This window comes from Streptomyces cellostaticus, from assembly GCF_001513965.1.
Taxonomy (GTDB): Bacteria; Actinomycetota; Actinomycetes; order Streptomycetales; family Streptomycetaceae; genus Streptomyces; species Streptomyces cellostaticus.
Genome location: NZ_KQ948035.1, coordinates 63,712 through 121,382 on the forward strand (window position 1 = coordinate 63,712; position 57,671 = coordinate 121,382).

Consider the following 57,671-nt stretch of genomic DNA (forward strand, 5'->3'; position numbering starts at 1 on the left):
CCGCGTAGCGCTGGAGCGCCGCGATGCAGCCGTGCACGTCGAACTCGTGGCCGGAGCCGGTGTGCCGCAGCGCGTGCGTGGTGTGCCGGGCCGGGGCGAAGTCGCACAGGTAGTTGTCGGTGAACGACGTGCCCAGCTTCAGTGACGGCGCGGGCTCGTAGCTGTAGAGCAGGTAGTTGACCGGCTGGTCGGGGGTGATCCAGCCGTAGTGGTCGAAGATCCGGGCCACCATGCGCTGCGCCGAGCGGATCGTCCACTCGTCGAAGAACATCTGCGACTTCTGTCCCGTGGTGCCCGAGGACGTCAGATGCAGGAACACCTCGTCGCGGGGGACCGAGAGCACCTCGTGGCGTTTGAAGAAGGCGGCGGGCACGAGCGGGGTGCGCACGCCTTCGCCGACCGTGGGCGCGGGAGCCTCGGGCGGATCCTGGAGCAGGGCGGCGAAGAACGGGGAGCGGCGGGCGTGCCAGGCGTTGGACTCGGCCATCGCCGCGGCGAACAGCGCGTCGGCGCCGACCGCGTAGGGCTCCGCCAGGTCGCACAGCCGCTGCACGTGAGCGAGCGCCGCCGGGTCGGGGACCTCGACCGGAGCGAGATGGGGGTTCATCGGGACACCTCGTGAAGGGGCAGGTAGGTGGCGGTCCAGGCGCTCAGGTAGGCGCCGAGGTACGGCTGCAGCAAGGGGCTGACGGCCGTCGTCCGGAAGTCGATCTGGCGACTGGTGCGGGACAGCACCACGTAGTCGTGGAAGCGGTCGTGAATACGGCGCATCGCCGGATAGACCGCGCTCGGCACGAACCCTGAGGCGAGGAAGACCTCCAGCGCCTCGGTGTCGGCCAGGGGGAGCAGCGTCTCGGCGTAGTCCGCGCCGGCCCGGGTGACCATGGTCATCAGCGCCTCCAGCGCGCCGGCCACCGCGGCCGGGCGCGGATGAACGGCGACCAGGGCGCAGCTGCCCGCCACCGGGTCGAGGTCGGCGTACGCCTCGAAGCCACCGTCGGCCGCCACCAGGAGCGCGTTCGGCGTGTGCAGCGGGAAGAAGCGGTCGCCCGCGTCGGGGAAACGCTCCAGGAAGCGGCGCCGGACGAAGGCCGGGGCGGCGATCAACTCGATGGGAGCGGCACCGGAGAGGGAGCGTGCTGCTCCGCGATCCGGGACGAGTCCCGTACCGGCGTAGTCGATGCCAATGCCGGCGGACGCGGCGGACAGCAGCGCCGACAGGCGTTCGGGCACGCGCTCGACGGGGGCCCGGCGATCCAGCACGCCCTCGGCGTAGCGGGCGAAGAGCGCGAGGCTCTCGCACCCCTCGACCTCCACCGCGTTGGGCATCAGACCGAGCGGCCGGAAACCGTTGCGTACGACGACGTGCTGGGGGCCCTCGGTGACGACACGGACGGTGGCGTACACCGAGTCGAGGCGGCCGGTGCCGAACGCCTCATCGCAGACGGCGCCGGTCAGCCGGGAGGCCAGTCCGCCGCCGCGGTGGCCGGGATGTACGGCGAGACCGACGAGCTTGCCGATGCGGCTGCCCGGATCGGTCTGCACGACGGCGGAGCCGACGAGGTCGCCGCGGTGCGTGCGGGCGGTGAGCCAGTGCGCGGTGCCGTCGGTGATCAGCCGGCGCATCACGGCCGGGTCACTGCCGAGCGGTACCGGATAGCCGTGCCCGTACACCTCGAAGTACAACTGCCGCAGTTCCGCGATGTCCTGGACCGCGGCGGGGGAGACGACGACACTCACGATGTCTCTCCCGCCCGTGCGAGGGGCTGCGCGGCGGACGCCTGCGACCCGTCTGCGTCCGCCCGACCGCCGAGCCACCACAGCGCCAGCGCGACCGGCACGAGACCTGCGCCCTGCACCAGGCAGAGCGTGCGGGCCGTCAGATGGTCACCCAATGCGCCGAAGACGAGTGAGGCCACGGGGAACGTGGCACCGAGCAGCGCCTGCATGACCGCGAAGAACTCCGGCTTGTCGTCGGCGGGCACCAGCCGCTGGAACAGCGCGACGAACCGGACGCCGATCACGCCGACGCACCAGCCGACGACGCACAGCGCACCGAACGCAACGGCGTGCCCGGCGACCAGCCCCGGCATCGCGAGAGCCCCGGCCATCACGGTCAGACACACGCTGCCCACGGCGACCGGGCGCCCCGGAACGCGGGCACCGGTGAAGGACCCGACGAGCGTGCCCGCGCCGAGCGCCGCCTCCAGCGAGGCCACGGTGGAGCCGGTGGAGTGCAGCACACCCCGCGTGTAGAGCGGCATCACGACGTAGACAGCGGTGGTGAAGACGTTGGCGGCGGCGAAGCAGACCAGTACCCGGCGGATGAACGGCAGTCCGGCCAGGACCTGGCGCAGCGACCGCGCTGCGGGCGCCGTGCCGCTCGCCGGTCCGTGTGCCCGCGTCGTGGCGTGCGGAAAGCGTGCCGAGAGGACCAGCAGGGCGGCGAACAGGTAGGCGACCGCGCAGGCGGCGACGACGCCCGGGAGTCCGCCTGTGTCGACCGCGAGTGGGCCGAGCAGTCCTCCGCCGAGCCCGGCGACCGACTGGGTGGACAGCTCGAATCCGGTGGCCGCTTCGATGTCGGCGTCCTCGACGAGCTCCGGCACCGACGTCGTCAGGCACGGGTCGAAGAGCGCCTGACAGGCTGCCAGCGCCAGCCCCACTGCGTAGATCGCGGCCATCGGCAGCGCCCCGGCCTGCGCCAGGACGGCCGCCGCCGTGGCCGCCGCGCCGGCTACGGCCGCCGCGCCGGCCAGTACCGTCCGGTGGGCGTGACGTGCGACGACGCGCGCAATCACGGGGGCGAGCGCGACCGCGGGCAGCGTACTGACCATGAGGAACAGGCCCGAGTCGAGCCCGCGGTGTCGGCCGCCCGCGAACCCGACCAGCCACCAGACCGCGCCGACCTGGAACATCCTGCTCGCAGCCTGGGTGAGGAGCTGACCGGCCCAGACCCGGCCGAACGACCGGTTGCGCAGCACGAGGGGCAGACGGCGTGCGCGTGACCCCAGCGCGTTCATGAGTGCGGCCGTTCGTCGACGACACGGATGAGCTTGCCCGAACGGGAGTTGACGGCCAGGTCCTGGTGCCGCACCCATTGGACGGTGAGCGGATTGACGTGACCGGCGGCGGTCGCGCTCCGATAGAGCGGGCGTTGCGCCAGGACCGCGGCGGCGACGGCATCTGCCAACGCGGCGTTCCCGTCCCCGGGTTCAGCCGTCGCGAGCCGCAGCACCAAGCCGTCCCGGCCGTTGCTGCGACGCACCACGAGTTGCAGCCCCGTCACCTCACCGGCCGTGTCGGCAGCCATGACGATGTCGTGGACGTCCTGGGTGTAGAGGGAGACGGGACCGACCCGCACGCCCTCCTCGGCGCGGCCCAGGATGCGGAAGACACCGGCGTCCCGGTCCACCCACTCGGCCCGGTCACCGGCCGGATATCGGAGCACCGGCATGAGCCGTCTGCGCAGGTCGGTGACGACCAGCCGCCCCGGAACACCGTCGCCGGTGACGGGCTGGTCGGTCTCGTCGTCGAGGATCTCGACCACCGTGTACGGGGTGAACACGCGGTGCACACGCGGGTCACCGCCGGGTACCGCCTCCCCGAGCAGCCCGGCGTCCACGCTCGCGTAGCCGAGGGACCGCACCTGCGCCTTCGGGAACGCGCCCTCAAGCAGCGGGAGTTGGTCGCCGAAGAGGCATTCACCGCCGAAGAACAGCAGCTCCACGTCCGGGAGCGACCGGCCGGCGGAGGTGAGGCGCTCGGCGAGGGAGCACAGGGTGGTGGGCGTTCCGGCGACGACCTGGACCTGGAATTCCTCCAGGGTGGCCGCGGTGGATTCCCAGGGCGCCGCACCGCCGATGGGGAGGCGGACGTTGGCCACCGGGGAACGGTGCAGCGAGTCCAGGACGAAGCTGAAACTGGCGTACAGGTCACCCGCGTAGAACAGGTCGGCGACCCGGTGGCCCGGCCGCAGCCCGGCATGGGCAAGGCCGGCGCCGAACGCCGTGGTGAACTCCCGCCATTCCCTGCGCGTGTAGTACGAGAACTTCGGGGATCCGGTGGTGCCACCGCTGCGGAAGACGACCGCCTCGTGGAGCGGGGCGGTCAGCAGTCTGTTGTCGCGGGGCGAGTTGGCCCGCCAGAAGTCGGCCTGCGGCACCACCGGAAGCTCCGTGAGGCGTGCCACCTGACTGGGAAGGTGAGCGTAGAGCTCACGGTAGAAAGGCGAGTTGTGGCGCGCGAAGCGTATGAGCTCCGCGAGTGGTTGAACCGGCATCAATTCCTGCTCGAAGGCGTGAACCGTCGGAATGGAAAAGGCCGACGGCGGTACGACGAGTGGGGCCGCTCCGGAACGGAGGAAGGCCTTGTCGTTGAGATGTGAATCAACGGTGCACCGCGATGATCGGGGCGCCCGGAGCAGAAGGATATCTCAATATTCGGGACGGGCTTGCGCTAACTGGCCATGTGAGCAGGGGGCTTCGGTGCGCGAGGGGACGGGCTGTGGCTGCTTTTGGTTCCCTCGGAACCGGAGACGACTGTCACATGAAAACCCTTTCTATAAGGAATTGTTGAGTGTTCCGCAAGTGGCCTTTATGGAATGAGAGCCGAGGACAATCTCGAGGCTTGGCCGAGAGGAGGATGAGGGGAGGCGGTTCATGTGACTGTCAGCTGCCGCGAGATCGTCTGATTCTGACCGGCGGTGGAGCGGCCTTCCTCGAAAACGCCGGCGCTGTTCTTGGCCCGCTCCGGCACTGGCGGGTGGTGAGAGCACCAGGCTGCCGGGGCATGCGGCTGGGGCGAACCGCCTAGGTTCGATGGGGAATTGACGAGAGTCAGTGCAGAGATCGGAGACCCATGTCCACAAACAGCGCCGCGCTTACGATCGCCGAGCGCTTCCTCACCTCGTTCCAAGCCCGAGACTGGGAGACGCTGCGTGACCTGCTGGCCGATGACATCACGTGGACCATGCCGGGAACCGGCGCTGTCTCCGGCACCATCCACGGCGCCGACGCGGTCGTGGACCGGGCGCGGCACATCGCGGGCCAGGGGCTGTACACCGAGCTGCTGCATGTACTCGTCGGGGCACACGGCGCCGCCCTCTCGCTCCACAACACGGCAACCGCCCCCGACGGCCGCAGGCTCGACGAGTACCTCGCGACCGTGCTGACCATGCGCCACGGCCGCATCACCGCCATCGACAGCTACCTGTCGGACGTCGACGGCATGAGCTCCTTCTTCACCGCGCCCTGACCGGTCAGCTGATCAAGCTTGGTGGAACCCGTGGCCGAGGGCCGCTTGGCCACCTCCAGCACCTTGCGCGATGAAGGCGGCTCGCCGCACGGCTTCCTTGCGGCTGCTTCCGGCTGCAGCTCCAGCGATTCGGGGAGGCTATCTGACGGTGTCCGGGGAAGGCGGCCTGCTCTGAGGGGTGGCGCGTCGGGAGGCTGCTGGGTCCTGCTGGGGAATCTGGCCGGTGGCCAGCGCGGTGCTCAGATCGGCTCTGCCGTCGATGGCGAGCTTGCGGTAGACGTGCGTGAGGTGGAACTCCACGGTCCGCCGGCTGACGAACAGCGTGGTGGCGATGGCCTGGTTGTCCATGCCGCCGGCGGCAAGGGCAGCGATGCGCTGTTCGCGTTCGGTGAGGGCTTTCACACCCGACTGACGCTTACGGCGGGGGCGCGCTCCGGTGGCCAGCAGCGCGTGGTAGGCGCGCTCCGACAGAGGCGCGGCGCCCGAGGCGTCCGCGAGGTCGAGCGCCTGGCGCAGCACTGTCCGTGCCTCTGTGCCCCGGTCGGTGGCGTGAAGTGCTTCGCCGAGGTCGGTGAGCGTCCGGGCAAGGTCGTGCCGGGCGGGTGTGGCCTGGAGCAGTGCGGCGGCTTCGGACAGGGTGGTCACGGCCGCGGGGCCGGTCTGCAGGCGGCCGATGGTGCGCAGGCTGGTGGCGATCGTGCGGGGGCTGCCCCAGCGCCGTGTGAGCACGAGCTCGGCTTCGGCCAGGTTCATGGCGGTTTCGTCGTCGCCGAGGCGCTGGTGGACAAGTGCTGCGTGGGAGCGCCAGGGTACGAGAGCAGGGTTGTCGTAACCGCCGTTGTGCATCTGCCGTGCGCAGGCGTCGAGTTCCCTCAAGGCCGTGTGATGTCGGTTGTGGGTGTGGTGGGTTCGAGCCCGGGCGGCGTAGAGAACCGCCCAGCTCCAGTGGTTGCCGGCGGGGCCTTGGTGGGAGGTGCGACAGAGATGCTCTGCTTGTTCGGTCTCGCCCAGGTCGATCAGGGCGTTGATGACCTGAGCGGTGACGTAAGGCTGGTACCGCTGCCCGGGAGGTGCCAGGGCGAGGGCCTGCCGACTGAGGGTCAGGGCCGAGGCCAGGTCGCCCATGCGGTGGGCGATTTTGGCGCGCATGGCCATGAAGAGGGACCGCAAGGGGGCCGGCTGGTCGTGCATGTCGTCGCCCAAGAGCTGGTCGCAGCAGTGCGCGGCGTCGGTGAGGCGGTCGGCGTGCAGCAGCGCGGTCGCCGCGAACGCGGCCGTGAGGGCGGGTTCCTCCCTCGGCTCGCGGCGGGCCAGCGCCCGGTCGGCGAAACCGGCGGCGGTGCTGGCGCACTGTCCGGTCAGGGTGGTCTTGAGGGCGAGGGCGGCCAGCAGCAGGCGCTGTCCGGGGCTTGAGCCGGCCACGTTGTCGGCTATGTTGGCGTGGGCGACCCAAGCGTCAGCCATGTGCGGAGTCTCCTCCAGGAGCACCAGGATGCCCTGGGCCCACAGGCGGTAAAGCGTCTCGCGGTCGTCCTCGCCGATCCGGCCGGCGAGCTTGTCCAGCAGGGCTACGGCTTCCTTGGCGCGCCCGGTGCGTGCCAGCGCCTCGGCCAGGTGAGGCACCAGTGCAGCATGCACGCCGATGTCCTCCTCCCCCTCAAGGGCCGTGCGCAGGTGGCCGACGGCCGAGCCGGGGGCGAGCTGGACCTCGGTGATGCCCAGCAGAGTGAGGAGCTCCGGGCGGTAGCTGTCCGCCGGAGGCTCCGCCAGGGCCCGGCGCAGGTATGCGCGCGCAGCGGGCGGATCGGGGCGCTCGCCGGCGACGCGGGCTGCCTCGTGCAACACCTGCACCCGCCAGTGCCGGCCATCCGGGGTGGTGCGCAGAAGCAGGTCTGCGATCTCCGTGGGACCGGCACCGAGATCGCGCAGTGCCTCGGCTGCCCGGGAGCGCAGCTTGTCGAGTGTGTGCTCGTCGGCCTGCGCGGTGAGCGCCTGCGTGATGACCGCGTTGGTCGGCTGCCAGGGCGGACCGGCGGGCAGCAGTCCGGCGTCCTCCAGGGCGGTGACTGCCTGTTCCGCGGCCGGCAGATCGATCCCGGCCGTGTGGGCCAGCAGGGGCAGGTCGGCAACGCGGTCGAGGGCGGTGACCGCGGTGGCAGCGGCGGCCACCGCGGGAGCGTGACGGTTCAACAAGAGCGGCAAGGCTCGCAGCAGGGCGCGATCGCAGACGCCGGCCGCTTGCCTCTGGGTGATCTGCGAGGGCGGGGTGCCGGTGCGGGCGAGGGCCTCGGCCACGGCGTCGAGCAGCGCGGGGTTGCCCCCGGCGGCCCTGTGGCACAGTGCCGCGGTCTCTTCCCCGAGGGCCTGGCCGAGCCGGTCGGCCAGGTAGTGCGCGGTGCCCTGCCCGGACAGCGGCCGCGGGCGCAGGCGGGGGAATTCCGGACAGGCCACCAGCTCGGCCGTGAGCACACCGTCGGGGGCGCCGGAAGCGGTCCGGGTGGCCACGGCCAGGGCGATGCAGACGCCGTGCAAGCGGCGTGCCAGGTAGGCCAGCCATTGCTGAGAGAGATCATCGGCGTGCTGGGCGTCGTCCACCAGCAGTGCCAGGGGAGCGCGGCGGGACAGCCGCAGTAGGGTCAGGTAGAGGTCATGGAACCGGTCGACGGGCGGGGTACCGCCCTCGTGCCCTGTGGGCGGCGGCACGGCTTGATTCCCGTCCAGCAGGCTGTGGTCCTCGTCGCTCAGGTGCGGATCGAGCAACTGCCGTACAGCCGCCCACGGTACCCGGGCCTCCCGGGGGCAGCAGCGGGCCCGCAGCACCCGCGCCTCCTGCATCCGGGCCAGTGCGGCGGCCTCCGCCAGAAGCGTGCTCTTCCCGGTGCCCGCGGGCGCTTCGATCAGTACGGCCGTGCCGTTCCCTTCGAAGCCCTGGCCGAGGACGAAATCAAGGGCCCGCAGCTCCGCGGTGCGTTCCACGAGAGGCGTCATGGTTCCTCCTGACCGTTGCGCAACCCGTGCCCGCATCAAGGAGAAGCACGCCGGCCAGTGCGCACGCTGCGGGATTACCAGGCGTCGCGGCGTCGGCGGCCGTCTGACGTACGTCTCCTTTTGCGCCGGGCCCGGTGGCTGCCCATCCTCACCCGGCGGGGCGGGGCACTAAAAGTGGCCAAGAGTCCGAATTAACCCAAGAAACATTAAAGTGGACGCAAAGTGCGGAAGTGCTGTGCGGAATGCCGGCCCACGCGCCACACGGGAGTTCCGCGGGCCGCTCCGCAGCTGTCCGGGCCAGCCTCCGCAGGCTTGGGAAAGCAGCCGCACAGGTTCGGCCGCAGGACCGGACCGAACCTCTTGTAGCGCTGCTGACCTGCGATTTCTCATGCTTCTACGCCACTTCGGCGAGTCGGTCGGCGGCCTTGCCGGTCGACGATCCACCAGGGGAGACAGACTCATGAGAAAGCACCGTGAGGTCGCCGTAAGGTCAGCTCGGCGGGTTGCTGCCAGCGCCGCCGTCGCCGCTCTGGGCATCACCGGCCTCGTCGGGCTCGCGTCCACCGCTCACGCGGACGACGACCCTTCATCCAGCAGCGTCGAATTTCCCGCCGACTCCCTCAACACCGAGGCGTTCAACCGCATCATGCACGAACCCCTCGACGAATTCGCGCAGGAGGAGCAGACGAACAACCCCACAGGTTCGAACGATCCCATCGTCGACGGCAACGGCATCCGTTGGGACACCGACGGCTGCTCCGACCCCACCGGCCAGTTCGGAGGCGGTGACGCACGCATCGCCTGCGAGCGGCACGACGTCGCCTTCCGCACCCTCCAGCAGAACGATCTGTGGAACGCGGACAGCATGAACGATGCCAACAGGAATTTCACCGATGACCTGAGCGGACTCCAGCAGGGGGGAAGAATCAGTGAAACCCAGGAAATCGCTCTCGGTGCAGGCGCCGGGGTCGGTTCCAACCTCCCGAGCTCAGTCAACGGTCTCCCCTCGTATGACGGCAGCACAGACAGCCCCTTCGACGACCAGGCCGGCGACGACGGCGTGTTCCAGCCCTCGGAAGGCGCACGGTAGGCAGGAACCGGCATAACGTCGGCATCCTCGCCGGGTGCGGCGGATCTCATGACCCGCCGCACCCGGCCCCTCTCCGCCCCTGACGACCGGCTGGTCGCAGGAGATGTCCGGAGAGCCACAGGAGCAGGGGACTTCTCGGCCGGGTTGTCCGGTGGTCCCCATGGGCGCACGGCCGTGTGCTGTGCATCCGGCATCCGGTGCGTACAGGGCCCGGTAAACAGACCGGCACGGGCTGGAATCCACGCCGCATGCGCATGGTCGCCCCCGCTGGGCAGCAGGCAGGCGCCATGCGGGCCGGCGGTCCGGGACCGCGCAGGCACGCGGCAGCGTCCCCGGCCAGATGTTCATTCTTCAAGTGCTGATCGTCGTGTCCTGGTCGTGGTGGCCGTGGTCGCCCTTGTTCAGCCTGCCCCCGGACCGGAGGCCCAGCCGGGGGCGCCGCCGCAGCAACCTTCGTCATCTGGCTCGGCACATGATCGCCCGGAGCTCAATGGGCCGCTGCGGTGCGGTAGAGGTGGTCCAGTACCCGGATGGTTTCGGCGCTACTGCCGGCCTGGAACGGGGAGGTGCGAAGACGCCCGCCCACAACGACAGTGGGCTCTTCGACCACCTGGTAGCGCTCCCGGAGCGCAGGTGCCGCCTGGACGGCGTCGGTAACTTCCTTGGACTCATAGGCGGTGCGTACCGCCTCCATGTCGAGACCCTGCTTGGCTGCCCACTTCAGGGTGTTCTTCTCAGTGGTGAGGTTCTGGTGCCGGTCGCGCACGGCGTGGAAGACCGGAATCGCCTCTTGCTGCGCGAGACCGAGCCGGTCCAGCGTGTAATACAGGCGGGCGTAGGCGACCATTTCGGGCTGGTCCGTCCAGACTGCCGGGATCCGCAGTACCTTCACCGGGGGCTTCTGCCGTGCGGCCCAGTCGTCCAGCGGCTTTTCGAGCTGATATGAGTGCGGGCAGTCGTACCAGAACACTTCCACCACTTGCCGGGCGTCTACGCCGGTGACCGGTTTTGCGAGCCGGATGTACTGCGCACCCTCCTTCGGTTCGCCGGATGCGGCGCCGAGCAGGCAGGTGAGAACGGTGGACACCGCGATCAAGCGCAACAACTTCTTCATGGCCGCCACCTTGCGCGATGCGTCCGGGCGCACCCTGGTGACACACGCAACGTCCCCCGATCGGACCGTCCACCTGCGGACCAAGGTCACCCGCGAGGAGGCGGTTCCGCACTGCCGCCCTGGCGATGGTCTTCGGACCGGTCGAATCCACGCAGGTCCGCCGACCCGGTGATCGGAATGCAGGATGCGGCCCGGGGTTTGCTGGACGGGATGAACGATGCCGGGCTGGCGCCATCCTCATCGTGCTGCGCTACCTGCTGGAGACGTGTGACACCGCTGACGAGGCCATCGGCAAGCTGCAGTCCATACCGATCGCCATCCCGCAGAACGTCACCCTTGTCGATTCCGAGCAGGCAGTGACGGTGTTCGTGGGGCCGGACATCCCTCTGGCCAAGGCGCCGGACGCCTGCGCTGCCGACCACCAGCACATGCCGGTGCCTGACGAGCAGGAGCAGTTCTCCCGGACCCAGGAGCGACTGAGCGCCATTCGTGCAGCGGGCACGGACGTGGCGGCGATGCTGAAGTCGCCGCTGTATCAATCCGGGCACGACGAGGGGTGGGGAACGGTCTACACCGCCCATTACCAGCCCTCCGAGGGCCGGGTGACTTACTACTGGCCTGGCGAGTCCTGGGGACAGTCCTTCGACGACTTCGCTCCGGAGTCCCGCAACGTGACCATCGGCCAAGTCGGCTGAGCGTTCGCCGCGATCTTGAGCCGGCAGGCGGCCGGAGGCTGTCGGATGGTGCCAAGTGACGGGTCATCAGGGCGAGTTGCTGCTGGTGTCCGGATGCCCGCGATCGTCGGCAGCGAGACCGGGGAACGCCACGACGAGTTGGTCATCTCGGTGGTGTACTCGCGGTTGAAGACCGTCATCGGCGCGATGACCGGGCGGCCTCCGCGGATTGGTGAGGGGCTCGGCCGACTGCAATTCAGCATTCGAACGATCTCGGCGGACGGTCGGGTACGCAATGAACACCGGCCTGATCTTTCGTCCACTGCCGAGCCGGCCGGGGCGGACCTGTCCCGCCGGCGGGCGACTGGGGCTGTTTCCCTGCGGAATGAGCAAGCGCTTAGTTGTGTGGTAGGGGTAGTCCGGGTGTCATGGAGGGGCAGTTATGTCGTTGTCGGAAGCCGAGGCCTTCTACGAGCGGGAGGCCAGCGACCGGTTCCTGCCCACCGCCTACACCCGGGGACCCTGGGACGCCGACTCCCAGCACGCCGGTCCGCCGGCCGCGCTGCTCGGGCTGGCTGTCGAGCAGCGGCCGGGCGGACGGCCGGACATGCGGGTTGCCCGGCTCACGTACGAGATCATGCGCCCGGTGCCGATGCGCCCCCTGACTGTGGCCACGCGTGTGCTGCGTGCCGGGCGCAGCGTCGAGCTCGTGGAGGTCGGTCTGACGCCCGACGGCGGCGAGGAAGTGATGCGGGCGACGGTGTTGCTGATGAAGGCGGTGCCTGGCTCGGTACCCGAGGTGTCGCAGGGCCGGCAGGTGCCTGGGCCTGGGGCCGCATCCCCGAAGGCCTTCTTCCCGGTCTCGTGGGACCACGGCTATCACACCGCCATGGAAGTGCGCTTCGCTGCCGGTTCCTTCCTTGAGTCCGGCTCGGCCACGGCGTGGATGCGTATGAGGGTCCCCCTGGTCGCGGGCGAGGAGATCATGCCGCTGAGCCGGGTGCTGACGGCTGCCGACTCGGGTAACGGTGTCAGCGCCGAGCTGGATTTCCACCGTTACGTCTTCATCAACACCGACCTCACGGTCAGCTTGCAGCGCCACCCCGAGGGCGAGTGGGTCTGCCTGGACGCCCGGACGATGGTGGACGGCGCGGGCATCGGCCTCGCCGAGTCCGCCCTGCTGGACGAGAAGGGCCTGCTCGGCCGCAGTACCCAGACCCTGTACGTGGCCGCCCGCGGCTGAAGCAGCAGCCACGGCCTGCGCACCCGAAGCCTGCCCAAGGCCTGCACCCCCAGCCCCACGCCCGGGCACTTTCGGCTCGGTGATCCTGGTTGCTCGCCGATTCGTGTGCATCGGCGAGGTCGGGATGATGGCAGTGTGGACGTGAACCAGATTCTCGGTGGGGCCGAGCCGGTGGACGCGCTCGAGGTGGCGCAGACGGCCAGGACAGCCGTGGCGTGGCTGCCGCCGCAGGAGCTCTGGCCGGCGATCCAGGACATCCGCTGGGAGCACGATCCGCAGGTACGGCGGTGGCCGCCGCACGTGAATCTGTTGTTCGGCTTCGTACCGGAGGAGCAGTTCGCGCTGGCTGTACCTCTGCTTTGTGCTGCCGCGGCGGAAAGCGCGGCTTTCACCGCGCGTCTGGCCGGCGTGCGGTACTTCCGGCACCGGCATTACGCGACGATATGGCTCGACCCGGCCGCGGCGGGCCTGGCGCCGTGGGCCCGCCTCCACAGGTCGCTGGGGCTGCGGTTCCCGCTCTGCCGCGGGCGCGACGGCCGCTTCACCCCTCATCTGTCCCTCGGTCGCACACAGGACCCGCAGCGTCTGGCCGCTGAATGCGCTGCCCGGCTCGGCGCACTGTCGGCCTTGATAGAGGACATGGTCCTGCTCTCCCGGCGCGGCGAGGAACCCATGCGGCCCCGGGCCGTGATCACGCTGGGCACGGGTGAGGTCCGCCGACTGCCGGAGCTCTGACGGTGGCCCAGGACACACATGGTGCAGCCGGACCCTTCGAGCCCAGACTCTGAGGGCGAGGAGCGAGTCGCCCAGGGCGGTACCTCGGACCCGGTAGGAACACGGTGTCGTCATGCCCCGCATGACCATGCGGCCGTTCCTCCCACGTGACGAGGCGATGGGGCGCCGTGAGGACCGCCTCGTAGGAACCGGGGGGCACACCGGCAGGCGTCCGGGAGCCGGTAGGCCTCGACGATCGCCCAGCGGATGCACAGAGCCAGGTTCAGCCATCCAGTGTCTCGACCGCTGCGGGGAGAGCCCTCTGCGCCGACTTCGGCGAATGCGGTCATGACTGCTTCTGCGGCGGCAAGGAATCGCGCGACGGCTTCCGGCCCCGGCGCCTCGGCCTTCCAGTGCGTCAGGTCATCGCCGTCAGCCCTCGCCGCCGCCGCGAAACCCCGGTGCTGGGCCGTCATGTGCGCGAGCAGCTCGCCCAGATTCCAGGCCGAGCAGGGGGTCGGGCGAGTGAGGTCCTCCAGGCTCACCCGGCGGACCACGGCGATGCTCTCGCGTACCGCACGTTCGTTGAAGGCCTTGATGGTCACTAAGTCCATACGCATGCGCTTACGATAAGCGCATGCGTATCATGGGTCAACGAGTATCTTCTTTTCCATGGCTGGGAACACCACACCCGAAGGGCGCCCTGACCTGGCGGCGATGATCGTCCCGCTGGGCCGCGCGCTGGTGGCCGCCGAGTTGCCGGTGCTGCGCGAGCACGGGCTGGCCATGTGGGCGTACTCGGTACTGCTCAGGCTCGACGACGAACCGGTGCGGACGCAGGCCGCGTTGGCGCGGGACATCGGTGCGGACAAGACGCGGATCATCGGCGTCCTCGACGGCCTGGAGGAACGTGGGCTGATCCGGCGGCAGTCTGATCCGGCGGACCGGCGGGCGCGCGTACTCTCACTCACCCCGGCGGGGCGTCGGATGCGCGACGCGGTCCAGTCGGCGATCCAGCAGCGTGAGGAGCAGCTGCTGGCTCGCCTGCCGGAGGAGGATCGGCGCGGCTTCCTGAACGCGCTGCAGGCGCTCGCCACGCTATCTCCCTCCGAGATCACCGGGGACTAGCCAGGCGGTGTCTCTTCGGCCAGTGACTCGTTGTTCTGGTCATGCTCAGCTGGGGGAATCTCACGGGCGTCGTCGAGTGGGTGGTGCTGGAGCCACTGCTGCCGAAGAGCAACAACCGGTGCGGCCGGTGGCCTGATCATCGTCAGGTGATCGACGCGATCGTTGATCTCCGGCTGGCTTTAAATGGGTTGGGCCGACCGGTCCCCGCTGGTACCGTCTGGACAGCCGTGAGAGAACTCGAGGAGGTGAGACCCATGAAGGCTGTATCCGTGTGGGTGCTCCCCCTTTTCGTCGCGGTGGGCGATTGACGTAGGTGTCGCCGGGAGCGCCTCAGACAAGGCACTCCTGAGAGGCAACACCTATGAACTTTGTGCATTCCACTTCGGGCACGGGCAACCACGAGGCCGTGGTCACGCGGGTTTCGGACCTGCAGTGGCAGGCCGTGGAGGGCGACCGGGCGGTCGGCCGCGGCGATGCTTCGCGCCGACCCGACGGGCGGCTCTTCCTCAGCATCGACGCGTGGCACGGCGCGGTCTTCGACCGCATCGCCGACGCGATGCTGGCGGACCTGCCGACACCGCTGTACACCGTCGTCGACGAGGCCGACCACGACTCGAGATCCGCCTGGGAGCGGGCCGGCTTCACCACCGCACGTCGCGAGTGGGGCTATCTCGTGCCCACCGACCCGCAGGGCACCGGGCTTGGCTCGGTGCGGCCCCCGTCGGACCTGACGATCGTGCCCGCCGGTGAGGCGGAGGAGGGCCCGCTGCGCGCCCTGGACAGCATGATCCGCGACGAGGTCGAGGCCGCCGTCGGATGGCAGACGATGCCGGCCGAGGTGCTGCCCCGCCCGGCGGGGAGCACGCTGCTCGACCCGTCGAAGTACGCGGTGGCGCGGCACTGCGACCAGTACGTGGGACTGGTCCGGGTGGCACCGTTGACCCGGCAGCCACGGATCGGACTGATCGCCGTCCGAACCGAGTGGCACCGCCGCGGCATCGCCCGGGCGATGCTGGCCCACGCGCTGGGTTCGCTGCACCGCTCCGGGACCGCTTCGGCATGGGCCGAGGTGAACGAGTCCAACGCGGCGGCCACCGCCCTGTTCGAGGGCATCGGCGCCCGGCGCGTGGGCAGCACCTTGGAGCTGGTCCGCCGGTGGCGCTCCGCCACACCGCACCGAGCGACCGAGCCGAGCACGTAGCGGGCCCGGTGACGGCCGCTCCGAGGGACGGGCACCGGCCCGTTGTCGTTGGTCGCTGGGTGCGGCTGCCATCAGTTGGCACCGCGCCCGACCGCGCACCGCATTTGTTTCCTACCGACTACACCGTCACAGAACGGAGAAGTGAGAGACCATGACGAAAGCAGCAGGGGGCGTAGAAGTCGAGGGCATCGTCATCGAGTGCCTGCGCAATGCCACCTTCAAGGTGGAACTCCAGAACGGGCACACGGTGCTCGCCCACATCAGCGGAAAGATCCGGAAGAACTACATCAAGATCCTCCCGTACGACCGGGTGCTCGTGGAACTCAGCCCCTACGACCTCACCCGCGGCCGGATCCGTTACCGGTACAGGGCGTAACGCAAGGAACTGGCCGGGTCAACTCGTAGGGACGAGCCCCGGCGCTGAACAGCTGGCCCAGCACGGCCGTGTCTCCAGCATGCTCTGGAGACACGGCCGCGTGACCATCAGAAGCCGCCGGCCCCCCGCGCTAGCCAACTTCCTCACCAGCACGAGCGACTGGTTGCCGCACTGTACGACGGCGACCGGACAGCAGAGGACGCCGTCCTGCCCACCCCTGGCCGCCCTCGGGCGACGTGCTGCCGACGTCCCCTTGCCCGCGTAGCTCAGGGCGCGCGATTCGGGGTGTGCGGCGTGGGCAGGCCCAGCCGCTGCCGGACATGGACTTTGGTGTTTCCTGCCCGCTGCACTGACACGCCGTCTCGGTGACTGCTCCCGGACGATCGCCGCACGCCTGGTGCGGTGGGAACACCGGCTGACGCTTTCACCATCACTCGTTCAGCCGCCATCCTGTCGCCGGGTCTGGTGGTACAGGCGAACCGGCCACGGCCCAAGAGCGACCGCCCGTTCGTCTATTACCACCGCCGGCCAGAGGCGGCCCCACATGCTTCTGTTCGGATTGACACCGGGCCACTGGGACCTCGTACTGAACACGAGGGACCCTTGGTCAAAAGTTTCCCTGTGGTGAATTCCACCATCCGTAATCTCTCCCCTCTCAGGGAGGCGCCATGACGGTACAGCAACAGCAAGCTACGATTCCGACGGTTCTGGTGTACGAAGACGACCCCGGATTTCCTCCGCAGGTCCACATGCCCGTACCGCATCCCGTTCCGCATCTCGACACACAACCCTTCCCGACAGCCATCGCGGAAGCCGCACCGCAGCCGGACGGTGCCGGGCCGGGCACCGAGGCCTTCCGCTACTGGGTGACGGCCGATGCGCTCAGCAGGGCCAGCCAGACCTGGGGTCCGCTGGTTCCGACCGGAACGCAGTGGCATCCGATGGCCGGCCGCACCCTCACCGCGCACCTCAACGCAGGAAACGACCTCAACGCCTTCTACGACCGCAAAGGCCTGTGGTTCTTCCGCCGCACGGTGGCAGGCGTGACCGTCGCCGCGTGCGAGAGCTCCGAGGTCGTCGAGCACGAGACGGGTCACGCGATCCTCGACGCCCTGCGCCCTCAGCTGTTCAACGCGGCGAGCGCAGAGGCGGCCGCCCTGCACGAAGCGTTCGGTGACATCAGTGCGCTGCTGACCTCACTCCGGCTGGAATCGCTGCGGATCGCGGTGCTGGCCGAGACGCAGGGCGACCTCGAACTGTCCTCGCGGGTGTCGAGGATGGCCGAGCAACTGGGCTGGGCGATCCGCCAGGGCCACCCGAGCGCGGTCGACCCGGACTGCCTGCGCAACCTGTCGAACAGCTTCTTCTACCGCGACCCGGTGCAGCTGCCACCGAACGGACCCGCGAACATGCTCTCCAGCGAGCCGCACTCGTTCTCCCGCGTGTTCAGCGGCGCGTTCCTGAAGGTCGTCGCCGGGATCTTCCGGCAGCAGGACCTGCAGGACCAGGCCGGTCTGTCCTTGGCGGCCGAGACCGCGGCACAGTTGCTGGTGGATGCCGTCGTGGCCGCGCCCGTGGTGTCCGCCTACTACGCACAGGTCGCGGGTCACATGATCGCCGCGGACCAGCGCCGGAACGGCGGCAAGTACGGTCAGTCCCTGCGCTCGGCGTTCATCCGTCACGGCATCCTCTCCCTGGAGGCCGCCGCGTCCATCACCGAGCCGGAGGTGGCACGCCGAGGAGCCGGAATCGCCGAGGCCACGCCGGGCGGTGGTGACGACGAGGGGCTCACGGCCGTCACGATCCACGGGGCGACCTACGGCGTCACCCAGCCTCTCGTCCTCTCCGCCCCCGCGGAGGAACGACGGTTCGGCATCGCGGGCTCCGACCCCGCCGGCGGCTCGGTGCGGCCCGCCGACCCCGAGCGGGTCGCCACGTCGTACCTCGAGGACCTCCTCCGCCGCGGCCGCGTCCACGTACCCGAGGAGCACCGCACCGCTGCGGCGTTCGCCGACGACAGCCCCTTCCGGCTCAAGACGCACGAGATCACGCGGAGCACGACCGGCGAGGGTCTCGCCCTGGTCCGGCGGGGCTTCGACTGAGCAGTCAGCGCAGTCAGCGCAGTCAGCGCAGTCAGCGCAGTCAGCGGGAAAAGCGCAGACGGCGGACGGTGAGCCGTCCGTCGTCCTCGCGCTTGATGACGTGCGTCGTGCTCGGCGTCGGCTCCTCACCCTCGAACACTGCCTCGCCCCGCGCCAGCAGATCGCTGATGAACTTCTCGGCCGCTCGGTGCTCGGCGTCGTCGCTCTGCCCGCCTGCACCGACGTTCTTCTGACCGTCATCACCATTTGCACTCATATAGTGCACTCTATTCCGATGGTGTTCGGATGCCTGCCGGGAGTGGACCACGTGGCCGTCGGGTGCGGTGTCGGCCCGGCTGCCTGCGGGGATTCGTGAGGTTCGTGAGGGGCATCCGCAAGCGATTCGGCTTCCTGGATGTATTGACCACGAGCGTTGTTAACAGTGGGTGGTGGAGCCGCGGTCAAGGTTGGCGGCGCGTTATGAGCGAGGGAAAGCCGGCCGGAGCCCGTGTGGCCGCCCACTGCATCTCGTGGACGCCGTTTCATCAAACGATCTCCTCGGGAGGTCTAACCTGCGCGAGGGCTCCTGACGCGCGATCAGGTATGCGGAGCGCCGCCGTCCGATGCCAGGCGTGTGAGCCACTCGCGCAGCAGGTGCTGCTCGGCGTCGCTCAGGACATCGGTGTCGTCGGGGAGAGCTGCGCGCAGTGCGCGGGCCGCCGCGGCAGGGCCGGTCTCCGTGGCGGGGACCGTCGGTTCGACGCGGGTGATGGCGGCGACCATGGACTCGCGGAGGATGGCCAGCAGCTCTGGATTGCGGCGGTCCGCGGGAGTGGAGTGCCAGGTGGTGACCGCGCCTTGCCCGGTGGCCTGGATGATCTGGGCGGCCAGTTCCTCGTCGACCCGCAGCCACCCCCCGGCCGCCAGTCGGCGTACCCGGCCGTAGAGGATCTCCAGGCCCGCACGGTGTGCCATGTCCACGCCCCGACCGGTGGCCCTGTTCATCACCGCGAACAGCTCGGGGCGCGAGACCCCGAACTCCACGACCAAGTCCCAACCGCGGCGCAGCTCCTCCACCGGGTCCTCAGGGGCGAGGTCGAGTAGCGCGCGCTTGCTCTCCAGGAACTGCCCATAACCGTGCTCGGCGACCGCCTCCAGCAGCCCCTCCTTGTCGCCGAACAGGCGGTAGATCGCCGGCGGCTGCATTCCGGCGGCGGCGGCGACGGCGCGGGTGCTCACCGCGTCAGGGCCGCCCTTCTCCAGCAGCTCGACGGCCGCCTCGACGATGCGGCGACGAGGGCTGTCGGTGGAGTCGCGTCTGACCATGAACCGATGATATCGAAGATTTGGTTCCATCGGAATTTCCAGTGTTACTGTTGAAGCGATTCCACTGGAAACATCGCTGGGAGAACCCAATGATCATCGTGACCGGAGCCACCGGAAAGCTCGGCCGCCGCACCGTCGAATGCCTCCTGGAGCGCGTCCCCGCCGACCGCGTCGGCGTCAGCGTCCGCGACCCCCGCAAGGCCCAGGACCTCGCCGACCGCGGCGTCCGCGTCCGGCAGGGCAGCTTCGACGACCCTGCCTCGCTCGTGCATGCCTTCGAGGGGGCCGAGCAACTGCTCCTCGTCTCCCTCGACCGCACGGGCGAGGAGTGCGTCACCGGCCACAGCACCGCCATCGACGCCGCCGTGAAGGCCGGCGTCGGCCGCATCCTCTACACCAGCCAGATGGGCGCCGCCCACGACTCCCGCTTCCAGGCGTGCCGCGACCACGCCCAGACCGAGGACCTGCTGCGTGCCACCGGCCTGCCCTGGACCGCGCTGCGCAACGGCTTCTACGCTTCCAGCGCCTTGCAGTTTCTGGAGTCCGCCCGCCACACCGGCGACATCGGCCTCCCCGCCGACGGTCCCGTCGCCTGGACCGGCCACGACGACCTCGCCGAGGCCACCGCGGCGATCCTCACCGAAGAGGGCCGCTTCGAGGGGCCCACCCCGCCGCTCACCGCCTCGGCGGCACTTGACTTCGGCAACGTCGCAGAGATCGCGACCCGAGTCACCGGACGACCCTTCACCCGCACCGTCGTCCCCGACGACGCCTTCCGCGAGCAGGTCCTGGCGCACGGCGCCCCGGCCCCGATCGCCGACCTGATGCTGAGCATCTTCGCAGCGGCGCGGAATGGCGAGTTCACCGCCGTCGCCTCGACGCTGGCCGAGCTGATCGGGCGAAAGCCCGCCACCTTCCGCACCCAGCTGGAGCATGCCTGGGCCGAATAGATCCAGTGGGGCGCGCAGACAGCCCCGGCCTGACTCACCGCCCACAAAGGCTCATCCTCTGTCGCCCGAGGACGTCGATCACCAGATCGGCGGCCTCGGGCACGAATCCAGGCTCCGCATCAGATTCCGCACCATCCCAGAGGTTTCCCGTGCCCCACCCCCGTGCCCCACCCCCATGCCCGGCTGACCATCCACGGCAGACGGCTCCTCGTCGACCGGGTCCGCTCTGGCAGGCCCATCGCCCACGTCGCCGACGAAATGGGTATCTCCCGCACCACAGCCCACAAATGGGTCCGGCGCTGGTGAGCCGAAGGCGATCCGGGGTTGTATGACCGTTCCAGTCGCCCCCTGGCTACACCGCACCGAACCCCTGCCGATGCCGAGAGTCGCATCTGCGAGCTACGGCGCGACCGCAAGCCCGGCCCTGCACGGATCGGCCCGATCCTTGGCATACCAAGCTCGACGGTCCACCGTGTTCTGACCCGCCACGGCCTGAACCAGCTGCGCCGGATGGACCGGCCCACCGGTCAGATCATCCGACGCTACGAACGATCACGTCCCGGCGAACTGGTCCACGTCGATATCAAGAAGCTCGGCAACATTCCCGACGGCGGCGGACATCGGATCATGCCCCGCCAGCAGGCCGCCGGCAATCGGCAGGCCACAACCGACGCGCGTAGGGGCGGCAGTCCCGTGATCGGCTACAGCTTCGTCCACACAGCCGTCGACGATTACTCCCGGCTCGTGTACAGCGAGGTTCTGACCGACGAACGCAAAGAGACCGCGGCCTCCTTCTGGCAGCGTGCGCATACCTTCTTCGCCGAGCACGGCATCACCGTCGAGCGCGTCCTCACCGACAACGGATCCTGCTACAGATCCCGCCTGTTCGGCCAGGCTCTCAGCGCCGCCGGCATCGTACATAAGCGCACACGTCCCTACCGGCCGCAGACGAACGGCAAGGTGGAGCGCCTACTCGCACCCTGCTCGACGAATGGGCGTACGTGCGCCCGTACTCCAGCAACGCCGAACGCACCCAAGCCCTGACGGACTTCCTCCACACCTACAACTACCACCGGTGCCACACCGCACTCGACGGCGGACCACCCATCAGCCGCGTTAACAACCCTGCGGGTCAATACACCTAGATCGGCTGGTCGTCCCTGATCGGGAAGGCCGCCGTGTCATCCACCGGTCCCTGCACGTCCACCGTGAACCCGCCGCGCTCGAGCGTTTCGGCGCCCTGCGTGGTCACCATGATGAGCGCGATCCGCTCGGAGGCGATCTGCACGACAACGGCCTCGGTCTCGTTCACGGCCCCGGTCAACTCGGGTCGGCCCAGGCCGACCGGCAGCTCGATCTGCGCCCGGAGCACGGGACGGTTTTCCATCGCGGCGACCGCGAACACCGGGTGGGCCGCCGTACGCATCCGCACCTCCCGTGCGAATGCGCGCTCCTGGGCGTCCTCGCCCACGAAGACACAATCGTCGGCCGGCACTCCCCCCGTGCTCGCGACCGCCTGGTCGAAGATCATGCGATTGTTCTTAGCCCCCCAGTGCACAAGTGCCTCGTCCGTAAAACGGTCGGGGAACGCCTCGTGCAGCGCGGCCGCTGCCCGTGCGGCGGCACTGTCGCCGGGCCCCGGGTAGGAGATGATGCCCTTGCGTACCTTGCGGAGGGCGTCGAGGACTGCCATGACGCGCGGTCGGGGCTGAAGTGTCACAGAGCCGTCGGGTTCCAGGTGGGCATCCGCCAGGGTCGCCCCGATGTCGAAGAAAATCACCGGCATGCGAAGCGCCTCCCCACGGTGAACGCTTTCGATTCGGGGCCACCCGGGTGAAAGGGTCCCCGATGCGAACTGCCGGATGGTGCCCTTCCATCCTCCGCTCGCGGTCGTCTTCCTGTCCTACGTGAGCTTCTCTGTCCGGATGCGAGCCGCGCGGCGCCGGTGCCGCGACCGGGCGATCCGTCCCGGCGTGACCCGCAGCGCGCCCCGGTCCCGCACGGCGACGCCGTGGCGGATCAGGTCGGGGTCGGCTGCGATCGGCACGAACGGGAGCCAGCACGCCGGCCAGCTGCGGAATGCCGACGTTGCTGGGGTCCTCCTGGGCGAAGTTGTCGGCGGCCGGGGTCATGGACAGTCCGGTCAGGGACGAAGCCGCGCAGCGTTCCGTGCTGCATCCCGGCAGGTTTTCCTCTTTGCCGGGCACGGCCCACCCGCATGATCCGAGCAAGCCTGATCGATGCGCCAGGGCCGGGCGCACCAGCAACGGCGCGCCCGGCCGTGGGCCAGCTGGTGTGTCAGCCGACGAACGTGAACCTCTGGTAGGACAGCGCGTTGTACCCGAACGCGCGCAGACCGAAGTCAAGGCTGTCGTCGATCACGCGGCCGGTGCTCTGATTCTTCAACGTCTTCGTGCCGTCGGACTGGTAGACGATCGTCCACCGCTGGTACGAAAGGTAGTTACAGCCGAACGCGCGTAGGCCGTAGTCGGTGCTGTCGTCGATGCAGCGGCCGGTGTTCTGGTTCTGGATGACCCAGGTGCCGTCGGTCTGCTTGTACCAGTTGAAGTTCTGGTAGTTGAGCCCGTTACAGGTGAACGCGCGCAGACCGTAGTCCCAGGAGTCGTCCACGCAGCGGCCGGTGTTCTGGTTCTGGAGTGCGTAGTAGTAGATCTGGCCGTCGGCGATGGCCGGACCCTTGGGCTTGGGTGTGACGGCGTGCGCGGTCGTGGTGCCGGTCAGCAGCAGTGCCGCAGTGGCGAACACGGCTGCCGCCGGTCTCGCGGTGCGGGTAGTGAGGACAGTGCGCAGGCTCATGGTGGTCCTCCCGTTGGTGGTCCGCCTGGTCGAAGGGCAGGCATGGGCGTGCGGCCGTGTGCTGTGATGCGAGGCATCACCCAGCCGCGCATGCCTCGCACACGCTATGAGTCAGGCATGAACACTTCAATCCGATGTGCGGTGCGCTATCCGATATGGCCGGTTCCGCACCATCTGATTGCCGCAGGCACATCTCAACGAGAGCGCTGTCCTCTCACTGGCCTCCGTCTTCGAAGAGCACGCCGCGGCGGGATGCCGCGCGCGAGCAGCTTCAGTCGGCTTGGTGGTGTCACAGGCCGAACAGGTTCGCCGCGTTGTCGTGGCATACGGCCCGCAGCCACTCCTGTCCGAGTCCCAGCCGTTCCAGGGCGTGGAGCTGGTGCAGGTAGGGGTAGGGGGTGTTGGGGAAGTCGGAGCCGAGCAGGATGCGGTCGCCAAGTGCGGTGAGCTGTGGCAGGGCCCGGTGCGGGAACGGCATGAATCCTTCGGTGAAGTCGGTGAACGTCATGGTCGTGTCCAGCCGTACCTGGTCGTACCGTTCGGCGAGGTCGAGGAACTCCTCGTACTCGGGCATGCCCATGTGCGCGACGATCAGCCGCAGTTTCGGGTGGCGTGCCAGCACTCGCGCGATGGGCTCGGGGCCCGTGTGCTTGCCGGGCGCGGGCCCCGAGCCGCAGTGCATCACCACGGGAATCCGGGCCTCGGCCAGCAGCCCCCATGCCTGCTGGAGACGTTCGTCGGCCGGGTCGTACGCTCCCACCTGCACATGAGCCTTGAACACACGCGCCCCCGCTTCGACGGCCTCGCGGACGTATGTCTCGACGTCGGGCTCGGGGTAAAGGGTCGCGGTGTGCAGGCAGTCGGGGGTGCGGCGGGCGAAGTCGGCCGCCCATCCGTTGAGCCACCTGGCCATGCCGGGCTTGTGGGGGTAGAGCATCGCGGTGAAGGCCCGGACCCCGAACTCCCGCAGCAGAGCCGTCCGCTCCGCTTCCTGCTTCCGGTAGGTGATCGGCCACTTCAGCCCACCGATCAGCGGCCCGTTGGCGTCGAAGTAGCCCCAGACCTTGTGCAGGACACGCTCGGGCATGAAGTGGGTGTGGACGTCGATCAGCCCGGGAAGACCGAGCCCGCCCCAGAAACGGCGGACCTCACCGGCTTCCTCGCCCCAAGCCATGCGGGTGGAACTCACCTGGAACCGCCTCTCTCGAACAACCTGCAGCTTCCACAGGGTCGGGAATTGCTGGACGAGCCAATGGTGCCCTGCTGTCCGACGAGCACCGTCGCGGCTCCCGGGACTTGCGCCGTTGTTCTGACCGCGATCGACGCCGTGATCCAGACCCTGGGGCCCACGTCCACGGAGCGGTGACTGCCATGACTCATGCATCGACGGCCGTGCGTCGTTCAGTCGACCCTTCACGGAAGCGCGGCCCAGAACCAACTGAGGTGCTCAGTGTGCGACACGAAAGTCGCTCCAGGTAAGTAAGGACAGCCACGTGAAGGGGGTATCGATCGGCTGAACTTCGGGCCAGTGTCCAGGGCTCGTTCCCGCGCTCCCATGCGTCGCTGGTAACGGCGGGGTGTGAAGCGGAGCGTTCAAGCCCAAGGGCGTCCCGGCCATCGGGGTGCCACAGGTGAGGGAAAGGCTGGACGGGCGAACGTAAGTGAACCCTTGATGATGCCTCGTGACTTTAAGACCGTGTCGATGGCGTGCTGGCGGCGGTCACAGGACCCGGTGCTGTGAGGCACCAAGCGACCTTCGGGTAACTGAGCCCGGAGGGAGGACACTGCTGGTCCCGGGGTAGAGGGGGCGCCCACCCCAGCCGCGTCTTACTGGTGCGGAACGTGGGAACCCCGACGGGGTCCAGGCCACCCGGCTTGGTAGGTCGACCGCAAGGAAGGCTGAACTCCCCGGCGGGAGAAGGAAGATCCAAGAAGCGAAGGCCGGCGGGCCGAAAGGCCAGAGGAAACCGAGAGGCGGGACCTTCACCCGATCTCGGATAACTCGCCGGATACGGATCCGAGTTGGTCCGGCTCGAAAGGGCGCCCACGTGGATCAGGTGAGCCTATGAAGTCACCATTGCAAGGAAGCCGGAATCGAGGGACAAGTTAGACACCGGAGGCGAACATGGAGGTCACGGCACCTGTCGTGACGTCCTCGCCTGCGGTGAACGGACCCGAGGACGACTTACTCGACTGGCACGGCATCGACTGGGCCACCTGCGAGGAGAACGTACGGCGGCTGAGGCAGAGGATCTTCAAGGCGACGCAGGACGGGGACCTCAAGAAGGTCCGCAACTTGCAGAAACTCATGCTGCGAAGCCGCAGCAACACGCTGGTCAGCGTGAAGCGGGTGACGCAGCAGAGCAGTGGTCGCATGACCGCTGGCATCGACGGGGAACGGGCCCTCACGCCGAAGGCGAGAGGCACCTTGGCGGCCGAGATCCATCGGTCGTCGAATCCGTGGAAGGCCAGGCCGGTCAGGCGAGTGTTCATCCCGAAGAGCAACGGGAAACAGCGACCACTCGGCATCCCGGTCATCCGTGACCGGGTCCTCCAGGCCCGCGTGAAGAACGCGCTGGAGCCCGAGTGGGAAGCGCGATTCGAGCCGAGGTCCTATGGCTTCCGGCCCGGCCGCAGCTGCCAGGACGCGATATCCGCGATCTTCTGGACGGTGAAGGGAAAGAACCCGAAGCGTCTGTGGGTCCTGGACGCGGACCTGTCGGCGGCATTCGACCGCATCGGCCACGACCACCTCATGACCATGCTCGGCCAGTTCCCCGCCAGGGATCTGATCCGCGGATGGCTGAAGGCGGGCGTGATCGACCGCGGCCGGTTCGCACCGACCGAGGAGGGCACTCCTCAAGGCGGTGTGATCAGCCCGCTGTTGCTGAACGTTGCTCTGCACGGACTGGAACAGGCCGCAGGGTGCCAATACACGGTGCGGGCCGGGCGCGAGCCCGGCGCCGCCCCGGGCACCCCCGTGCTGGTGAGGTATGCCGACGACTTCGTCGTGCTCTGCCACGACGAAGAACAGGTGCACCAGGTCAGAGCCCGACTGGAGGACTGGCTGGCGCCGAGGGGACTTCGCTTCAACGAGGAGAAGACTCAGGTCGTCCACCTCGATGAGGGGTTCGACTTCCTCGGTTTCACCGTCCGCCGAACGGGCGGCAAGTTGATCATCAAGCCGAGCACAGCGGCTTGCGTGAGGCTCCGGGCGCGATTGCGGACCGAGGTTCGAGCCCTGCATGGGGCGAATGCCGAGGCTGTGTTGCGCAGGCTGATCCCGATCGTTCGCGGTTGGGCAGCCTACTACCGGGCGGTGGCATCCACGACGACGTTCTCGTCGCTGGATCACTACATGTGGCGGCTGACCTTCAAATGGGCCAGGCGTCGTCACCGCAACAAGTCGAGGCACTGGGTCGTGGCCCGGTACTTCGGCAGGTTCCACCCATCCCGGCGAGACCGGTGGGTGTTCGGCGACCGCGGCAGCGGCGCCTTCCTCATCAAGTTCGCCTGGACCGGCATCGTCCGCCACCAGCTCGTCAAGGGCGGAGCGTCCCTGGACGACCCCGCTCTGGCCGAGTACTGGCGGGACCGCCGCCGCAGGAAAGCGCCGCCGCCGATGGACAAGACGAGTCTTCTCCTGGCGGTCAGGCAGCAGGGGCTCTGTCCTCTCTGCAAGCAGGCGCTGATCGTCGGAGCCGAGTACGAGCCGGACAGTCCACGCGAGTGGATCAACTGGTTCGCGGCCTCGAAGAAGATGCTCCACAAGCATCACTTCACCTACCGGCGAGACGGCGGCACGGACGATCGGACCAACCTTCGCCTCGTGCACTCCGAATGCCACCGCCAGCACCATGCGGGCGATGGCAAACGGGCCATATAACCCTGCTTACCTGCGAAAGCCCTCGTGGCTTGCTTGAGCCGGATGCGCTGAAAGGTGCACGTCCGGTTCTGAGGGGGCCGGGTCACGGCAACGTGACCCGGCTACCCGACCATAAGAGGACGGGGCAGTGCCAAGACGAGACCGCCACCGGACTGGATCGAGGAACTGGGTGTCGGCGCCGAACGGCCGTCGACACAGGTCCACTAGGGGAAGACGAAGCCTGGCGCCTCTTCAGCCGCTGGGGCTGGGAGGAGCGACGGGCTGCACAGTGCGGCTGTGCAGCCCATCCGCGCTCGCGTACGCGAAGGCCCCTCTGTCGCTCCTCGGGGGACGCTCTCTTGCCATGAGGGCGTCCCCCAGCAGTGGCCCTTCTGTCTTTCATCGCCTACCCGGATGTCGGGTGTTGCGACGTTGATGAGAACCCATGCGGACAGGCGGGGCTTTCAAGGGACGTCAGATCATCAGCAGGAGCCGCGTGTGCGGTACCAGCTTCCGGTTCACGCTGGTGCTCTGCACGAAGATCGTGAAGTCGTCGTTGTGGTCCGGCTTCACGCGAACTTCCGTGTCCGGCAGGCCGAGCAATGCACGGGCCTCCGGCCCCGTGTACACCCGGTCGGTCTTCTTCTCCAGGACCGCAATCTGCTTCCGCGCCTGGATCTTCTCGGACTTACTCAGCTGGTAGAACGCACAGCCGGTACGGAAAGTGTGCCCGCACTCGATGACCCAGTCCCGTATCGCCGCTTCGCGTGCCACCGGAATCAGCTGGTATTCCGACGGATTCACCGGGGTGAGACCAGCTGCCTTGATGGTGTCCTTGTTGACCGCCTCTGCACCTGTGGAGAACACCGCCCGCGATCCCCGGATGCCTTGGGCGCGGCCCACCATAAATTTCTCGGTGGCCTGCTGGATGACCTGCCCAGCCTCCTCCAGACCCTGTGTGCTCGTGGCGTCCCAGATGGCGATGTTGTCCTTCGGGAAACCGCACTGCATGGCCTCGCGCTTGCCCATCTGGTCCGGCACAAGGACCGCCAGTGTCCAGTTGTCCTCTTGTGTCTCGAGCAACTTGGCCACGGCCTGTACCAGTTCACGCGGATCCCTGGCGGGGGCATCCAGGCAGCGATGGCTTGCGTTCTCCTGCCCGTCGGTCAGTACGAACGTCAGGAAGCTGTGGTCACCGTACAGTTGAGCTGTCTGCGCCAGCTCCCGCTGCGACTTCAGCGTGGCCGCCAGCAGGGCCGTCATTCCACCGACCCGGTACAGCTGCTCCAGGGACGGCATCCGCAGCACGTCCTTGTCGTAGATGACGCACTCCACCTTCTCTGCGAAGACGTACACCGTGACGCGGGTTTCCTGGTCCAGTTCCTTCGATCGGCGGGCCAGATATGCGATCTGCTGGTCGGCGACTTCGACGACCTTGCCGCTCAGGTGTGACATGGACGAACTGGCATCCAGCACAAGAGCAACGTGATTGATGTAGTTCTGGTTCCCGGACATGACTGCTCCCCCTGTTCCGACTCGATGCTTCGATCCTCTCACCCACCACTGACAATCGATCTTGGATGCCAGGCGGGGTGCAGACCGTCGGAGGGAGAGAGCCTGACTCGCAACGGGGCGCGGCCACCGCGCCGCGCCCCGTCCGCGGCCGCACAGGAGAGACCGCGGGCGCGTAGGTGGGGAATGAAGCCCGAAGTAGCCAACACGTCACCGCTGGGCTGACGTTGACCGGACATCCAGCAACTCGTGCGCTTCCGAGAGGGTGAAGAGCGGCAGGCGCGGCTCGTACAGCTCCGGCACGCCGGATGGGGGAGTCACGAGTGCGTCCACGCCGGGCGCGACAGTCAGCAGCGCTGCAGGCCACGGGACCCCCCGACTTGTGGGAGTCAGCGAGGAGCCCGGTGCCCATCTCATTCTCGCGGCAAGGTGTGCCGGGCTCGTGCACCCCGAGCTCCTGGGTGATCGATTCCAAGGGGTAGATGCGGCTAGGGTGACCGACGAGCCTTGCTGATTCCCGTGACGGCCGACCCCCGTGGTGACAGTCGGGTCCGGTGGACGCGGCCCTCGTCTGGGGACAGACAGCCGACGGGAGTTGGATACGGGCCCTGAATGCAGACGCGGATGAGGAGCACGGACAGTGACCAGCGACAATCGCATAGGACCCCCCAGTTTTGGAAGCGAACGCGACATGCTGCGGGCTTTCCTCGACTACCACCGCGCGACCCTCGCCATGAAGTGCGAAGGGCTTACCGACGAGGAACTGCGGCAGCAGTCGATGCCGCCGTCCAGGCTTTCGCTGCTCGGTCTGGTGCGTCACATGGCGGAGGTGGAGCGCGCTTGGTTCCGTCGAGTGTTCGAGGACAACGACGCGCCCATGGTCTGGTCCGACAAGATCGACTTCCAGGCGGCGTACGACGCGAGCGCGTCGACCAGGGGGGAGGCGTTCGCGGCCTGGGAGGCCGAGGTGGAGAACTCGCGCCGCATCGAGCGGGAGGCTGAGTCCCTGGACCGGGCCGGGTATCAGCCAAGGTGGAGCGAGGAGGTATCGCTGCGGATGGTGATGGTGCACGTGCTCCTGGAGTACGGCCGCCACAACGGGCACGCGGACTTTCTGCGTGAGGGTGTCGACGGGACCGTGGGCGCCTGAGTCCGCCGGAGCCACCGATCTCCACATGCCGGTCTATTCCAGTGGATCGCCCGCGGGTCTGGAGGGAGGCCAACTTTGGTGTGTGAACACAGAGTTGGACTCCCTCGCCACCGCACTCTATGTGATGACCGACGATCTACTGAAGGAAATCGGCTGACCGATCAGCTCCAGACCAGCGGGCCGCATGTCTCGTAGGAGAGAGTCGGATCGTTGGTGATGCATGCCGTCGCCGCGTAGCCGTTCGGAGATACCGTACGTGGCGGCTCTTTCTTCATCACGGGTTTGCCGTGAGCAAGCTGGTGCCGAGGGCGCTGAGGGTGTGGAGGACGCGTTGCCCTGCCCGGCCGGCCGCAGGGCGGCGGTGTGCTGGGAGACGGCTGGGGCGCTCACGCCGAGCCGGGCGGCGAGCTCGGTGGTAGTGAAACCCACGCCAATGGCCCGTAGCGCCGCGGCCCGCCCTTGCCCATCAGGGCAGGGCGGCCAGGCCGTCCACGCCAGGGGGCGGCGGCAGGATGGCCTCGGAGGCGGTGTAGATGAACAGCGGCTGCTGCCATCGGCTGGTGATTGCCAGGGGAGATCATGCCGCCGAGGAACAGGTTCGGGGCCAGCACGAAACCCGGGGCCGCGACGCTGCGCTCCGCCTGCATCGGAACGGTCAGGGCGAGGCCCCCGAGGGTGGCTTGGAAGCGGGTGGGGTCGCTGAACGCCGGGTGGACGCCGGCCGGCGTTCTGCCCGTCCCTTGATCCCCGAGAGCGCTCCGACGCATGCTGATGTCGGCGTGCAGCCGTTTGGTCATGTCGGGCGAGTCATCGGCCAGACAGGCGATGAAGAATGCGTGCGCAGTTCCCAGAAGACGCTTCAGCTGCCGGTCGCCGCCGTCCGTCAGCTGCGCCACCGGCCAGGGCAAAGGGCCCAGCTCGGCGTAGCGGGCCAGGTCGCTGTGCAACTGCTCGATGTTGACAGCGCCGGTCACATCCTGCTCGTCGGACAGAGAGACGCCGCCCGGGACCCAGGGCATCGGCGGAGTCAGGAAGTCCGGAAGGCAGTACGGGTTTGCCCCGACCAGCTCGATCTTGGGTAGCGCCCGAGCGGGCACCCGGGACCGGATCCCACGCCGCCACCGAAGAGCCGGTAGCGGCGTACCGCTGTACTGCTGAAGTCCGATCAGCAGATGCTGCATCGGCGACACTGCGAAACGCACGTTGGCCAGATCCCGCGCCCCGAACGCCATGGCCACTCGCACTGGCCCCTCCGGTCCCTGGGCCCCTGAGGCGGCAGCTCAAAGGCTGTCCGCCTGCAGTACCGGCAGGCCACCATCTTTCGCAGGTGCCACGAAGACCCCAAGGGCCGCCGGGCAGGGGTCCGACGGCGCCGCAACTCGAAGACCTCGCCCAGCAGGTCCTGGCCGGGGCTGGCCGGAACCGGGCTTGCCTCCGCCGGGCGGTCCTGGTGAGGTGAATCGTCGTGGCGACGGACAAGGACAATTCTGGCAACTCTCCTGGTGCCGGCGGTCGGAACATGGTCACGCTGGACGATTACTACACCGCGGCGCGCTCCTTGGTCGAGCCCGCTGCCTGGGACTACATCGACGGCGGCAGCGGTGATGAGACGACCCTGCGCGAGAACCTGGCCGGCTACCGGCGCTACCGGCTGCGCCCGCGCGTCCTCGTCGACGTCTCCCGCTGCGACATGCGCACCACCCTGCTCGGTTCCCCCGTCGCCCTGCCCATCGCGGTCGCCCCTACCGGCTTCCACGGGCTGGTCACATCCGAAGCCGAGTCGGCCTGTGCTCGCGCCGCGGGCGAGGTGGGCGCGCTGATGGTGGTCAGCACGTTCGCCACCACGCGACTGGAGGACGTCGCTCGGGCGGCGCGTGGGCCGTTGTGGATGCAGCTGTACGTCTTCCGGGACCGCACGGTCAGCGAGGATCTGGTCAAGAGGGCTGAGGCGGTCGGGTACCGGGCACTCGTCGTCACGGTGGATGCCCCGGTGAGGGGGCGCCGGGTGCGGGATCTGCGCAACGCCTTCGCCCTCCCCCCGGGTCTGGCACCGGCGAACTTCCCCGACATCCCCGCCGACGGCTCTTCGGCCGAACTGGCCGCGCAGCTGGCCCGGCATATCGACCCCGCCTTCAGCTGGGACGATCTGGCCTGGCTGCGCTCGCTGACCCGGCTGCCGATCGTCCTGAAGGGCGTGCTCACCGCTGAAGACGCGGCCCACGCAGCCGAGTTGGGGGTGGCAGCGATCGTGGTTTCCAACCACGGTGGCCGCCAGCTGGACGGCTCGGTCACCGCTCTCGATGCGCTCCCCGAGGTGGTCTCCGCCGTCGCCGGACGCTGTGAGGTCCTCGTCGACGGGGGCGTCCGCCGGGGCTCGGACGCGCTGGTCGCTCTGGCTCTGGGTGCCCGGGCGGTGCTGGTGGGCCGGCCTGTGCTGTGGGGCATGGCCGTCTCAGCGGCCGAGGGCGCCCGGGACGTACTGTCCATCCTGGGCGCCGAGTTGGAGACTGCCATGGCGCTCTGCGGCCGTACGGACCTCGCATCCGTGGACGCGAGCCTGCTGCGCCCGGCATCCCACCGCCCCTGCTAGGGCAGGTCTCCCGGATCATGGAATGGGATCGCTATGCCCCTTGGTGATCCGCTACGGTCCGTGCATGTTCGTTGTCACAGTGACCTACACGGCACCGCTGGCCGATGTGGACCAGTGGAGAGCGGCGCATGGCGACTGGCTGAGTGATCTCATCTCACGACGGCAGCTTCTCGTGGCCGGGCGCCAGGTGCCTTTGATCGGCGGTGTCTACCTCGCCCCCGAGATGCCCGCTGAAGAACTCGACCGCCTCCTCGCCACCGATCCCTACGTCGTCCACGGCGTGGCTGCGCACTCCGTCGTGGAGTTCACGCCGCTGCTGGTCGCGACCGGCCTGGAGGACCTCAAGTCCCAGCAGGGAGCCTGGCTTCCCCGCCAACTGTGAGCGGAGCCAGGACCGGGTGGCGCGGTTGCCGTACGCCTTGTCGGCAGCCACGCTGCCGGGCGTGCAACGCGGACGGCCCGACCCGGCGCGGGGCACCCGGACCTTCTCCATCACCGCCTCGAACAGGCGACGTCCGGCTTCGATTCCAGTTACGGTATTCCTCCGGCAGGTGAACCCACTGCGATCCGGTCTGGAACTTCCAGGCGATTACGTCGATCACTTCATGGTGGTCCCGCCACCGGCCGCCCCGCTTGGGTGTCCTGTCCGGGAGTAACGGCCCGAATCGCGCCCACTGGGCGTCAGTCAACAGCACACCCGGGCCAACGACAGCAGGTACGGCACCCTGGTTGGAGTTCGAAGCCCAGACTGCAGGTAGGCATGCCACCGACTGATGATTGGCACTCGCTGCGGAACAACGCGCCAGGGGAGACTTCAGATCTGATCCCCTACATGAAGGAGTCGTGATGCAGGTAGCCGTGGTCACCTTCGACGGGTTCAACGAGCTCGACAGCTTGATCGCTTCCGCGCTGGTCAACCGGTGCCGTAAGGACGGCTTGGAAGCCTTCATTACGACGCCGACGTCGGTGGTCACGTCGATGAACGGTGTCGCCGTGACCGGGCAGCGCCCGATGGAGTTCGTGACCGAGGCCGACGTCGTGCTGATCGGCAGCGGAGTGACGACGCGAGACGTGGTCGCCGACGACTGGCTGATCTCTCGGCTGCCGCTCGATCCCTCACGACAGCTGATCGGTGCGCAGTGCTCCGGCGCGCTGGTGCTCGCCCGGCTCGGGCTGCTGAACGGCATGCCCGTGTGCACGGACATGAAGAGCCGGCCCTTCGTCGAAGCCTGCAACGTCACCGTGCTGGATGCGCCGTTCCATGCCGAAGGGAACATCGCTACGGCGGGCGGCTGCCTGGCATCCCAGTATCTCGCCACGTGGGTGATCACCCGCATGCTCGGGGAGGATGCCGCGCGCGACGTTCTCGACTACGTGGCTCCGGTCGGCGAAAACCAGGAGACCGTCGAGCGTGCCATGCGTGCCGTCCACACGGGCGAGGCCGTACTGGGCTGATGCCCGGCGTACAGCCTTTTGCGGTCTCCTGTGCTGCGTGCCTCAAAGGGATGTACATGTAGCGGCGTCTGCAGGTGCGCGTGGGGCGGCCCGCAGAAGACCCATGTCTTCTGCGGGCTGCGGCTGTAGTCGAGTTCGGACTTGATCCGGTGCCCGGTGACCAGCCCAGGGCGGGCGTGAAGGCGCGCGGGATGACCGGCCCGAGCTCGTCGGCGCAGATGACCGTGGCGCCGGGCGGCGGGTCGGCTTTGCAGGCCGAGGATCCGCGTCCTTTTGGGGCGAAGTCCGCATCTCTCGGCCGGGTATTACGGCCGCGTGCGGCGCCAGCGTACTCCCTCCTCCCGCAGGATCCTTCGGACCCGTGAACGTCCGACCTGGATGCCCTTGGCCTGGGCCGCGGCGGCTGGTGCAGACAAGGTTCACTCCGCCGGGCCGCGCTCGTCCGGCGCCCGTAGTTCTCGGCCCGGCTTCCACCGCAGCCGGTCCGGCGGCGGCCTTCTGACCAGTGCAATGATCCGGGACCGTTTCTGCCTGCGATCGTCGGCACCCGCTGTCCGGACCAGCTCAGCTGCACCGTCCGGCCCCGCCACCAGGCCATATACCCAGCCACAGAGGAATGCGGCCTAGTCGATGATCTGGTTGAAGAACAGCACGGCCGGGGCAACCACCCCGCCGCCGACGCTCACCGCGACGGGCCACGCGTTGCCGGCCAGTGCCGCCAGAACCGTGGCACCGATGCCGGCCAGGGCTGCCAGCAGGAAGACGATGGCGGCGCGTTGAGTGAGGAGCGGCCCGTCCTGACCGGGCCGCCGACGGCTGGGCTGTGCCACCTCGGCGCTCCTCACCCGACGCCGTGGGCGGGTTCGTGCGCCCGTTCTCGCCGAAGCCTGCCGTGACCGCTCCGGTCCGGAACGGGGACGTCCCACGGGTCCTGAGCGGGACGCAGGAGTTCGAAGGCGACACGGCCGTCATCGCTGGTGCGGACCCCGTGCACGGCGGGTTCGGGCAGGCTGTTGTAGTGGAAGGGCGTCGAGAAGTGGTAGGCGCCGGTGTCCAGGACGGCGACGATGTCGCCGGGTTCCAGCAGCGGCAACGCGCGGTCGCGCGCCAGCAGGTCGCCGGCGAAGCAGGCGGGCCCCGCGATGTCCTGGCGGACCGGTCCGCCCCGCTTGGCCGTGCCGCCGCCGTCGTGTGCCTCGATCCGCAGTGGCCAGGCGTCGGGATTGAACACGGTCCGGGTGGCCACCTGCACTCCGGCGTGGGTGACCGCGATCGGCCGGCCGCCCATGCTCTTCGTGTACTCGACGTAAGCGGCGGTGAAACCGTTCTTGGCGAGGACGGAACGCCCGAACTCGGTGACGATCTCGTACCCGCCGGAGAACAGCGTGGGCGTGTGGGCGCGCAGTTGTCCGACGTACGTGTCGAAGGTCGGCGTGGTCTCGTCGTCGGCGAAGTTGACGGGCAGTCCGCCGCCGATGTCGATGCCGACGACCTGGCGCCGTCCGACGGTGGAGTTGACCTCCTCGGCGAACGCCACGGCCTCGGCGACCCCGCGCGCCATGAGGTCCAGCGGGCAGCCCTGGGAACCGGCGTGTGTGTGCACCCAGGTGAGCCACGGCCGGTCACGGTAGGCGCGCAGCAACTCCCGCCGGCTGCCCGGGTCGGCCAGCGGGACACCGAACTTGGAGGTGCTCGTGGCCGTGCTCATCGCGGCGATGGCGCCACCACCGAGCTGGGAGTTGACCCGCACACCGATCCTCGACACCGGAACGCGGTCGCCGAGTGCCCGGTCGATCCTGGCGAGTTCCTGGTAGTTGTCCGCGTTGATGGTCACACCCAGGTCCAGGGCGCGCAGGAGTTCGGCCTCCGTCTTGGCCGGTGAGTCGAAGACGATCCGATCCGGAGCGAAGCCGGCGGCCAGTGAGCGGGCCAGTTCACCCGCGGTGGCGACCTCGCAGCCCATGCCGAGCCGCCGTAGCTCCGCCAGCACCGGCACCAGGCTGTTCGCCTTGGCGGCGAACGCGTGCAGCACGCGCGGCGCGGAGGGAAAGGCGCGGTGCAGGGAGTCGACTGTCGCGGCGACGCCGTCCAGGTCGACGAAGGCGGCCAGCAGGGATTGCTCGCGGTCCAGCAGTCCCTGTCGCACCGCCTCCCGCAGGATCCGTTCGCGCCGCTGTGCGGCGGGGGTCAGTCCGGTCATGGTGAGCCTTCCGGGGTGCTCTGCGCAGCGCCCGGGACCTTCCCGGGGCGGAGTACCAGGCTGCTGTCCGCACCGGGAGTGCGTCTTCGTCGAGTCGTCAAAGCCGCAGGCCTGCCCCACGGTGGTCAGGAGCAGACAACCGCCCGCCGACCGTGCCGTTGTGCGCTCCGACGAAGAAGCGGCCCTTCCATGGTGACGGCGCACAAGCGGCGGACGAGGCGCCGACGAGGGGCTGTTGCCCTGGTTGCTCAGTGCGTGCCGTCGCCCTGGTCGCTCAGGCGTAACTGCAACTGCGCCAGCAGACGGGCATCGGGGCTCTCCAGGTCCAGCCCCGACACCTGGGTGATGCGCCGCAGCCGGTAGCGCAGGCTGTTGGAATGCACGCCCAGCGCACGGGAAGCGGCGGACACGTCGCCGAAGTGGTCGAGGTAGGCGCGCAGGGTCTGCACCAGGCAACTGCCGCCGTGCTCGGCGTCGAACGCCCTCAGCCGGGCCACCGAGGTCTGGGGCGGCAGTGCCACCCCGCGCAGGGCGCCGACGACGTGCAGGATGCCGACCGTGTCCGCGACGTCCTCGGTCCTGGCCACGGTTCGCGACCGCGTGGCCTCGGTGAGCGCCCTGAGGGCGAGCTCGGCCGACCGGCGCGACTCGGGCGCGCCCGCCAGTCCGGGGGCCACATCGCCCAGACCGATTTTCACCGGCCTGCCCAGGGTGGCCGACAGCTGGTTCGCCAGCGATTCCCCCAGTCGCGTCACCTGGCTCTCGGCTCGGTCGGGGTCGCGGTCCAGCGCGCTCAGCAGCACCAGGATCCTGCCGCCCGCCGGGACAACCACCGTGCGGTGGCCGTAGGCGGCACAGTGCAGGGCCAGCAGCCCGTGCAGTCCTGACGGATCGTCGTCCCCGTGGCCCGCGGCCCCGGTACCGACCGCCAGGACGGCACACGGCTCCCTCGGCGGCAGCGAGGCCCGTTCCGCGAGCACCTCGACGGATCCGCGGTCCTCCAGCAGCGCGCGGGCCGCGTCCTCGACGAGGCGATCGCCCGAACTGTGGGTACGGTGGTGCAGCAGGTGGGCGGCGGCGGTCCGGGCCGCCGCGCGAAGGGCCTCGGAGGCATTTGGCGCCAGTGGCCGGCCGGCCACCGCGGCCACCCAGATCGACCCGAGCGCCTCCCCGCCCGCCCGTACGGCGCCCACCAGACGTTCCGGGTCCTGCCCGTGCGCCGGCCGGTGCAGTACGTCGTCCCCGGCCCACAGGGCCTGGAAGAACCCTGCCTCCCGCATGGCGGCCACCCGCCACGGCGGGACACGGCGGCCGAGGATGGTCAGCCGGCGATGCTCGTCCACGTTCTCCTCGGTCGAGGAGTAGGCGAGCACGCGGGACTCCGTGTCCTCGATGGTCACCGCGCCGCCCACCAGAGCCGCCACCGCGTCGGCCAGCGAGTTGAGGTCGCCCAGGCGCGGCCCGCCGAGTCCCGCCAGGGGCGGTACGCCCGCCGAGGCCAGCCCCGCCCGCAGCACGCCCACCAGATGCGCCCAGGTGCACCAGGCGGTACGGAAGAGCAGCGCCGTACCGCCTGCTTCCGCTGCCGCCTGAAGGGCTCCCGCGGCAGGTTCGGGCCGGCCTGGTCCGAATACCACACCCGCCGCACCCGACTCGCCCGCCCGGCGCACGACGTCGACCCCCTGGGGCGAGCGCGGATCGACGCCCACGGCGAGAAGCAGTTCCCGCGGTCTGATCACGGGCTCCAGGAGGTCCAGCACGTTCACGCCGGTGACCGTGGTCCCCAGGCCCTCGGGCGCCGAGTGCAACTCCACGGCGCCCACGCCCACGACGGAGAGCAGCCGCTCCAGCGTCACCCGCGTCTCGCCGGCCGTCTCCCAACCGGCCGATGCCCCCAGGTCCGTCACGTCGCCCCCCGTCTCGTGCCCCCGCCCGGTCCGGCACCGCAGCAAGGAGCGTGCACACGCCACCCGCCGTCGGCGGCCGATCCGGAAAACGTACGACATCACCGTCGTGGCCCGCAGCCGATGCGCAGCAAAACTGCTCGCCCCGGGGCATGCCTGGTCCATGCGGTCGTCGGTGGCCGTGGGCTGAAGCAGCGTCTCGTTCTTGGTCTGCTGCAACAGGTGCCCGGTTGCGCACCGGGCTCACGCCGCGTGACTTCCCGTAGGTCCCGCCACTTCTGCTCGTCCGGGATCCAGGGCAGCTTGGAGAACCTGGGCACCAGGCCCCGCTGCTGACTGCTCCCGCGCCGGCCAGGCGTGTACCGCCCGCGGCCCACGGGGTTCGACTCGCGCAGGCCTTCCTCCATCAGGAAGTCGTAGAACAGGCGCACCGGCACCAGGCGCTGCTGGATCGTCGCATTCGCCGGCCCCGCCCCCGACTCGATCGAGACGTCGTTGCCGCGTGGCGGACTCCAGCGGCATCGTCCTGACCTGGGGGAACTGCCGTTCGGGTGCGTCATCGAGCGGCGGTGTGAACAGCACGCCTTAACGGTCTTATTGTCCTTACGTCTTGACGTTGCCTGGTGTCTGTGCGTTTGCTTCCTTCACATCATTGGTTACGCATGATGCTCCCCCCTCGGAAGGCACCTGATGTGAGCGCTCCTACCACCTGCAGGACCCCCATGCCTCGTATCGCGATAGCCCTGGCCGCCTCCACTTCGGCTCTCACACTCACCGCGTGCGGCGCCATCGACAGCATCGGCGGGAGCGGTAGTTCCGCATCCCCGAAGAAGGGCGACGACATCACGGTGGGACTGCTCCTGCCCGACAAGGACACGGCACGTTTCGAGAGTTTCGACTACCCCATCATCAAGAAGGAGGTCGCCTCCCTCACGCATGGCAAGGGCAAGGTCGCTTACGCAAACGCCGGGGCGAACCCGGCCACGCAGAGTCGGCAGTTCCAGCGGATGGTGGACCAGAAGGTCGACATCATTCTGGTGGACGCGCTGGACGCCAAGGCCATCGCGCCGGATGTCCAGAAGGCGAAGGACGGCGGGATCCCCGTCATCGCCTACGACCGGCTTGCGCAGGGCCCGATCGACGCGTACGTCTCGCACGACAACGAACTCGTCGGCGAGGTCCAGGGCCGCGCCATCATCGAGGCGCTCGGCAGCAAGGCGGCGACCAGCAAGATCGTCATGATGAACGGCGACCCGGTCGACCCGAACACGGCGAAGTTCAAGGAGGGCGCCCTCAGCGAACTCCAGAGCAAGGTCCACATCGCCAAGGAGTACGACACCGACAAATGGTCGCCAACGGTCGCCAAGGCGAACATGAAGAAGGCGATTCAGGCCATCGGCCTCAACAACATCGCCGCCGTCTACTCGGCCAACGACGGCATGGCGGGCGCCGTCATCGACGGGCTGAAGGACGCGGGCGCCACCACGATTCCGCCGGTGACCGGGCAGGACGCGAACCTGGATGCGGTACAGCGGGTCGTCTCGGGCGAGCAGTACATGACCGTCTACAAGTCATTCCTGGACGAGGCCACCCGTGCTGCGGAGATGGCGGTGTACAAGGTCCAGGGCCGCGACATCCGGTTCGACGCGCTGACCCAGGACACGGTCGACAGTCCGACCGAGAAGAAGATCCCCGCGATGCTCGTGCCGGTGGTCGCTCTCACGAGGGCCAACATCAAGAACACGGTGATCGCAGACGGCGTCTATTCCGTCAAGGACATCTGCACCCCGAAGTACGAGGCGGCCTGCACTGCAATCGGCCTGAAGTAGCACCCGTCCTCCGCCGCGCACGCCATCGCACCCACCCCCGGGTGGTCACGGCCCTAGCCTCCGCCGAGGTCCGACCTGCCCGAGCGGCACGGCGCAGCCCGGCGGAGGCATGGCGCATGCGAGAACCGACCGTGGCGGCCAGGCAGGCCAGCGCGCCGCCCCCGACATCTGACCACCACCCACAACATTGGCTCCGAAGTGTGCCGAGCCGCGAGAGTCGGCACTGAACCGGCCACGATGCAGCCAGTCAGGCCCCGGCCCGGTTCCCTCGTGCGAGCTGGTCCTCAGTCCCCAACTCGCGCAAGATCAGGCGGAAATGCCGGGCGGTGTAAAGTCTGTTAGGGGATGTCGATTCCGGCTGATCGCATTTTCTCCTGGATCAACGTGGTCAGTCGGGTCCAGGCAGGCCGCTCGTCTTCTCCGTGGCGGGTGAGCAGTTCGTAACGGGGCGCGCCATCGTCGCGGTTCTGGAGGCCGCTCAGCGTGGGCAGCAGTGAGGGATCGGCGAGGAAGTGGGCGGCCACTTCCTCGGCGAGTTCCTCGATCCGGGGATCGTCGGGGTCCCAGTTCCCGGCGCTCCAGGTGAGCTTGATGATGGCGACGTGCCGGGGATCGTCGAGGCCGCGCTCGATCTGGGAGAGGTAGTCGTCGAAGCCCTCCGGCAGCAGGGCCCTGACCAGGATCAGACCCTCTCGTGCCGTCGTCACGTCGTCCGCGGTGAATCCGAGCGCGGGCATCCGGTCCAGCAGCGCGAGAGCACGGTCGGGCAGCAGGACCCGGTCGCGGTGGGCGAGCCGGCGCAGCGTCTCGCGCCGCGCGATCAGCTCGTCGATCCGGCTGGTGAGGCTCTCCTCGACATCGACGAGCGCGGCCGCGAACGTGTCGGGATCGGCATCGACCATGGTGCCGATCCCGGCCAGCGGTACGCCTGCGCCGGCCAGTGTCCGGACCTGGACCAGCCGCAGCAGGTCGGCCGTTCCGCAGCGTCGGTAGCCGGACGTGTCGCGGCCGGGTTCGTCGATCAGGCCGTTCTGGTGGTAGCGCCGGATGGTCTTCACCGTGCCGCCGGCGAATGCCGCGGCTTGGCTGATGGTGATTCCGTCTGGCATTGCGTCAGTTGACCCCCGCCGTGCAGCGAGTCGGCCACTTCTCGAACGGCCGTGGCGATGGCCCGGAAGTCCTTGCGCACGATGGTCGTGTGCTTGCTTCCGACCGTCGCGCTCACCCCCACGTTGGGATTCCGGGAGAGGATCGGGTCCAGCGTGGCACGCATCGCCGCCAGCCCTTCCGCGGTGCCGCCGAGGCTGGCACCCGAGGCGACGAGGAACCGCATCGGGAAGGTCACGAGGTCGAAGACCGGCTCGCTGGCGGCGACGATCTCGTTCAGCTCTATGTTGACCTCGGCGTGCTGGTCGGCGCTCATCCGCGCGGCCATGCCCAGCGGGCGGACGAGCGGCATTATCCGACCGAAGCGCCGGAACATCTTCCGGATCTCCTCCCGGCCGGCCTCTCGGCTGCCCTCGACGGTGGCGAGGTAGTCCCACGGGTAGCCACCGTCGACCATGACCACACCAGCGACGCGGTCCGGGTTCCGGGTGGCCCGGTGCAGCGCGAGCGCCGCACCGTAGGACCAGCCGACCAGCAGTGGCCGCTCCGCGCCAGTCGCATCCAGGACGGCATCGACGTCGCGGATGCAGGCGTCGAAGGAGTAGTCCGCCGACTGATTCGACCGGCCGCGGGCCCGCTCGTCGTAGGTGATGTGCCGGTACTCGTTCCCGAGTTGCCGTGTCCTCCACCGGCACCATGCCGGTCCAGGGGGAGTTGGGGTTCGGGTTCGAGTTAGGGTTCGAGTTCGTCATGCGTTCAGCGTCCACCCTGACCTTAGGCCAAGGTCAACCTCGGAATTTCTGCAGTTCGCTGACCGGGTCGGTGCCTGTGCCGCGCCGAAGGCCGGTAGGCACGATGTCAACCAACGTGGCCCGGTACACGAAGTCAACCCCCGAAGGACTTCCGGAGCCGACCACTTGGTTCAGAGAAGTGACTGACCTACGAATACTTTGCCAAGCGGACCTTCGGCTGGCCATTGCACCACCGCCGACTGACCCACGCCTACGAGACCCACCCACACCACTGCGAGGCTGCCTCACCGGGAGCGCGCACGCATCGGCACCCGCGCCGACGCCTGCTGACCCGTTCCCGCGGCAGCTCGTTCCCCGGTGGCCACACACCGCCGGGGAGAGGCTGCGGCCCGTGCCGGCTCCCGTCCTCAGAGGCTCTTGCGGGCAGGCACCGGGCGGGTCAGCCGTCGGCCTCGTCCTCCTGCCCGGCCGCGTCGCCGATGGCGACGCGCAGGTCATGCATGCCTTGCAGGATGTCGATGAGGGCTTCTTCCGCCCCGCTCAGAGCGCGTCGGGTTCCCTCCGTATCGCCGCGCTCCGCGTGCAGCTGCGCGCCGAGCGCGTACACCGCTGTCATGACAGCGGCGAAGGCGGCCTCCCGGCCGGGTGGCAGTTCCTCCGCCTCGGGTTCGGAGACCTGCACGGCGGTGCGCTGCAGCCGGTTCGTCAGGACGTTGACCGCGAGGCCGGGGTCCGCTCCTATCTGTTCCCCCCAGCCGAGCAACGTCTCAAGGACGTCCTCGATCTCCTCTTCCTCGGTCAGACGGGTTGCAGCGGTGATCTCGAGCTCCGTTTTAGCCAGCAGACTGCCCAGCAGCTGCAGGCGGTCTTCTTCCTGCGGCCCCTCGGGTCGCTTCTCCGTGTCTGCCACCGGCTCAGCCGCCAGAGCAGCCAGCGCTGCGTAGATCTGCTCAGCGCTTACCGGGCGCTCACTACTGATGCTCACGCCTTCAGCTTCACCCAGCGAAGGCGTCCCCGCCCGCCCAGACACCTTCGAGTCCCGAGCTAAATTTCCATTCACCCGCCTGCGCTGCTGTTCGTGGTCCAGTGCACCGCAGAGGGTGCGTGCTCAGAGCCTGCGGGTGATGTGCTGCTCCCACTGGTTCGGTCACGCTCCAGGGTTCCAGCCCAGGCGCCGACACACCCCGGCCATCCAGGTGCGGGGACGGTCTCAGCGCCGCGAGCCGGGGGGGCCGTCGGCGCCGAGCGACAGCTTGTAGCCGGTGCCGGCGGAGGCCACGCACAGCCGGGGGTTCGACTCGGTCCTCGATCTGGTTGGTGCGTACGAAGCCCTTGACCTGCTTGTTCGCCAGGTACTGCGCCTCCAGGGACAGCTGCCCGGAGACGTAGAAAGACAGCGCGTCCGGCCCGTGCTCGTCCAGGATCGTCCGCAGTCGGACCGCGACCGAGGCGATGGCCTCGTCCACATCGGTCTCGACCGGCTCGGCGCCCCGCTTGTCCCGCACCAGGGCCTTGCCACCTCGCCGGGCGCGGCCATCATGTCCGCGCTCGGCGCCCCCTTGGTCACAGGAGGCCGAAGTTGGTGGGGTGCGCCTTGTCCCCGGACGCCTTCGCCGAGCGGCGGCGGCCGTCGGCCGGATACCGCACCAGGTCCAGCACGATCGGCGCCCTGCGTGGCTGCGGTTGGCCGGCGGATCGAGCCCGCGATGTCGGCCAGCCGCAGCCGTGCTGACGGTGTGGTTCCTGGGGCGTCAGCGTATGGGGTCCGTGTGGGGCTCGGCTCTTCTAGACGGGCGCCAGTTTGAACTGCTGGTTGTTACCGTGCCAGCAGCCGGACTGGACCACCGGGGCGCCGTCTCCTTCGTCGGCCCAGGCGACGTCCATGCACTTGCCGCTGTGCTTTGCGATGAGCAGGACGTAGCCGTCGCTGGTGGGCTGCTGGTACCAGCGTTGGTTGTCGCCGTAGTGGCAGTTGGCCTGGACGATGCGGGCCGTGTCCGCGTGGCTGGCCCATTCGACGTCCAGGTATGTGCCGCTGTGGTGCGCGCGGCACTGGTGCCGGGAGCCGGCCTCGAGGAGACGGGGGCGGCGCTGTCCCGGGTGCTCGCGCCGAAGGTGGCGCATGACGCATTGCGGTGTGGAGTGATGAACCCGGCGTCGGGTTTGGGTGTCACGTCACTGGCGTTCTGGCATGGGTACGCGCCCGATGTCGGTCGCGCGCGCTACTGAGCCCGGACGGCATCGGAGCCTATGTGCGGGACCTGGATCGCCTGGCGCGGCAGACGGTCCCGGTGATGGTGGTCGATCGGAGACATAGCCCAGGTGCGTGTGACCGGCTGCTCGCCGAGTACGGGGTCGGTGAGGAGTTGTGCCTCGTGTTGCGGGACACGCGCGGAGTGTGTGGGGGGTGCTCTACCTGTTGCGGGAGGCGGGCGGGCGGCCGTTCGACGGTGCTGACGTGCGGCGGATCGCCGAGGTCGGGCCCTCGTTGATCGCCGCGCTGCGCAGCTATGTGACGGCTGGGCCCGTCGCCCTGTCAGCGCACGCGCCGCCACCTAGTGTGCTCATCGTCGCTGCGGACGGACGGATCGGGGCGACGACGCCTCAGGCGCGGCCGTGGCTGGAGGCAATGACTGCTCGGCAGAACGTTCCGGACTGGCTGATCGAGTCGTCCTTCGCCGCGCTGGCAGCCGCAGCGCGGGAGCATGCGCGCAATCCGCGCCGGCACAACCCGCTGCTGTGCGTACCCTCATCGGGATCCGGCTGGTGGACCGCGATCGACGCGCAGCCGCTCGGCGACGACGGCGACGTTGCGGTCGTGATCCAACGGGCAACCGGCACGCTGCTGCTCCCCTCGTTCTGCGACTGGTACGCAATCACCGCCCGCGAACGCCAGATCATGCACCACCTGCAGGACGGGTCCGCGCCCAAGCAGATCGCCCGGCTCCTCGACTTGTCCGTGCACACGATCAACGAGCATCTCAGGGCGATCTTCCGCAAGACCGGCACCTGCGGGCGGAACGAACTGGTAGCGGCCATCACAGCGTGACGCCCTCAGGCCGCAAGCAGGGATGCCGTTACTGACTTCGGCTCGTCAGGATCAGTACGAGGTCCGCCGCTGTATCGGCTGGTACCGGCACATCATCGTGGCCGCAAAGGTGGATACAGAAACGCTTCCGGCAAGTCGGCGCCTGTCCGCGGCCCACGGGGCACCGGCCGCTTCGATCTGTACGCGAGCAGTACGCCTGCGATCCTCCGCGACCGGGTGCACCTCCCAGCGGTAGGCGGGGGAGAGCACCCTCACAGTCCCGGGCTGGCTGGAGAGCATCGGTCCGTGTCCGTTTCTGTACTTTCCGTGACATTGGATCAGGACGACTTTCGGTGTCCCCGGGCACGGTGTTCGCGCCCAAGACAGCCTTGCCCGCACGGCGGTTTGCGGCTCCGGGCGGGAGTGGAGGGCTTGGTCAGGGTGTGGCCGGAACAAATCGGGCAGGGCGAGGGCGGTATGGCTGGGCGGGGCCACTGCTGGTGACATATGCGGCGCGGTGTCGCGGCGCCATGCCCGAACCACATCAGCGAAGTGGTCTTGTTCATCTCGGAACGGAAGGCGGCGGGATGCCGGCTGAGGTCATCTTCTTCAACGTCGGCCAGGGGGACTGCACGTTCCTGTGGTTCTACGAAGTGCCGGGCGGCGGCTCCGGGCTGTCGAACCTCGCGGACCGGGTAGGCGTGGCCGCCGCCCTGATCGACTGCGGGGGCAAGCCCTCCATTCCGCACCGCAGCACGCACGGTCGGCCGGGCACGAACGACGAGCGGACGGTCGCGCACATCCGGGAGGTCATCGCCGACCGGCTCGCGCGGAACGCCGGGGCGAGCCGGGGCAAGCTGGACTACCTGTTCCTCAGTCACTCTGACGCCGACCACTACAACCTGCTCGAGCCGCTGCTGTGCAACGCCGCCAAGACGCTCGACTTCGGGATCCAGGATGTGTGGTACACGGGCGACCCCCGGGAGTTCCACAAGGGGGACACCGACGCGTTCACCTACAAGCTGCTGGAACCGGGGGAGCAGCACCGGCTGACCAACGGCGCCCACAGGGTGGTGAACGACCCGAAGTCCGTCGGTCTGTACCCGGCGAACCAACGCGTCGAGATCGCTCCGACGGTTGCCGGCCTGCCGGAGCTCTACCTCGTGTGTTCCTCGCTGTACGCCATCGTCGACGGCCGGAAGGTGACCTCCAAGACACGCGGGAAGCGACCTTCCACCTGGACGAACGCAGCCAGCCTGGTGTTCATGCTGCGCGGCCGGCCCGCCGCGGGCGACGAGCGGCGGCAGAAGGTGCTGCTGATGGCCGATGCCGAGCGCGGCGTGGAGGACTTCCTGCGGGAGTCCGACCTCGTGGACAGCCGCTACCAGCGCGAGAAGAACCTGTGGCTGAAGGCCGGTCACCACGGCAGCGCCGAGGCCACCAGCAAGGACTGGCTCGACTACACCACCCCCGACGCGCTGTTCTTCAGCTCCGGGCTCGGGCGCTTCGGCGGCACCGGCATGCCGGCCGACACCAAGCTGAACGAGATCCGCACCACCCTCGCCGCGCACAGCCTCCCTCAGCCGGTCATCGCGCCGACTCAGCAGCATCCGTACGGGTCCTTCCAGAGGGGAAGGACACCGCCGTTCGTCATACAGAACGCGACGGAGGGCATCTGCACGACCCTGGCCGAGGCTCCGCCTCCCTCCGGGCGTGACTGGCTGGGGGTGGACTGGCATCTGATTCTGGATGACCCGAGGCCCGGCGACTATCACCTCGCATTCGTCTAACGACTCCTCAGACTCAGGGAACAGGGAGCAGCCTGTCATGGCACTCACGGTCGCCGCGCTGGAAGCGCTGCTGGACCAGACGCGGGAGACGTTCCGGCTCGGCACCGGGGAGTTGGGACTCGCGGGCTTCACCGAGCAGTGCACCGCCTACCTGGCCGACGCCGGCCTCGAGTTCACGGATGTCACCGTGGTCGACAAGCCTGGCCTGCGCGTCGAGGGCTCGGTGACGCTGAAGGGCAAGGCCGAGACGCGCGGCAGCGTCACCTTCGTCCCGGACGCCGCAGGCGCCACCGTCGCCGGAGTCCGGGTGGACGCCGAGGTGGAGCAGGGCAGCGAGCTGCTCTCTGACGCGGCCAAGGCGGCCGTCGCGAGCCTCGCGGTGCTGAAACCGAGCCGCCCGCGTCTGGTGTTCGGCGAGGAGCCCGGACGCGACGCGCGGGTGGCGGCCCGGACCGGCGTCGGAGTTGCGCTGGACTTCCCCGCCGCCGACGCCGCCACCAAGCCGTACCTCTGGGCGTACGAGCCCGCGGACAGCTCCGAGGCGTGGCAGCTGGGCGGGGCCTTCCCGGCGGTCCCGCTCGCGGACTTCTCCAGCCTCGCCGACCTGGCCGGCACCCCGGGCGGGGACGGCTTCGCGCTGCCGTCGGACGTGCCGCAGGCACAGGGCCTTTCCCTCGGGGCCCTGTCCGTTTCCTTCGGCCCGGGCGACGGCGGGGGCGCGGCACAGCTGCTGTCGATGTGGCTGCGCGTGGAGATGAACACCCAGTGGGCGCTCGCGGGCGGGCAGTTGGTGGTCCATGGCCTCAACGCCCAGTTCGGGGTTGTCCTTCCACGGTCCAAGCCGCGTGTGCAGACCGTGCTGGGCGGCGAGGTCGTCCTCGCCAACGACATCGCCGTCGACGTGGAGATCGCCTTCCCCGACCGGGAGATATCCGCCTCGCTCGGGCGGCCCGTGCCGCTCAAGCCCCTGATGGACCGGCACTTCCCCGGCCTGCCCGTACCCGCGCTCACCGTCGAGGACCTGACTTTGTGGGGCTCGGCCGCCCCCGGCGCGTCCGGCTACGGCGTCGATGCGGAGCTGAGCGACGTCTGGCAGCTCGCCGACGGGGTCAAGCTCTCCCGGGTCGCCCTCTCCGCGGCCAAGCAGGGCACGGACACCACGGCGTCCCTCGACGCACTGTGGAACCTCGACGAGACAGTCCTGGACGTCCACGGCGAGTGGGCGACCGGCACCGGCTGGAAGCTCACCGCCTCCGCCTCGAACGTCTCGCCCGCCGACATCTTCGGCCGGTTCGGCATCGCGCCGCCGCCGATCCTCAAGGACGTCACCATCGACCACATCGGGGTGTCGTACGACGGAAAGGACCAGAAGTTCCACCTCGATGTGACCGGGACCTTCCCGCTGGGCGAGCTGAAGGCCGCGCTGAGCCTGACCGTCGACCTCGCCAAGCGGTCCGGCGGGCAGCCGGGCTACGACCAGCGGTACACCGGCTCCCTGTCGCTGGAGATCCCCCAGCACGGCGGCGAGCCGCGCACGATGACCTTCACGCTGGCCGACGCCCAGCACGCCGAGTTCACCGCCTCCTGGGAGGACGCCAAGGGCGTCTCGCCCGCCGACCTCGCGACGCTGCTGGGCGTGGACGCGCCCGCCGAGATCCTGGCGAAGCTGGGGTCGGTCACTTCGGTGCGGCTGCGGTACGCGTCCACGGACAAGTCCGTCGTCTTCGCCGCCCGCACTGTCGACGGCGGTTCCCTGGTCCTCGTGTCCCAGCGGGACAAGAGCGGCGGCCACGCCTGGGTGGCGCGCGTCAGCGTCGCACTGAGCGCGGCCCTGTCCCAAGTCCCGCTCCTGGAGGGACAGATCCCCGCCGACCAGGACGTGGCCGTCCGCGCACTCGGCGTGCTCCTCGCCTCCGATGCTCTCACGGCCGCCCGGACGGCCGAGCTGAACCGCGCTCTGGCCGCGTGCGACGACAAGCAGCCCGCGCTGCCCGCCGACGGGCTGGGCAAGGGCGCCGCATTCTCGATCAGCCTCCAGCTGCCGGGGCGCACCGAGCTGACGTCGCTGGTGGTACGGGGCGACCGCCTGGGGGGCGCGTTTGCCGGGCGGCGGCAGCTGACCGCGAAGGGCCCCCACATCGCAGGTGCTGCGGATGCCGCCGGTGGCGTCAACGCCGCCTTCACAGCGGCGGGTCCGGGGGCCTCCATGCCCCTGGTGGCCTGGGCGGACGTGCAGCGCGCGGTCGGCCCGCTGCGGCTGCGCCGCGTCGGCGTGGGCTACGCCGACGGCACCGTGTGGGTGCTGTTCGACGCGTCGCTGGGCATGGCCGGGCTCGTCCTCGGCGTCGAGGGCCTGGGCCTCGGTATCCCGCTGGCCCACCCCGACCGGCCCGAGATCCGCCTCGACGGGCTGAGCGTCGCGTATTCCAAGCCCCCGCTCGCGGTCAAGGGCGCGCTGGTCAACCGGCCCCCGGACGACCAGTACGCGCTGCTGGTCCAAGGCGTCCTCGTCCTCTCGGCCGCGAAGTTCGGCCTGTCGGTGCTCGGCGCGTACGCGCGGTCGAAGGACCGCCCCGACGCGACGTCGATGTTCCTGTACGGCAAGGCGTCCGGGAAGTTCGGCGGGCCGCCGCCCCTGCAGATCACCGGCATCATGGCCGGCCTCGGCTTCAACACCTCGGTCACGCTGCCCGACGGCGACCGCGTCCTGGACTTCCCCTTCCTGAAGGACCTGACGTCGACCGACCCCGGCACCGACCCGATGGAGGTCCTGCAGACACTGATGGCCGGCGGCCGGGACGCGTGGGTGCGCCCGGCCGTGGGGCAGATGTGGTTCGCGGCGGGCCTGGAGTTCAGCGTCGCCGAGTTCCTCCAGGGCCAGGGGCTGCTCGTGCTGGAGGTCGGCGACGACTTCGCGGTCGCGCTGCTGGGCACGGCCGACGCGCGCTTCCCCCGGGGCACGGGCAAGGCGTACGCGCGGGCGCAGCTCGGTCTCTCCGCCAAGTACCGGGCCAGCGAGGGCGTGCTGAAGCTGACCGCGCAGCTCGCCCCCGGCTCGTTCGTCATCGACGAGGCGTGCGTGCTCACCGGCGGGTTCGCGCTCTACGTGTGGATGGACGACGCGCACGCCGGGGACTTCGTGCTCACGCTCGGCGGCTACCACCCCAGGTTCCCGGTGCCGAAGCACTATCCATCCGTGCCACGGCTCGGCTTCAGCTGGCCGGTGACACAGCAGCTGACCATCAGCGGCGGCTCGTACTTCGCGCTCACCCCGGGCGCGCTCATGGCCGGCGGCGCGCTGGACGTGAACTACCGGTCCGGCAAGCTGCACGCCTGGCTGACCGCGTACGCCGACATGCTGATCGAGTGGGCGCCCTTCCGCTTCGACGTCGGGATCGGGATCAGCATCGGGGTCAGCTACGTGCTGGACCTGTGGCTGGTGCGCGAGACGATCCGGGTCGAGGTCGGCGCGTCGCTGCGGCTGTGGGGTCCGCCGACGGCCGGTGAGGTCACCGTCCACCTGTGGTTCATCTCGTTCACGATCGCCTTCGGCGGCGGCCGGGCGCAGGACGACCGGCCCGCCCCCTGGTCGGAGGTGGTCAAGCAGCTCCCGGCGCGGGAGGACGCCGTCCGGCTGACCCCCATGGACGGGCTGTCGGCGGCGCGGGCCGAGGACGAGCGGGGCCGCGACCTGTGGATCGCCACGCCCGGGGTGTTCTCGTTCGCCGTCCGCGCGGCCGTGCCCGTGACGATGCTGCGTCTGAGCGACGGCGACGCGGCCACCGAGATCGCGGGCCGCGCGGTCAACCTCCGCCCCCGCCGTGCCGAGGGAAGGGATCTGGATTCCGCGCTCACCGTCACCCTGTCCAGGGGCTCGGCCTCGCAGCCGCTGGGCGACTGGTACCCGGACTCGGGCGCGGAGGCCAGGAACAGCCTGCCGGCCGCGCTGTGGGGCCCGTACGACGGCAAGCTGACCGTCGACAGCGTGCAGTGGGCGGACGACCAGCTCATGGGCGTCGACCTGCGGCTGCCGCTGCCCCGGCAGGGCGGCTCGCCCGGCGAGATCACAGCCGGGACGCTCGCGCACGACGACCGCTTCCCGGACGGGGCGCTTCCGCTGCGGGCCGCCGCCGTTTCCGCCCAGGCCGTCGCGGCGGCCGCTGCCCCGGCTCCGCAAGCCGCGCCGCTGACGGTCGCCGAGGCCGTACGAGCCGCCCATCCCGTACGCGCCGAAGCGGCCTACGGCGACGGGTCCAGCGGCTCCCTGCGCGGCGCGACGGGGGGTCAGGCCGCAGCGCCGGTCGACTGGGCCCGGGACCGGCTGTTCGCGGCGATGGAGTACCTGGGTGTGAGCCCCGGCACCAACGACCGGCTCGCGGCCGACGACGGGCTGGTGGCCGGGGACATCACGGCACCGGTGGACCACGCGATCCCCGGCCCGCCCGTCCCGACCGGCGACCGCCTGTACGCGGCGGGCACGGGACGGACGGCGACCCCGGCCGACGCACACAGCCTCACTCCGTACGAGCCCTCGCGCCTGGGCTCGGCGAGCCCGACCCACCTCGCGGTCAGCCCCGACGGCCGCCGCCTGGTCGTCATCGACGCCCAGCAGGGCGTCGACATCCTGGACATCTCGGCCAACCCGCCGGCGGCTGCGCCCTCCCTGCTCCCCGACCGGCTGTGGGTGCCGCAGAGGCCGCAGGGCCTGTCGGCCTCGCCGGACAGCGCGTACGCGTACGCCACCTTCGCGCAGCCGAACCAGTTCCTGGCGTTCGACCTGACGAAGACGCCTCCGACGATCCACCAGCAGTACGGCACGGAGAGGACGCCCGGCGACGCCGTCGCCTCGACCCAGTGGGACGAGCAGCGCCAGGTCGTCTATCTCGCTCAGCCGGAGCAGGGGACCGTCGCCCTGCTGGACGTCACGAACGGCAAGTGGCCTTCGCCGATGGGCGAGTTGTCCGCCGGGCCGAACCCCACACGACTGGCCGTGGACCCGCGCGGCCGGTGGCTGTACGCGCTCAACGCCGGGCACTCCACGGTATCCGTCGTCGACGTCAGGACCGGCGGCCAGGGCGTGGTGGCGACCCTGCGGACGGGCACCGACCCCAGCGCCCTGGCCGTCAGCCCCGACGGGGCACGGCTGTACGTGGCGAACACGACCAGCGGCACGGTGTCGGTGTTCGACGTCTTCGGCGCGTCGCCGCAGGAGGCGGCCGACCCGGTGTGGGTCGGCGCGGACCCGATCGCGCTCGCCGTATCGCCTGCCGGGGACAGCCTGTTCGTCGCCCGGTCCGGCGAGAAGGCCGTCCAGGTGGTGGACCTCTCGGCCGACGCGCCGACCCTGCTCGACATCACCGTCCCGCTCACCGACACCCCGGTGGCGCTCGCCGTCACCGCACCGCCGGCCGCACCGCCCAGCGGCGCCTCGCGGACCGGCGGATCCCGGACCCAGGAAGCCCAGGAAGGCGGTGCGGCGTGATCCGCCCCGAATACGCCCCCGAGCCCGACCCGCAGCTGAACGTGCAGTTCCTCGACTCGCTCGTACCGAGGCTCAGCGCCGGGCGCTACACCCTCACCGCGCACCAGACCCTCACCCGGGGCGGACAGCCGGTGGACGAGGGCTACCTGCCGACCGCCGCGTCGCCCGTCGTGCAGCCGCTGGAGGTGCGCGCGCCGCGCTTCGGCGTGGAGCCGGAGTGGATCCACGGCGCGTACCCGCCCGCAGATGCCACCGGCCTCTACAGCGACGTCCTGCCGCACGTGACACTGACTCGGCCGACCCTGCCGTGGGAGCGGGACGGGGAAGCCGCCAAGAACGGCACCCGCCTCCCCTGGCTGGCCCTGCTCGTCTTCGGCGAGGGGGAGGTGGCCGGTGATCCGCACTGTCTCGGCCGGACCGACGCGCGCACCGTGGCCCAGCTGTCCGACCCGACGCACCGCAGCCCCGACGACGGACCCGACGTCGTCCTCCCGTCCTTCGACGCCCAGGACCCCGTCCCGGCGGAGGACCTGGAGCGCGTGTGCCGCACGGTCCTGGTGGACCGCGCCGTCTTCCACGCCGCCGCGCCCGCCAAGGACGAGCTGCCCTACCTGACGCACGTACGACGGGTCAACGAGCGGCACCAGGGCGTCACCTACAGCCTGGACCTGATACAGGTCGGCGACTACGCGGTCGTCACCGGCAACCGGCTGCCGCGCGCGGCAGGCGGTCGCTACGTCGCCCACCTGGTGTCCCTGGAGGGCTGGCTGCCCTGCCTCCCGGTGGAGGGGGAGGAGGCGTACGACGGTCCGGCGCAGAAGCTGCGCCTGGTGTCGCTGTGGTCGTGGTCGTTCGAGACGCTCGCCGACCACTCGCCCGGCTTCGCCGCCCTCACCGAGCACTTCGTCGAGACCCAGGGCGACCAGGGCAGGAGCCTGCTGCTGCAGGTGCCGGTGGACGGGCGGCACCTGTCCGGCCCCGAACAGCGGGAGGTTGCCGACCGGCTGCGCGCGGGCTATCTGCCGCTGTCGTGCCGCACCGAGTCGGGGCGGGCCACCTTCGGCTGGTACCGGGGGCCGTTCGCGCCCGTGCCCGTCGGACCGCGGCCACCGCGCGACCGCCGCCGCTGCGCGGCCGAGGCCATGATCTACCTGGAGCAGTACGGGGTCTTCGACGTGAGCCTCGCGGTCGCGTTCACCGCGGGCCGCGGCGTCGCCCTGGCCGACCACCAGTTCAGCGCGGCCCTGCTGCGGCTGCGCGGCAAGGTCCGCAAGGCCGTGGAGAGCGCCGGGAGCGCCGGCGGCGGGCCGGTGCCGGTCGCGTACGCGCTGCCGGGCGAAGGGTCGGCGGATGCGGAACCGGACCCGCTGCCGAGCGCGCGTGACCGGCTCGAACACCTGGTGGCGAACGGTCTCGCCGGCCACCTCGGCGCGCTGCTCGCCGCTCCCTTCCCCGTCGCTGCGGCGGCAGCGCCCGAGCCCTCGGCCGACGGGCCGCGCACCGTCGGCGCCGCCGCTCCCGCGCCGCGCGCGGTCATCACCCCGCTCCCGGCCGCGACCGAGCTGCCCACGATCGCGGACCTGACAGTACGCCGGCTCCGTACGGACGCCGGGCTCCGCGCCCGGCTGGGCTCGGCCCTCGAGTCCCTCACCGGCACGCCCGCACCCCGCACCATCGCGGCGTCCGCGCCCGCCGACGGGAACACCGAGCCCGCCACGCCCGACGAGGACCTCACCGCCGTCCGCGACTGGCTGGTCAAGCTGCGGGACCTGGCGGGCGTGCCGTTCGCCCACCTGGTTCCCGACGCCCGCATGCTGCCGCCGGAGAGCCTGCGCTTTTTCCACGTCGACCCCGACTGGACCAGCACCCTCGTCGAGGGCGCGCTCAGCGTCGGGCTCGCCCACTCCTTCGACCTCACCGCCGACGACCTGCTCTTCGGCCCCGACGGCGAGGCCCCCCTGCCCGAGCCCGCCGCCCCGCTCACCGGCCTGCTGATCCGCTCCCAACTGGTATCGGGCTGGCCCGCGTTGGAGATCCGGCCCTACACGGCCGCCCAGGCGTCCGACGGCGAGAGGGCACTGCCCGTCCTGCGCCGCGAGCGGCTCGCCGACGATGTGCTGCTCGTCCTGATCGAGGGCACACCCGGCCGGGTCGAGATCGCCGAACCTCAGCAGGGCGTGCACTTCGGCATCGACGAGCCGGACGACGGCCACGCGGACGACCCCGTGCAGGACGGCATCATCCGCCTGCGGTCCCTCACGCCCCCGAACATCGGGCAGGAGCTCGACCAGCACTTCCCGTCGCAGCCGGGCCTCACTCCGTACCTGCGCGACGGCGTCGCGTCCGGCGTCGACAACGTGCTGCGTGTGGCGCGGCTCGCGGCCGGGCTCCAGGGCGCGCTCGGGCTGCAGCACCCCATCTCCTCCAGCGAGTTCGCCATCCAGATGATCAACGCGGCGCAGCGCCGCACCTTCAGCACCGGCCCCAGGACGACAGGAGACCACCACCATGCCTGACGGCGACGACACGCTCATCGTCCCGGTGAACGTGGACGCCCTGGTGGTCAACCAGCGCGTGCGCCAGCGGGACGGCCAGGGCTTCCGGCGCTGGCGGCCCAACTTCAACCTGCTGCGCCACAACAAGACCCCCGAACCCAGCCCGTTCACCAACGAGCAGAAGTGGAACAGCACAGGCACCGACGACACGCCGTACAAGAAGTACGACGGCGTGTACGTGCGCTGGGAGCTGCCGAAGGCGCTGCGCCACGGCGAGTCCCGTTCCGAAGGCGGGCCCACCGAGTTCCCGCTGGTGCCCAACCGCTGGCTCGTCGTCCGGCAGGTGCGCGGCCACACCGGCCTGACGACGGCCTGGGTGGTGGAGAGCGACTTCCTGGACGACCGCGAGGGCACCTCGGCGTTCGTGCACCCCTTCCGGCCCGGCGTCCAGGACCCGAAGGCCACCCCGTACCGCTCGACCGTCATCACGACGAAGATCGGCCGGGCCCAGGGCATCGGCCCCGACGGCGGCGTGGCGTGGAGCGAGCCCGGGGCCGGCGACCCCGCGCGCCGGGAGCTGTTCCTCACCGCGGTCGGCCCCGGGCTGATGACCTTCCACATCTACCAGCCCTACCACCAGAACGTCTTCTCCCTGCACGACCCGATGACCGGCGTCCCGGACCAGGCGACCGTGGACTACCAGGTCGTGGGCTGGCACTCCGACCCCGCCCAGGAGGAGCTGCGCCGCCGCCTGGGGCAGCCGGGCACGACCCTGGACGGCGTCCTCGCCGAGCTGGGCTGGAAGGTCGCGGACCTCCTCCAGGGATGGACACCTGCCTCAACGTCCTACTCCGGACGCGCCGTTGGCGTCGGATGGGACCGGACGGGCAGGGCCCCGGACTCGGCTCGCCCGGCCGACAAGAACACGATCAAGATCGGGGTGGGCAGCAGCGTGGACGAGGCGACGGCCGCGCTCCTCGCCGCCGCCCGCGCCGCCCTGCCCGCCGCCGCCCGCAACGCCCTCAGCCACGCGGACCCGGGCCTGCTGCACGCCCTCGGGCAGGGCCTGGTGGACACCCTGGACGGCGCGGACGGGACCGTGCGCACCGCGCAGGCGATGCACAAGGGCTGGTTCGAGCAGCTCCCCGGCGGCTTCACGTGGCGGCTCGCCGACACCTCAGGACAGGGCAACGTCTCCGGCGACCCGTCCTCGGTCACCTGGTCCGGCGTCTGCGCCGAGCACGAGGAGTGGCTCGCCCGGCTCAACCGCGACCAGGCCGCGTACGACACGAAGGCGCGCGAACTGGCCGCACTCCAGTGGCGGCTGTACGCGCTGTGGTGGATGCACGGCCTGCCGCTGCTGCCGCCCCAGTACACGCGCGAGCAGTTCCGCGCCGAGATCGACCCCGCCGACCCGGACGGGCTGGCCGTCGAAGTCGCGCGCCGCATCGAGGAGCTGAAGGAGCTGCAGGACCGCGTTCCGCACGGCGCGGACGCGGTCGAGCTCGCCCGCTCCATCGCCGCCTACGTCGACTCCCACCCGCCGGAGCTGCCCGACGGCTACGAGCTGCGCCGGGAGGCGCTGCCGCCGTTCTGGCAGGCGAGCGACCCGACGGTCGTGCTGTCCGGCGCCAAGTCGCAGGAAGGGCACGACCCGCTGACGGGCGGCGGGCCGCTGCCCTGCCGCACACCCGCGCAGATCCTCGGCGGCGTCGCACCGGGAGGCCCGGTCCCGGACGCCTTCGCCGCCCTGAAGACCGGTGGGCTGCCCCCGATCGTGGCCGCCCTGCTCGGCGAGTTCGTCTACGTCCTCGACCCGGACCACGCGGGCACCCTCCCGCCGGACATCGCGCCCGAGCCCTGGCGGCAGCCGTGGAAGCCGCTTCTGTACCAGTGGCGGGTGCGGCACTGGCCGGTCCCGTACGGCGATCCGGACCGGCCCAACTGGCGCTTCGACGGCGGACGTTACGCATGGGAGCGCGGCGACGCGACGAAACCGCCGCTCGAGATCACCAGCCGGCGCTTCCTGGTGCCGCTGCCGCAGTACACGCTGAGCAGCGGCCTCGACCAGTACGCGGCCGATCACCCGGCGGCGGCCGCGGCCGCGTTCGCCTCCGCGGCCGGGCAGGCCAAGGACCTCGATCTGCTGTCGCAGCGCCTGGACGGCCTCACCGACGCCCTGGCCTGCGTCGACGCCGCACCCAACCTCAGTCCGCCCGGCGCGGTCGGCCGCCTGGTCGGCGACGTCTTCGGCCGGCTGCCCGACCCGGGTCCGCTGCCCGTGCCGTTCGACGGCTGGCAGAAGTCCGGGTTCACCCAGATCCGCGCCGGGCAGTTCGCGATGAGCGCGCTCAGCATCGTGGACGAGTTCGGCCAGACCCTCGACGTGCTGCTTCCCGGCGACGCGGCCTATCTGCAGCCCACCATCGGCGACAGCCTGCGGCCCGGCGACCGCTACGCCGAGGACACGCTGAGGGACCGCTTCGTCCAGCTCCCGCCACGCCTGCTCCAACCCGCGCGGCTGCGCTTCGACTTCCTCGCCGAGCACGACGACGACCAGCTCGTCGACCTGACCGCGAACACCACCCCGGTGTGCGCGTGGATCATCCCCAGCTACGTCGACCGCTCGCTGCTCTGCTACGCCCCGACCGGCGCGCCGCTGGGTGAGCTGCGCCTGAAGCTCCAGGCCGACGCGGGAGCGCAGGGCGGCGTCAGCACGGTCGTGGGCTGGGGCCCGCTGCCCGACTCGCAGGTCCACACGATCGACGGCCTGTTCCGCGACCGGCCGCAGCTCCACGCGTTCGTGTCACACCTGGCCACTGCGGGCCCTGCCGTCTTCCTGGACCTGCTGTCCACCGTCGACCGGGCGCTCTGCGGCATCGACCCGGGCAACCCGTACGGCGACGAGGTGCTCGGCGCGCTGCTCGGCCGGCCCCTGGCCCTGGTCCGCACCGGGCTCGGCTTCGAGCTGGACGGGCCGCCGGTCACCGACCCGGGCTGGCAGTATGCGCTGGACTGGCGGGCCCTCACCGACTGGCGCGAGCGCAAGGCCGACGCCGGCCGGGCACCAGCGGACATGGACCACCTCAACTACCGGTGGCCCATCCGCCTCGGCAACGCCGGACAGAGCGGCGACGGACTGATCGGCTACTTCTCGGAGACGGACTACACCACGTTCTACGCGGTGACCGGGCCCGGCACGGAACACCCCACCGGCTACGTCCAGGAGATCTCCAGCGGCAACTGGCCGGCCCTGGCGGCGGATTCCATGGACCGCACGCACCTGACGATGCTTCTGGATCCCCTGGCGGCGGTCCACGCCACCACGGACCTGCTCCCCGTCACCGACCTTCGAATGCCGAGCCGCTTCACGCGGACCGCGATGGCCGCGATGAAGGTGGCGCTGCGGCTCAGCCCCGTGCTGACCACCACGCGCCGGGTCCCGGCCCAGCAGACGGAGACCGACGGCGAGAACGGCACGCAGGGTGAGAGCGACCAGCCGAGCAGTTTCGTCAACGCCCTCGCCCTGCCGCACCCGACCGGCTCGCAGGGCG

The 57,671-nt window shown here is 69.8% G+C and carries 43 protein-coding genes and 4 pseudogenes (2 of these 47 only partly in view); 22 read left to right on the plus strand and 25 right to left on the minus strand.

What is annotated here, in order from left to right:
- The 4 genes in view from AQI88_RS30965 to AQI88_RS30980 are tightly spaced (each overlapping or abutting the next) and all read right to left on the minus strand, a layout consistent with a single transcriptional unit that may run on beyond the window.
- Positions 1–607 carry the 5' portion of a LuxE/PaaK family acyltransferase gene (locus AQI88_RS30965; protein WP_067005455.1) on the minus strand. Its footprint begins 554 nt before the window's first position, so 607 of the gene's 1,161 nt are visible here — the first part of the coding sequence; the start codon lies at positions 605–607; its stop codon lies beyond the left edge, outside the window.
- Entirely contained in the window at positions 604–1,740 is a 1,137-nt protein-coding gene (locus AQI88_RS30970; protein ID WP_067005457.1) for a GNAT family N-acetyltransferase, read from the minus strand. Before AQI88_RS30970 ends, AQI88_RS30965 begins: the two co-directional genes overlap by 4 nt.
- Entirely contained in the window at positions 1,737–3,023 is a 1,287-nt protein-coding gene (locus AQI88_RS30975) for an MFS transporter (protein WP_107118714.1), read from the minus strand. The genes AQI88_RS30970 and AQI88_RS30975 overlap by 4 nt, the downstream gene beginning before the upstream one ends.
- On the minus strand, positions 3,020–4,282 hold the full coding sequence (locus AQI88_RS30980; protein ID WP_067005459.1) for a phenylacetate--CoA ligase family protein: 1,263 nt from the start codon (positions 4,280–4,282) through the stop codon (positions 3,020–3,022). Before AQI88_RS30980 ends, AQI88_RS30975 begins: the two co-directional genes overlap by 4 nt.
- A 578-nt stretch (positions 4,283–4,860) precedes the next feature.
- Here AQI88_RS30980 and AQI88_RS30985 point away from each other — a divergent pair.
- Positions 4,861–5,256: a nuclear transport factor 2 family protein gene (locus tag AQI88_RS30985; protein ID WP_067005461.1), complete on the plus strand. Its 396-nt coding sequence runs from the start codon at positions 4,861–4,863 to the stop codon at positions 5,254–5,256.
- Between the two features lie 138 nt (positions 5,257–5,394).
- Here AQI88_RS30985 and AQI88_RS30990 read toward each other — a convergent pair whose 3' ends face one another.
- A complete protein-coding gene (locus AQI88_RS30990) occupies positions 5,395–8,244 on the minus strand; it encodes an AAA family ATPase (protein WP_067005464.1) in 2,850 nt (949 codons plus the stop codon).
- Positions 8,245–8,704: 460 nt separating this feature from the next.
- Between AQI88_RS30990 and AQI88_RS30995 the strand changes: the two genes are divergently transcribed.
- Entirely contained in the window at positions 8,705–9,334 is a 630-nt protein-coding gene (locus tag AQI88_RS30995; protein ID WP_067005466.1) for a hypothetical protein, read from the plus strand.
- A gap of 487 nt (positions 9,335–9,821) precedes the next feature.
- On the opposite strand, the gene AQI88_RS31000 is transcribed toward AQI88_RS30995, so the two are convergent.
- A complete protein-coding gene (locus tag AQI88_RS31000; RefSeq protein ID WP_079057918.1) occupies positions 9,822–10,448 on the minus strand; it encodes a thiol:disulfide interchange protein DsbA/DsbL in 627 nt (208 codons plus the stop codon).
- Positions 10,449–10,690: 242 nt separating this feature from the next.
- On the opposite strand from AQI88_RS31000, the gene AQI88_RS31005 reads away from it, so the two are divergent.
- The 3 genes from AQI88_RS31005 (at position 10,691) to AQI88_RS31015 (ending at position 13,100) form a co-directional block, all read left to right on the plus strand.
- Positions 10,691–11,143 carry a carcinine hydrolase/isopenicillin-N N-acyltransferase family protein gene (locus tag AQI88_RS31005; RefSeq protein ID WP_244184404.1) on the plus strand — a complete coding sequence of 151 codons (453 nt, stop codon included), beginning with the start codon at positions 10,691–10,693 and terminating at the stop codon, positions 11,141–11,143.
- Positions 11,144–11,564: 421 nt separating this feature from the next.
- A complete protein-coding gene (locus AQI88_RS31010; RefSeq protein WP_244184406.1) occupies positions 11,565–12,365 on the plus strand; it encodes a thioesterase family protein in 801 nt (266 codons plus the stop codon).
- A 135-nt stretch (positions 12,366–12,500) separates the two neighbouring features.
- Positions 12,501–13,100, plus strand: coding sequence for a 2'-5' RNA ligase family protein (locus tag AQI88_RS31015; protein WP_067005469.1), 600 nt, complete (start codon positions 12,501–12,503; stop codon positions 13,098–13,100).
- A 110-nt stretch (positions 13,101–13,210) separates the two neighbouring features.
- Here AQI88_RS31015 and AQI88_RS49145 read toward each other — a convergent pair whose 3' ends face one another.
- On the minus strand, positions 13,211–13,699 hold the full coding sequence (locus AQI88_RS49145; RefSeq protein ID WP_107118715.1) for a maleylpyruvate isomerase N-terminal domain-containing protein: 489 nt from the start codon (positions 13,697–13,699) through the stop codon (positions 13,211–13,213).
- Positions 13,700–13,751: 52 nt separating this feature from the next.
- Between AQI88_RS49145 and AQI88_RS31020 the strand changes: the two genes are divergently transcribed.
- The 4 genes from AQI88_RS31020 to AQI88_RS31035 all read left to right on the plus strand — a co-directional run bounded on the left by AQI88_RS31020 (position 13,752) and on the right by AQI88_RS31035 (position 17,886).
- Entirely contained in the window at positions 13,752–14,207 is a 456-nt protein-coding gene (locus AQI88_RS31020) for a MarR family winged helix-turn-helix transcriptional regulator (protein ID WP_067005472.1), read from the plus strand.
- A 361-nt stretch (positions 14,208–14,568) separates the two neighbouring features.
- On the plus strand, positions 14,569–15,408 hold the full coding sequence (locus AQI88_RS31025; protein WP_067005474.1) for a GNAT family N-acetyltransferase: 840 nt from the start codon (positions 14,569–14,571) through the stop codon (positions 15,406–15,408).
- 151 nt (positions 15,409–15,559) lie between these two features.
- Positions 15,560–15,784, plus strand: a complete 225-nt coding sequence (gene infA / locus AQI88_RS31030) for a translation initiation factor IF-1 (RefSeq protein ID WP_067005476.1) — start codon at positions 15,560–15,562, stop codon at positions 15,782–15,784.
- 668 nt (positions 15,785–16,452) lie between these two features.
- Positions 16,453–17,886 (plus strand): gluzincin family metallopeptidase, encoded by a 1,434-nt coding sequence (locus AQI88_RS31035; RefSeq protein ID WP_067005478.1) that lies wholly within the window; start codon positions 16,453–16,455, stop codon positions 17,884–17,886.
- Between the two features lie 40 nt (positions 17,887–17,926).
- On the opposite strand, the gene AQI88_RS31040 is transcribed toward AQI88_RS31035, so the two are convergent.
- Positions 17,927–18,142: a hypothetical protein gene (locus AQI88_RS31040; protein ID WP_067005480.1), complete on the minus strand. Its 216-nt coding sequence runs from the start codon at positions 18,140–18,142 to the stop codon at positions 17,927–17,929.
- 320 nt (positions 18,143–18,462) lie between these two features.
- Positions 18,463–19,191 carry a TetR/AcrR family transcriptional regulator gene (locus AQI88_RS31045; RefSeq protein ID WP_067005481.1) on the minus strand — a complete coding sequence of 243 codons (729 nt, stop codon included), beginning with the start codon at positions 19,189–19,191 and terminating at the stop codon, positions 18,463–18,465.
- A gap of 89 nt (positions 19,192–19,280) precedes the next feature.
- On the opposite strand from AQI88_RS31045, the gene AQI88_RS31050 reads away from it, so the two are divergent.
- Positions 19,281–20,141 carry an SDR family oxidoreductase gene (locus AQI88_RS31050; protein WP_067005483.1) on the plus strand — a complete coding sequence of 287 codons (861 nt, stop codon included), beginning with the start codon at positions 19,281–19,283 and terminating at the stop codon, positions 20,139–20,141.
- Between the two features lie 162 nt (positions 20,142–20,303).
- Positions 20,304–21,286, plus strand: a pseudogene (locus AQI88_RS31055) (IS481 family transposase).
- Here the strand turns inward: AQI88_RS31055 and AQI88_RS31060 are convergent.
- From AQI88_RS31060 to AQI88_RS31070, 4 genes are all read right to left on the minus strand, one after another.
- Entirely contained in the window at positions 21,283–21,927 is a 645-nt protein-coding gene (locus tag AQI88_RS31060; RefSeq protein ID WP_208615944.1) for an HAD family hydrolase, read from the minus strand. The pseudogene AQI88_RS31055 and the gene AQI88_RS31060 overlap by 4 nt on opposite strands.
- A gap of 117 nt (positions 21,928–22,044) precedes the next feature.
- Positions 22,045–22,188 carry a hypothetical protein gene (locus AQI88_RS46165; protein ID WP_159050446.1) on the minus strand — a complete coding sequence of 48 codons (144 nt, stop codon included), beginning with the start codon at positions 22,186–22,188 and terminating at the stop codon, positions 22,045–22,047.
- Positions 22,189–22,439: 251 nt separating this feature from the next.
- Positions 22,440–22,958 (minus strand): RICIN domain-containing protein, encoded by a 519-nt coding sequence (locus AQI88_RS31065; protein ID WP_067005485.1) that lies wholly within the window; start codon positions 22,956–22,958, stop codon positions 22,440–22,442.
- A 289-nt stretch (positions 22,959–23,247) separates the two neighbouring features.
- Positions 23,248–24,132: an amidohydrolase family protein gene (locus AQI88_RS31070; protein ID WP_079057920.1), complete on the minus strand. Its 885-nt coding sequence runs from the start codon at positions 24,130–24,132 to the stop codon at positions 23,248–23,250.
- 951 nt (positions 24,133–25,083) lie between these two features.
- On the opposite strand from AQI88_RS31070, the gene ltrA reads away from it, so the two are divergent.
- Complete coding sequence (gene ltrA, locus AQI88_RS31075; RefSeq protein ID WP_067005487.1) at positions 25,084–26,844, plus strand: group II intron reverse transcriptase/maturase; 1,761 nt, start codon at positions 25,084–25,086, stop codon at positions 26,842–26,844.
- A 453-nt stretch (positions 26,845–27,297) separates the two neighbouring features.
- Here the strand turns inward: ltrA and AQI88_RS31080 are convergent, their stop codons facing one another.
- Positions 27,298–28,338: a vWA domain-containing protein gene (locus tag AQI88_RS31080; protein WP_067005489.1), complete on the minus strand. Its 1,041-nt coding sequence runs from the start codon at positions 28,336–28,338 to the stop codon at positions 27,298–27,300.
- Between the two features lie 637 nt (positions 28,339–28,975).
- Here AQI88_RS31080 and AQI88_RS31085 point away from each other — a divergent pair.
- The gene (locus tag AQI88_RS31085) at positions 28,976–29,485 is read left to right on the plus strand and encodes a DinB family protein (protein ID WP_067005491.1); all 510 of its coding nucleotides are present in this window, start codon (positions 28,976–28,978) and stop codon (positions 29,483–29,485) included.
- Positions 29,486–29,871: 386 nt separating this feature from the next.
- Here AQI88_RS31085 and AQI88_RS31090 read toward each other — a convergent pair whose 3' ends face one another.
- Positions 29,872–30,723, minus strand: a complete 852-nt coding sequence (locus AQI88_RS31090) for a hypothetical protein (RefSeq protein WP_067005493.1) — start codon at positions 30,721–30,723, stop codon at positions 29,872–29,874.
- A gap of 281 nt (positions 30,724–31,004) precedes the next feature.
- Between AQI88_RS31090 and AQI88_RS31095 the strand changes: the two genes are divergently transcribed.
- Positions 31,005–32,075, plus strand: coding sequence for an alpha-hydroxy acid oxidase (locus AQI88_RS31095; protein WP_067005495.1), 1,071 nt, complete (start codon positions 31,005–31,007; stop codon positions 32,073–32,075).
- A gap of 64 nt (positions 32,076–32,139) precedes the next feature.
- Positions 32,140–32,457 (plus strand): YciI family protein, encoded by a 318-nt coding sequence (locus AQI88_RS31100; RefSeq protein ID WP_067005596.1) that lies wholly within the window; start codon positions 32,140–32,142, stop codon positions 32,455–32,457.
- Here the strand turns inward: AQI88_RS31100 and AQI88_RS49150 are convergent.
- Both AQI88_RS49150 and AQI88_RS49155 read right to left on the minus strand, forming a co-directional pair.
- Positions 32,458–32,584, minus strand: a pseudogene (locus AQI88_RS49150) (IS5 family transposase); the annotation flags it as partial.
- A 72-nt stretch (positions 32,585–32,656) separates the two neighbouring features.
- Positions 32,657–33,025, minus strand: a pseudogene (locus AQI88_RS49155) (hypothetical protein); the annotation flags it as partial.
- On the opposite strand from AQI88_RS49155, the gene AQI88_RS31105 reads away from it, so the two are divergent.
- Positions 32,922–33,530: a DJ-1/PfpI family protein gene (locus tag AQI88_RS31105; protein WP_067005497.1), complete on the plus strand. Its 609-nt coding sequence runs from the start codon at positions 32,922–32,924 to the stop codon at positions 33,528–33,530. The pseudogene AQI88_RS49155 and the gene AQI88_RS31105 overlap by 104 nt on opposite strands.
- Positions 33,531–34,153: 623 nt before the next feature.
- Here AQI88_RS31105 and AQI88_RS31110 read toward each other — a convergent pair.
- The 3 genes from AQI88_RS31110 to AQI88_RS31120 form a co-directional block, all read right to left on the minus strand.
- A complete protein-coding gene (locus tag AQI88_RS31110; RefSeq protein WP_067005502.1) occupies positions 34,154–34,360 on the minus strand; it encodes a hypothetical protein in 207 nt (68 codons plus the stop codon).
- 11 nt (positions 34,361–34,371) lie between these two features.
- On the minus strand, positions 34,372–35,730 hold the full coding sequence (locus tag AQI88_RS31115) for a type III PLP-dependent enzyme domain-containing protein (protein WP_067005504.1): 1,359 nt from the start codon (positions 35,728–35,730) through the stop codon (positions 34,372–34,374).
- Between the two features lie 248 nt (positions 35,731–35,978).
- Positions 35,979–37,853, minus strand: a complete 1,875-nt coding sequence (locus tag AQI88_RS31120) for a helix-turn-helix domain-containing protein (protein ID WP_159050448.1) — start codon at positions 37,851–37,853, stop codon at positions 35,979–35,981.
- A 503-nt stretch (positions 37,854–38,356) separates the two neighbouring features.
- Here AQI88_RS31120 and AQI88_RS31125 point away from each other — a divergent pair.
- On the plus strand, positions 38,357–39,463 hold the full coding sequence (locus AQI88_RS31125) for a sugar ABC transporter substrate-binding protein (RefSeq protein ID WP_067005506.1): 1,107 nt from the start codon (positions 38,357–38,359) through the stop codon (positions 39,461–39,463).
- A gap of 338 nt (positions 39,464–39,801) precedes the next feature.
- Here AQI88_RS31125 and AQI88_RS31130 read toward each other — a convergent pair whose 3' ends face one another.
- From AQI88_RS31130 to AQI88_RS31145, 5 genes and pseudogenes are all read right to left on the minus strand, one after another.
- Complete coding sequence (locus tag AQI88_RS31130; RefSeq protein ID WP_067005508.1) at positions 39,802–40,572, minus strand: MerR family transcriptional regulator; 771 nt, start codon at positions 40,570–40,572, stop codon at positions 39,802–39,804.
- Positions 40,518–41,222 carry an alpha/beta fold hydrolase gene (locus AQI88_RS43805; protein WP_107118718.1) on the minus strand — a complete coding sequence of 235 codons (705 nt, stop codon included), beginning with the start codon at positions 41,220–41,222 and terminating at the stop codon, positions 40,518–40,520. Before AQI88_RS43805 ends, AQI88_RS31130 begins: the two co-directional genes overlap by 55 nt.
- 539 nt (positions 41,223–41,761) lie before the next feature.
- Positions 41,762–42,307 (minus strand): hypothetical protein, encoded by a 546-nt coding sequence (locus AQI88_RS31140; protein WP_067005512.1) that lies wholly within the window; start codon positions 42,305–42,307, stop codon positions 41,762–41,764.
- Positions 42,308–42,541: 234 nt separating this feature from the next.
- Positions 42,542–42,984 (minus strand): annotated as a pseudogene (locus AQI88_RS43810) (reductase); the annotation flags it as partial.
- A 123-nt stretch (positions 42,985–43,107) separates the two neighbouring features.
- Positions 43,108–43,446 carry an RICIN domain-containing protein gene (locus AQI88_RS31145; RefSeq protein WP_067005514.1) on the minus strand — a complete coding sequence of 113 codons (339 nt, stop codon included), beginning with the start codon at positions 43,444–43,446 and terminating at the stop codon, positions 43,108–43,110.
- A gap of 283 nt (positions 43,447–43,729) precedes the next feature.
- Between AQI88_RS31145 and AQI88_RS31150 the strand changes: the two genes are divergently transcribed.
- From AQI88_RS31150 to AQI88_RS31175, 5 genes are all read left to right on the plus strand, one after another.
- Positions 43,730–44,371 (plus strand): helix-turn-helix transcriptional regulator, encoded by a 642-nt coding sequence (locus AQI88_RS31150; RefSeq protein ID WP_159050449.1) that lies wholly within the window; start codon positions 43,730–43,732, stop codon positions 44,369–44,371.
- A 566-nt stretch (positions 44,372–44,937) separates the two neighbouring features.
- Complete coding sequence (locus tag AQI88_RS31160; RefSeq protein WP_067005518.1) at positions 44,938–46,140, plus strand: ComEC/Rec2 family competence protein; 1,203 nt, start codon at positions 44,938–44,940, stop codon at positions 46,138–46,140.
- Positions 46,141–46,177: 37 nt separating this feature from the next.
- Positions 46,178–51,622 carry a YncE family protein gene (locus tag AQI88_RS31165; protein WP_067005519.1) on the plus strand — a complete coding sequence of 1,815 codons (5,445 nt, stop codon included), beginning with the start codon at positions 46,178–46,180 and terminating at the stop codon, positions 51,620–51,622.
- Positions 51,619–54,138, plus strand: a complete 2,520-nt coding sequence (locus tag AQI88_RS31170; RefSeq protein ID WP_067005521.1) for a hypothetical protein — start codon at positions 51,619–51,621, stop codon at positions 54,136–54,138. The genes AQI88_RS31165 and AQI88_RS31170 overlap by 4 nt, the downstream gene beginning before the upstream one ends.
- Positions 54,131–57,671: the 5' portion of a hypothetical protein gene (locus AQI88_RS31175; protein WP_067005523.1), read on the plus strand. 182 nt of this gene lie beyond the right edge of the window; the window shows 3,541 of its 3,723 coding nt (coding positions 1–3,541); the start codon lies at positions 54,131–54,133; its stop codon lies off the right edge, out of view. The genes AQI88_RS31170 and AQI88_RS31175 overlap by 8 nt, the downstream gene beginning before the upstream one ends.

Coding starts and splice junctions, on each gene's coding strand:
- AQI88_RS31060 (WP_208615944.1), bottom strand. CDS start 21,927: ATGCCGGTGATTTTCTTCGACATCGGGGCGACCCTGGCGGATGCCCAC.
- AQI88_RS31010 (WP_244184406.1), top strand. CDS start 11,565: ATGTCGTTGTCGGAAGCCGAGGCCTTCTACGAGCGGGAGGCCAGCGAC.
- AQI88_RS31095 (WP_067005495.1), top strand. CDS start 31,005: ATGGTCACGCTGGACGATTACTACACCGCGGCGCGCTCCTTGGTCGAG.
- infA (WP_067005476.1), top strand. CDS start 15,560: ATGACGAAAGCAGCAGGGGGCGTAGAAGTCGAGGGCATCGTCATCGAG.
- AQI88_RS31160 (WP_067005518.1), top strand. CDS start 44,938: ATGCCGGCTGAGGTCATCTTCTTCAACGTCGGCCAGGGGGACTGCACG.
- AQI88_RS30990 (WP_067005464.1), bottom strand. CDS start 8,244: ATGACGCCTCTCGTGGAACGCACCGCGGAGCTGCGGGCCCTTGATTTC.
- AQI88_RS31020 (WP_067005472.1), top strand. CDS start 13,752: ATGGCTGGGAACACCACACCCGAAGGGCGCCCTGACCTGGCGGCGATG.
- AQI88_RS31025 (WP_067005474.1), top strand. CDS start 14,569: ATGAACTTTGTGCATTCCACTTCGGGCACGGGCAACCACGAGGCCGTG.
- AQI88_RS30985 (WP_067005461.1), top strand. CDS start 4,861: ATGTCCACAAACAGCGCCGCGCTTACGATCGCCGAGCGCTTCCTCACC.
- AQI88_RS30980 (WP_067005459.1), bottom strand. CDS start 4,282: ATGCCGGTTCAACCACTCGCGGAGCTCATACGCTTCGCGCGCCACAAC.
- AQI88_RS31100 (WP_067005596.1), top strand. CDS start 32,140: ATGTTCGTTGTCACAGTGACCTACACGGCACCGCTGGCCGATGTGGAC.
- AQI88_RS31070 (WP_079057920.1), bottom strand. CDS start 24,132: ATGGCTTGGGGCGAGGAAGCCGGTGAGGTCCGCCGTTTCTGGGGCGGG.
- AQI88_RS31035 (WP_067005478.1), top strand. CDS start 16,453: ATGACGGTACAGCAACAGCAAGCTACGATTCCGACGGTTCTGGTGTAC.
- AQI88_RS31040 (WP_067005480.1), bottom strand. CDS start 18,142: ATGAGTGCAAATGGTGATGACGGTCAGAAGAACGTCGGTGCAGGCGGG.
- AQI88_RS31115 (WP_067005504.1), bottom strand. CDS start 35,730: ATGACCGGACTGACCCCCGCCGCACAGCGGCGCGAACGGATCCTGCGG.
- AQI88_RS30975 (WP_107118714.1), bottom strand. CDS start 3,023: ATGAACGCGCTGGGGTCACGCGCACGCCGTCTGCCCCTCGTGCTGCGC.
- AQI88_RS49145 (WP_107118715.1), bottom strand. CDS start 13,699: ATGCGTATGGACTTAGTGACCATCAAGGCCTTCAACGAACGTGCGGTA.
- AQI88_RS31105 (WP_067005497.1), top strand. CDS start 32,922: ATGCAGGTAGCCGTGGTCACCTTCGACGGGTTCAACGAGCTCGACAGC.
- AQI88_RS31000 (WP_079057918.1), bottom strand. CDS start 10,448: ATGAAGAAGTTGTTGCGCTTGATCGCGGTGTCCACCGTTCTCACCTGC.
- AQI88_RS31065 (WP_067005485.1), bottom strand. CDS start 22,958: ATGAGCCTGCGCACTGTCCTCACTACCCGCACCGCGAGACCGGCGGCA.
- ltrA (WP_067005487.1), top strand. CDS start 25,084: ATGGAGGTCACGGCACCTGTCGTGACGTCCTCGCCTGCGGTGAACGGA.
- AQI88_RS30995 (WP_067005466.1), top strand. CDS start 8,705: ATGAGAAAGCACCGTGAGGTCGCCGTAAGGTCAGCTCGGCGGGTTGCT.
- AQI88_RS31080 (WP_067005489.1), bottom strand. CDS start 28,338: ATGTCCGGGAACCAGAACTACATCAATCACGTTGCTCTTGTGCTGGAT.
- AQI88_RS31045 (WP_067005481.1), bottom strand. CDS start 19,191: ATGGTCAGACGCGACTCCACCGACAGCCCTCGTCGCCGCATCGTCGAG.
- AQI88_RS31130 (WP_067005508.1), bottom strand. CDS start 40,572: ATGCCAGACGGAATCACCATCAGCCAAGCCGCGGCATTCGCCGGCGGC.
- AQI88_RS31145 (WP_067005514.1), bottom strand. CDS start 43,446: ATGCGCCACCTTCGGCGCGAGCACCCGGGACAGCGCCGCCCCCGTCTC.
- AQI88_RS31050 (WP_067005483.1), top strand. CDS start 19,281: ATGATCATCGTGACCGGAGCCACCGGAAAGCTCGGCCGCCGCACCGTC.
- AQI88_RS31165 (WP_067005519.1), top strand. CDS start 46,178: ATGGCACTCACGGTCGCCGCGCTGGAAGCGCTGCTGGACCAGACGCGG.
- AQI88_RS31125 (WP_067005506.1), top strand. CDS start 38,357: ATGCCTCGTATCGCGATAGCCCTGGCCGCCTCCACTTCGGCTCTCACA.